Source organism: Arthrobacter sp. TMN-49, assembly GCF_054511095.1.
The window spans coordinates 57,041-107,998 of sequence record NZ_JBTNDH010000007.1 but is presented as its reverse complement, the minus strand read 5'-3'; the positions used below and the strand labels follow the sequence as shown (position 1 = coordinate 107,998).

The 50,958-nt window shown below is 61.9% G+C and carries 43 protein-coding genes (1 of these 43 running past the window's edge); 10 read left to right on the top strand and 33 right to left on the bottom strand.

Going from position 1 to position 50,958, the window contains the following annotated elements:
- Window positions 1-163 precede the first annotated feature (163 nt).
- Complete coding sequence (locus ACX80E_RS05140) at window positions 164-340, bottom strand: SPOR domain-containing protein (RefSeq protein ID WP_459300832.1); 177 nt, start codon at window positions 338-340, stop codon at window positions 164-166.
- Window positions 341-461: 121 nt separating this feature from the next.
- Between ACX80E_RS05140 and map the strand changes: the two genes are divergently transcribed.
- The 3 genes from map to ACX80E_RS05125 all read left to right on the top strand — a co-directional run bounded on the left by map (window position 462) and on the right by ACX80E_RS05125 (window position 2,983).
- The gene (gene map, locus ACX80E_RS05135) at window positions 462-1,340 is read left to right on the top strand and encodes a type I methionyl aminopeptidase (protein ID WP_459300831.1); all 879 of its coding nucleotides are present in this window, start codon (window positions 462-464) and stop codon (window positions 1,338-1,340) included.
- A 93-nt stretch (window positions 1,341-1,433) separates the two neighbouring features.
- A complete protein-coding gene (ppgK, locus tag ACX80E_RS05130; protein WP_459300830.1) occupies window positions 1,434-2,228 on the top strand; it encodes a polyphosphate--glucose phosphotransferase in 795 nt (264 codons plus the stop codon).
- 2 nt (window positions 2,229-2,230) lie between these two features.
- Complete coding sequence (locus ACX80E_RS05125; RefSeq protein ID WP_459300829.1) at window positions 2,231-2,983, top strand: SDR family oxidoreductase; 753 nt, start codon at window positions 2,231-2,233, stop codon at window positions 2,981-2,983.
- On the opposite strand, the gene nrdR is transcribed toward ACX80E_RS05125, so the two are convergent.
- The 26 genes from nrdR to dinB form a co-directional block, all read right to left on the bottom strand.
- Window positions 2,984-3,478: a transcriptional regulator NrdR gene (gene nrdR, locus ACX80E_RS05120; protein ID WP_459300828.1), complete on the bottom strand. Its 495-nt coding sequence runs from the start codon at window positions 3,476-3,478 to the stop codon at window positions 2,984-2,986.
- 98 nt (window positions 3,479-3,576) lie between these two features.
- Window positions 3,577-4,941 (bottom strand): histidinol dehydrogenase, encoded by a 1,365-nt coding sequence (hisD, locus tag ACX80E_RS05115; RefSeq protein ID WP_459300827.1) that lies wholly within the window; start codon window positions 4,939-4,941, stop codon window positions 3,577-3,579.
- 40 nt (window positions 4,942-4,981) lie between these two features.
- Window positions 4,982-5,653, bottom strand: a complete 672-nt coding sequence (locus ACX80E_RS05110; RefSeq protein ID WP_459300826.1) for a hypothetical protein — start codon at window positions 5,651-5,653, stop codon at window positions 4,982-4,984.
- A 30-nt stretch (window positions 5,654-5,683) separates the two neighbouring features.
- Window positions 5,684-9,250 carry a DNA polymerase III subunit alpha gene (dnaE, locus tag ACX80E_RS05105; RefSeq protein WP_459300825.1) on the bottom strand — a complete coding sequence of 1,189 codons (3,567 nt, stop codon included), beginning with the start codon at window positions 9,248-9,250 and terminating at the stop codon, window positions 5,684-5,686.
- Between the two features lie 179 nt (window positions 9,251-9,429).
- Window positions 9,430-10,353: an RluA family pseudouridine synthase gene (locus ACX80E_RS05100; protein WP_459300824.1), complete on the bottom strand. Its 924-nt coding sequence runs from the start codon at window positions 10,351-10,353 to the stop codon at window positions 9,430-9,432.
- Entirely contained in the window at window positions 10,346-10,951 is a 606-nt protein-coding gene (gene lspA / locus ACX80E_RS05095; RefSeq protein WP_459300823.1) for a signal peptidase II, read from the bottom strand. The genes ACX80E_RS05100 and lspA overlap by 8 nt, the downstream gene beginning before the upstream one ends.
- 240 nt (window positions 10,952-11,191) lie before the next feature.
- Entirely contained in the window at window positions 11,192-11,863 is a 672-nt protein-coding gene (locus tag ACX80E_RS05090) for a DivIVA domain-containing protein (RefSeq protein WP_459300822.1), read from the bottom strand.
- A gap of 145 nt (window positions 11,864-12,008) precedes the next feature.
- Complete coding sequence (locus ACX80E_RS05085; RefSeq protein ID WP_459300821.1) at window positions 12,009-12,299, bottom strand: YggT family protein; 291 nt, start codon at window positions 12,297-12,299, stop codon at window positions 12,009-12,011.
- A 180-nt stretch (window positions 12,300-12,479) separates the two neighbouring features.
- Window positions 12,480-13,007, bottom strand: a complete 528-nt coding sequence (locus ACX80E_RS05080) for a cell division protein SepF (RefSeq protein ID WP_459300820.1) — start codon at window positions 13,005-13,007, stop codon at window positions 12,480-12,482.
- Window positions 13,008-13,114: 107 nt separating this feature from the next.
- Window positions 13,115-13,888, bottom strand: coding sequence for a YggS family pyridoxal phosphate-dependent enzyme (locus ACX80E_RS05075; RefSeq protein WP_459300819.1), 774 nt, complete (start codon window positions 13,886-13,888; stop codon window positions 13,115-13,117).
- Window positions 13,885-14,658 (bottom strand): laccase domain-containing protein, encoded by a 774-nt coding sequence (locus tag ACX80E_RS05070; RefSeq protein ID WP_459300818.1) that lies wholly within the window; start codon window positions 14,656-14,658, stop codon window positions 13,885-13,887. The genes ACX80E_RS05075 and ACX80E_RS05070 overlap by 4 nt, the downstream gene beginning before the upstream one ends.
- Window positions 14,659-14,717: 59 nt before the next feature.
- Window positions 14,718-15,887 carry a cell division protein FtsZ gene (gene ftsZ, locus ACX80E_RS05065; protein WP_459300817.1) on the bottom strand — a complete coding sequence of 390 codons (1,170 nt, stop codon included), beginning with the start codon at window positions 15,885-15,887 and terminating at the stop codon, window positions 14,718-14,720.
- Window positions 15,888-16,184: 297 nt separating this feature from the next.
- Window positions 16,185-17,234, bottom strand: a complete 1,050-nt coding sequence (locus ACX80E_RS05060) for a cell division protein FtsQ/DivIB (RefSeq protein WP_459300816.1) — start codon at window positions 17,232-17,234, stop codon at window positions 16,185-16,187.
- Window positions 17,227-18,687 (bottom strand): UDP-N-acetylmuramate--L-alanine ligase, encoded by a 1,461-nt coding sequence (gene murC, locus ACX80E_RS05055; RefSeq protein WP_459300815.1) that lies wholly within the window; start codon window positions 18,685-18,687, stop codon window positions 17,227-17,229. The genes ACX80E_RS05060 and murC overlap by 8 nt, the downstream gene beginning before the upstream one ends.
- 5 nt (window positions 18,688-18,692) lie before the next feature.
- Window positions 18,693-19,802 carry an undecaprenyldiphospho-muramoylpentapeptide beta-N-acetylglucosaminyltransferase gene (gene murG, locus ACX80E_RS05050; protein ID WP_459300814.1) on the bottom strand — a complete coding sequence of 370 codons (1,110 nt, stop codon included), beginning with the start codon at window positions 19,800-19,802 and terminating at the stop codon, window positions 18,693-18,695.
- Complete coding sequence (ftsW, locus tag ACX80E_RS05045) at window positions 19,799-21,073, bottom strand: putative lipid II flippase FtsW (RefSeq protein ID WP_459300813.1); 1,275 nt, start codon at window positions 21,071-21,073, stop codon at window positions 19,799-19,801. Before ftsW ends, murG begins: the two co-directional genes overlap by 4 nt.
- Complete coding sequence (murD, locus tag ACX80E_RS05040; RefSeq protein ID WP_459300812.1) at window positions 21,073-22,641, bottom strand: UDP-N-acetylmuramoyl-L-alanine--D-glutamate ligase; 1,569 nt, start codon at window positions 22,639-22,641, stop codon at window positions 21,073-21,075. The genes ftsW and murD overlap by 1 nt, the downstream gene beginning before the upstream one ends.
- Window positions 22,623-23,735 (bottom strand): phospho-N-acetylmuramoyl-pentapeptide-transferase, encoded by a 1,113-nt coding sequence (gene mraY, locus ACX80E_RS05035; RefSeq protein ID WP_459300811.1) that lies wholly within the window; start codon window positions 23,733-23,735, stop codon window positions 22,623-22,625. Before mraY ends, murD begins: the two co-directional genes overlap by 19 nt.
- A complete protein-coding gene (locus ACX80E_RS05030; RefSeq protein WP_459300810.1) occupies window positions 23,732-25,249 on the bottom strand; it encodes a UDP-N-acetylmuramoyl-tripeptide--D-alanyl-D-alanine ligase in 1,518 nt (505 codons plus the stop codon). Before ACX80E_RS05030 ends, mraY begins: the two co-directional genes overlap by 4 nt.
- Window positions 25,242-26,909 carry a UDP-N-acetylmuramoyl-L-alanyl-D-glutamate--2,6-diaminopimelate ligase gene (locus ACX80E_RS05025; protein ID WP_459300809.1) on the bottom strand — a complete coding sequence of 556 codons (1,668 nt, stop codon included), beginning with the start codon at window positions 26,907-26,909 and terminating at the stop codon, window positions 25,242-25,244. Before ACX80E_RS05025 ends, ACX80E_RS05030 begins: the two co-directional genes overlap by 8 nt.
- A gap of 56 nt (window positions 26,910-26,965) precedes the next feature.
- On the bottom strand, window positions 26,966-28,774 hold the full coding sequence (locus ACX80E_RS05020; protein ID WP_459300808.1) for a peptidoglycan D,D-transpeptidase FtsI family protein: 1,809 nt from the start codon (window positions 28,772-28,774) through the stop codon (window positions 26,966-26,968).
- Window positions 28,775-28,837: 63 nt separating this feature from the next.
- Window positions 28,838-29,494 (bottom strand): hypothetical protein, encoded by a 657-nt coding sequence (locus ACX80E_RS05015; protein WP_459300807.1) that lies wholly within the window; start codon window positions 29,492-29,494, stop codon window positions 28,838-28,840.
- On the bottom strand, window positions 29,491-30,489 hold the full coding sequence (rsmH, locus tag ACX80E_RS05010) for a 16S rRNA (cytosine(1402)-N(4))-methyltransferase RsmH (protein ID WP_459300806.1): 999 nt from the start codon (window positions 30,487-30,489) through the stop codon (window positions 29,491-29,493). The genes ACX80E_RS05015 and rsmH overlap by 4 nt, the downstream gene beginning before the upstream one ends.
- 319 nt (window positions 30,490-30,808) lie before the next feature.
- Entirely contained in the window at window positions 30,809-31,240 is a 432-nt protein-coding gene (gene mraZ, locus ACX80E_RS05005; protein ID WP_459300805.1) for a division/cell wall cluster transcriptional repressor MraZ, read from the bottom strand.
- A gap of 551 nt (window positions 31,241-31,791) precedes the next feature.
- Window positions 31,792-32,169, bottom strand: a complete 378-nt coding sequence (locus ACX80E_RS05000; RefSeq protein ID WP_459300804.1) for a DUF3040 domain-containing protein — start codon at window positions 32,167-32,169, stop codon at window positions 31,792-31,794.
- A 285-nt stretch (window positions 32,170-32,454) separates the two neighbouring features.
- Window positions 32,455-33,612 carry a DNA polymerase IV gene (gene dinB / locus ACX80E_RS04995; RefSeq protein ID WP_459300836.1) on the bottom strand — a complete coding sequence of 386 codons (1,158 nt, stop codon included), beginning with the start codon at window positions 33,610-33,612 and terminating at the stop codon, window positions 32,455-32,457.
- Between the two features lie 192 nt (window positions 33,613-33,804).
- On the opposite strand from dinB, the gene ACX80E_RS04990 reads away from it, so the two are divergent.
- Both ACX80E_RS04990 and ACX80E_RS04985 read left to right on the top strand, forming a co-directional pair.
- Complete coding sequence (locus tag ACX80E_RS04990) at window positions 33,805-34,380, top strand: hypothetical protein (RefSeq protein WP_459300803.1); 576 nt, start codon at window positions 33,805-33,807, stop codon at window positions 34,378-34,380.
- Between the two features lie 110 nt (window positions 34,381-34,490).
- On the top strand, window positions 34,491-35,594 hold the full coding sequence (locus ACX80E_RS04985) for a polyprenyl synthetase family protein (RefSeq protein WP_459300802.1): 1,104 nt from the start codon (window positions 34,491-34,493) through the stop codon (window positions 35,592-35,594).
- Window positions 35,595-35,761: 167 nt separating this feature from the next.
- Here ACX80E_RS04985 and ACX80E_RS04980 read toward each other — a convergent pair whose 3' ends face one another.
- Window positions 35,762-36,115, bottom strand: coding sequence for an Rv2175c family DNA-binding protein (locus tag ACX80E_RS04980; protein WP_459300801.1), 354 nt, complete (start codon window positions 36,113-36,115; stop codon window positions 35,762-35,764).
- A 173-nt stretch (window positions 36,116-36,288) separates the two neighbouring features.
- Between ACX80E_RS04980 and ACX80E_RS04975 the strand changes: the two genes are divergently transcribed.
- Together ACX80E_RS04975 and pknB are read left to right on the top strand one after the other, a co-directional pair.
- Window positions 36,289-37,674 (top strand): lytic transglycosylase domain-containing protein, encoded by a 1,386-nt coding sequence (locus ACX80E_RS04975; RefSeq protein ID WP_459300800.1) that lies wholly within the window; start codon window positions 36,289-36,291, stop codon window positions 37,672-37,674.
- Window positions 37,675-37,785: 111 nt separating this feature from the next.
- Complete coding sequence (gene pknB, locus ACX80E_RS04970) at window positions 37,786-39,879, top strand: Stk1 family PASTA domain-containing Ser/Thr kinase (protein ID WP_459300799.1); 2,094 nt, start codon at window positions 37,786-37,788, stop codon at window positions 39,877-39,879.
- Between the two features lie 120 nt (window positions 39,880-39,999).
- On the opposite strand, the gene ACX80E_RS04965 is transcribed toward pknB, so the two are convergent.
- Entirely contained in the window at window positions 40,000-41,397 is a 1,398-nt protein-coding gene (locus ACX80E_RS04965; protein WP_459300798.1) for a class II 3-deoxy-7-phosphoheptulonate synthase, read from the bottom strand.
- 99 nt (window positions 41,398-41,496) lie between these two features.
- Entirely contained in the window at window positions 41,497-42,390 is an 894-nt protein-coding gene (locus tag ACX80E_RS04960; RefSeq protein WP_459300797.1) for a lysophospholipid acyltransferase family protein, read from the bottom strand.
- A gap of 179 nt (window positions 42,391-42,569) precedes the next feature.
- Here ACX80E_RS04960 and ACX80E_RS04955 point away from each other — a divergent pair, with 179 nt between their 5' ends.
- Together ACX80E_RS04955 and ACX80E_RS04950 are read left to right on the top strand one after the other, a co-directional pair.
- The gene (locus tag ACX80E_RS04955; RefSeq protein WP_459300796.1) at window positions 42,570-43,313 is read left to right on the top strand and encodes an alpha/beta hydrolase; all 744 of its coding nucleotides are present in this window, start codon (window positions 42,570-42,572) and stop codon (window positions 43,311-43,313) included.
- On the top strand, window positions 43,303-43,791 hold the full coding sequence (locus tag ACX80E_RS04950) for a hypothetical protein (protein WP_459300795.1): 489 nt from the start codon (window positions 43,303-43,305) through the stop codon (window positions 43,789-43,791). Before ACX80E_RS04955 ends, ACX80E_RS04950 begins: the two co-directional genes overlap by 11 nt.
- Here ACX80E_RS04950 and ACX80E_RS04945 read toward each other — a convergent pair.
- Window positions 43,788-44,840 carry an ROK family glucokinase gene (locus tag ACX80E_RS04945; protein ID WP_459300794.1) on the bottom strand — a complete coding sequence of 351 codons (1,053 nt, stop codon included), beginning with the start codon at window positions 44,838-44,840 and terminating at the stop codon, window positions 43,788-43,790. The two genes, ACX80E_RS04950 and ACX80E_RS04945, sit on opposite strands and share 4 nt — an antisense overlap.
- A gap of 162 nt (window positions 44,841-45,002) precedes the next feature.
- On the opposite strand from ACX80E_RS04945, the gene ACX80E_RS04940 reads away from it, so the two are divergent.
- Window positions 45,003-46,817, top strand: a complete 1,815-nt coding sequence (locus ACX80E_RS04940) for an AMP-dependent synthetase/ligase (RefSeq protein ID WP_459300793.1) — start codon at window positions 45,003-45,005, stop codon at window positions 46,815-46,817.
- A gap of 103 nt (window positions 46,818-46,920) precedes the next feature.
- Here the strand turns inward: ACX80E_RS04940 and ACX80E_RS04935 are convergent, their stop codons facing one another.
- Both ACX80E_RS04935 and gcvP read right to left on the bottom strand, forming a co-directional pair.
- Window positions 46,921-50,316, bottom strand: coding sequence for a pyruvate carboxylase (locus ACX80E_RS04935; RefSeq protein WP_459300792.1), 3,396 nt, complete (start codon window positions 50,314-50,316; stop codon window positions 46,921-46,923).
- A gap of 377 nt (window positions 50,317-50,693) precedes the next feature.
- On the bottom strand, window positions 50,694-50,958 hold the end of the coding sequence (gene gcvP / locus ACX80E_RS04930) for an aminomethyl-transferring glycine dehydrogenase (RefSeq protein WP_459300835.1). Its footprint extends 2,582 nt past the window's final position; the window shows 265 of its 2,847 coding nt (coding positions 2,583-2,847); its start codon lies off the right edge, out of view — the gene reads right to left on this strand; it ends in the stop codon at window positions 50,694-50,696.

Here is a 50,958-nt window from a genome sequence, read left to right as displayed (position 1 = left end):
TCAACGCACGCCCCCGCAAGTCACTCGGCTGGAAAACACCAGCCGAAGTATTCCGTGATCTACTGATACCAAGCTAACCACCCAGTGTTGCAACCACCCCTAAAATTCAAGCTTCCGGCGAATAACTGCTACACAGAATGGGGGGCGGGGCGGAAACGCGTGGCTACTCGTCGTTGTCCTCGTCCTCGAGTGCGTCGGCTGCCTCATTGCGCTCCCGCACCTTGGCCAACGCCGCTTCAGCCTCTTGCCGCGTCTCATAGGGGCCGATGAGTGAACGCCAGCCTGACTGCGCGTCCTTCTCCACTTGGTGAGTTTCCACGTTGTACCAGTACTGCGCCATGGTGTTCTCCTGAGGTCTTCGGGTACATTGCATTCTGCTGCTAGCGCCCATCTTAGGCCCAAGCCGGTCACGGCAGCGCCCGCCAGCACCGGCGGCACCCAAACACTTATACAATGGTTTCATGTCTTCCACAGCACTCAAAGCTCCCCCGGGCAAGCTTGTCCCTGGCACCGTCAGCGCACAGCTACCCGTCCCGGTCAAAATTCCGCGGCCCGAATACGTGGGCAAGGCAGGACCTGCCCCCTTTAAGGGTTCGGAGGTCAAGGACGCGCAGACGCTGGAGAAGATCCGCATCTCCTCCAAGATTGCAGCCCAGGCCATTGTGGAGGTCGGCAAGCACATTGTTCCCGGTGTCACCACCGACGCGTTGGACCGCATCGGGCACGAGTTCTTGCTGGACCATCAGGCGTACCCGTCAACACTGGGATACCGGGGCTTTCCCAAGTCCCTGTGCTCCTCCATCAACGAAGTGATCTGCCACGGCATCCCCGACACCACTGTCGTGGACGATGGCGACATCATCAACATCGACATCACAGCGTTTAAGAACGGTGTCCACGGTGACACCAACTTCACGTTCACCGTGGGCGACGTCGACGAGGAGTCGCGCCTGCTGGTGGAACGGACCCGGGAGTCCCTGAACAGGGCCATTCGGGCGGTCGCTCCCGGGCGTGAAATCAATGTCATTGGCCGCACCATTGAGTCCTATGCCAAGCGCTTTGGCTACGGCGTGGTCCGGGACTTTACCGGTCACGGTGTTGGTGAGGCGTTCCACACGGGCCTGATTATTCCGCATTATGACGCAGCACCTGCCCACAACACTGTGCTGGAAGAGGGAATGGTGTTTACTATCGAACCCATGCTCACTCTTGGCACCGTCGAATGGGACATGTGGGCTGATGACTGGACAGTTGTCACTCGCGACCGTAAGCGGACAGCCCAGTTTGAGCACACCATGGTGGTTACCGCCACAGGTGCCGAAGTCTTAACCCTGCCGTAAAACACCCCGTTGACGTGGCTGGCTGCTGTGGCGTCGTCCGCCATACACAGCAACCGGCTGTAGCCTTGTCACTTTCTATTTTTTGGAGCATGCATGTCTAAGAAACACTCATCGAGCACCACTGTTATTGGCATCGACATTGGCGGCACAGGCATCAAGGGCGGCATCGTTGACCTTCATAGTGGCAAAGTGTTGGGTGACCGCTACCGGATCCCCACCCCGAGCCCTTCCACCCCGCAGGAAGTGGCCAAGGTGGTCAAGGCCATCGTTGAAGAGCTGATGACCCGTCCCGAGGCACCCAACGACGACGCACCCGTGGGCATCACGTTCCCCGCCATCATTTCCCACGGGGTGGCTCGATCGGCAGCAAATGTTGACCAGTCCTGGATCGACGCCGACGTGGACGAGATCTTCACCAAGGAGTTGGGCCGCGATGTACAGGTCATGAACGACGCCGACGCAGCCGGTCTGGCGGAGGCCCGCTACGGCGCCGGCCAGGACGTCAAGGGCACTGTTCTGGTGATCACCTTGGGCACGGGTATAGGATCGGCGTTCATCTACGACGGCAAGCTCATCCCCAATGTTGAACTGGGCCATCTGGAACTAGATGGCTTCGCAGCAGAGACCAGGGCCTCGGCGAGTGCCCGGGAACGCGACGACTTGAGCTGGGACGACTACGCGGTCCGCCTGCAACGCTACTTCTCCCACGTGGAGTTCTTGTTCTCCCCTGAACTGTTCATCATTGGTGGGGGGATCTCCAAGCGCAGCGAGGACTACCTACCGCAGCTCAAGCTCAACACCAAAATCATTCCCGCTGAACTAAAGAACAACGCAGGCATTGTGGGCGGCGCCTTGCAGGCAGCTGTGCACTTCAAGCTGACCAAGTAGCCATGAAGCACCGCGGGGTTGCCATTGTTACCGGCTCCAGCCGCGGCATTGGCGCGGCCGTGGCGGTCCAGGCCGCCGCGGCCGGGTACGCCGTGGTGGTCAATTACTCGGCGGATGCCGCCGGAGCCACGGACGTTGTGCGGCGCATAACCGACGACGGCGGGGTGGGCACTGCCGTGCAGGCAGATGTCAGCGATCCAGCAGATGTGCGACGCCTGTTCGAGGCGGCAGCGGCGTTGGGCGAAGTGCGCGCAGTGGTGAACAATGCCGGCATCACGGGCAATCGGATCGGTCCGCTGGTAAATGTCCCCGCGCAGACCATCAAGGATGTGCTGGCCGTGAATGTTGCTGGTGTGATGTTTATGTGCCAGGAGGCCCAGCGACGCATGTCCACCAGCGCCGGGGGCCACGGCGGCTCCATTGTGAACATCTCATCCACCGCCGTGAAGGCTGGATCCCCCGGAACCTGGGTGCACTATGCTGCCTCCAAGGGTGCCGTGGACGTTTTGACGGTGGGATTTGCCGCTGAGGCAGCCGGGGACGGCATCCGGGTCAACGCGGTGTCCCCCGGAATGACTAACACAGGGCTGCATGCCGCAGCGGGCATGCCCAACCGAGTGTCATTGCACGACCACCTCATACCGATGGGACGCGGCGGTGAACCCGAGGAAGTAGCCGCAGCAGTTCTGTGGCTCCTTAGCGATGAGGCTTCCTTCGTCACAGGAGCAGTCCTGCCGGTGTCTGGCGGGCGCTAGCTAAGAAACTGCCGGGCTGGAATTCTTAGGTGGGTTTTGGGCTGTGGCCTCAGATTCGCAGCGCAGTGTTGCAATGGACGCCTCGAAGTCTTCCAGCGATTCGAAAGCCTGATAGACGCTGGCAAAGCGCAGGTAAGCCACCAGGTCCAAGCGTTGCAGGGGCGCCAAAATGGCCAGCCCAACATCATTGGCATCGATTTCGGCGGCACCACTGGCCCTGATTGATTCTTCAACTTCCTGGGCTAGCTTGGCCAGATCGTCGTCGGTGACGGGCCTGCCCTGACAGGCCTTGCGCACACCACTGATGATTTTGCTGCGACTGAAAGGCTCGGCCACCCCTGAACGTTTGGTGACGGAGAGGCTGGCCGTTTCCACTGTGCTGAACCTGCGCCCGCATTCGGTGCACTGGCGGCGGCGCCGGATCGAGGATCCGTCGTCGGACAGGCGCGAATCAACCACGCGTGAGTCGGGATTACGGCAAAACGGGCAGTACATGCATATCCCTTCGGGTCACGATTAGTCCCAGTGTAGAACCATCCGCGGCGAAACTACAATCGTGTGATTACCACATCTTTACCGTACTGTCCAGAGATTTAGGGGAATCGCACGGCCACGGCATCACCGTGGGCGGGCAGGCCTTCCGCCTTGGACAAGGTAATGACATGGTCGGCCACTTGGGCCAAGGCCTCCTTGGTGTAGTTGATCACCTGAACGGCTCGCAGGAACGTGGTGACGTTCAACCCCGACGAGAAGGCTGCCGTGCCACTGGTGGGCAGCACGTGGTTGGAGCCTGCGCAGTAGTCGCCCAGGCTGACGGGGCTGTAGTCCCCGACAAAAATGGCTCCAGCATTGGTGATCTGGGCGGCGACGGCGGCAGCATTCTCGGTGACCACTTCAAGGTGCTCGGCGGCATAGGCGTTGCAGACGGCCACACCCTGCACAAGATCGTCAACAAGAACAATGCCTGATTGAACCCCGCCAAGCGCCGTTTCCACCCGTTCCCGGTGGCGTGTGAGGGCTACTTGGCGCACCAGTTCCACCTCAACGGCGTCGGCCAACTCGGGGGACGTGGTAACCAGGACGGAGGCGGCGTTGGGATCGTGCTCAGCCTGGCTGATCAGATCGGCTGCCACGAAAACTGGGTTGGCACTGTGATCGGCCAAAACGGCAATCTCAGTGGCCCCGGCTTCGGAGTCAATTCCCACAACACCCTTGACCAGGCGCTTGGCCGTGGCCACAAAAATGTTTCCGGGCCCCGTGACTACATCAACCGGTTCAAGCGCCTCTCCCCCACCATCTGCCGTGGTGCCAGCAGCCACACCATAGGCAAATGCCGCAATGGCTTGCGCGCCGCCCATGGCGTACACCTCCTCAATACCCAGAAGCGCGGCGGCGGCTAGGACGGTGAGATCCGGCAGGCCGCCAAACTCCTTCTGCGGCGGCGACGCCAGCGCCACCGACCCCACGCCAGCCGCCAAGGCGGGAACCACGTTCATGATCACCGAGGACGGGTAGGCGGCCAAACCGCCCGGAACATAGAGGCCAACACGGCGGACGGGAAGCCAGTGGGAAGACACCACGGCGCCATTGGCCACCGGAAAATCAACGTTGGCCGGCTTTTGCGCCTCGGCGAAGGCCCTGGCCCTGGCGATGGACTCTTCCAAGGCTGCACGAACCTGCGGGTCCAAGGTGGCAAGCGCCTGGGCCAGGGCCGCAGCCGGGACGCGCGGGTGGTCTTGACGGACGCCGTCGAACTTTTCCGCCAACTCCGCCAGGGCCACGTGGCCGCGCTGGCGGACGTCGGTGATGATGCCGGCAACAGCGTGCTCAGCAGTGGTGACAGTTGACGCGGATGTGCGGGGAACAGCTTTTTTGAGTTCCGCCAAGGTCAAGGTGCGGCCGCGCAGGTCTGTGCGGTTTAGCGTCAGGGGGGCCACCGAAGGTTCAAAATTGCTCACAACAACTCAGCTTACCCGTTGCCTGTGCAGCTGCCCCGCATCATTTCACGATGTGGGATCTGGCGCGTTCTCCACGGCGGGGCCGTTCCGGGGCATCGCGCACCGGCGGTGGCGTAGCCGGGAAGAAGGCATAGGAGCCCACCTGCGCTAAGAACAGTGTGACGACGCTGGCCAAGGGCCACACGATGAGCACCGTTTGGGACCTCAGCGAAAACACCATGCTGGGGTGCGGCAAATTGTTGGCCGGAGTGTGAAACAAGTCCCCGGCAAAGACTCCCATCCGCCACGCAATCACCGAGCCCACCAAACCGCCCACCAGCATCGCGGCTGCGGCAGCCACCGGCACTGGCCCACGCGCCGTTGCCCGCTGTTGCCGCAACAACCACGTGGTGCTGAGGATGCCACCCACCACCAGCAAGGTGGCCAGAACGGCGTCCCTGGGGAACCAGACAGCGAAGTCCTCGCCGTCGCCGTAGAAGGCGCCCCCTGGTGCCAGCAGCCACCAGGCCACACCCAAGAGAGCGCCCAGCGCCACCGAAAACCCCAGCCAGTAGCGCCATGGCGTCGAGTCATCTGGCGTGTGCGAGCCCCTGAGCCAGCTACGTTTGCTGCGTGCCGCTTCATCCTTGCGCAGCGCGCTACGCGAGAGCTCGGCTGACACTGGCGCCGGCTCGTGGAGCGTTGCCGGGAGGTACGGAATCGTCTCACTCATGAATTAACCGTACCCGTTGTTGCCCGCTCATCAGCCTTCCAGACAGGTGGGCCCCAGGAGGACCTTCAAATCGCCAAAAAGGGAAGGCGTGGGATTGACCCTGTGATGCAAAGGAAGCTTCATGACTTTAACTGAACGGCTCCCGGACAGGTGCATTTTGACCTCGGTGTTGCCGCGGTGATCACCCAGAATGGACTTCAGCGCCAGCAGCACCTGCTCATTGGCCTTGTGCTCGGGCAAGGAGATCACCAGCGGCCCGGCCAGGCCCTCACTGAGGTCAGGCACCGTTAGTTCCATGGCGTTCAAGGTGATGGCGCCGTCGTCACGCTTTTGCAGCCTACCCTTGACAACAACAATCAGGTCTTCGGCCAAAATGGTGGCGATGGGCCCGTACACCTGGCCAAAGAACATGACCTCCACGGAGCCACCCAGGTCCTCAATCTCACAGCGGGCGTAGGGGTTTCCGCTGCTCTTAGCAATACGCCGTTGCAGGTTGGTGATCATCCCCGAAATGGTGATGATATGACCATCTTGGGGGCCGTCGTCGGCCAGCAGTTGCGTGATGGAAATGTCCGCGTTCTGGCTCAGGACACCTTCCAGACCCCGCAGCGGGTGATCGGAGACGTAGAGTCCTAGCATGTCGCGTTCAAACGCCAGCTTGTCCTTCTTCTCCCATTCGGGCAGGTCCGGGATCTCGGTGACCAGGGCGGACTCCGGTTCGTTGTCACCACCCAATCCGGCGAACAGGTCAAACTGCCCCACGGCCTCGTTGCGTTTGATGGTGATGACCGAATCCACTGCTTCCTCGTGGATCATGGCCAAGGCGCGCCGCGGATGACCCAGCGAATCAAAAGCTCCGGCCTTGATCAAGGACTCAATGGTGCGCTTGTTGCACACCACTGCCGGGACCTTCAAGAGGAAGTCGGAGAAGTTTTCAAAGTTGCCCCGCTCAAGCCGGGATTCCACCAGGCCGTTGACAACATTGGCGCCAACGTTGCGGATGGCTCCCATGCCGAAGCGGATGTCAGTGTTGATCGGTGTGAAGTTCAACGCCGATTCGTTGACGTCAGGGGCCAACACAGTAATGCCCATATGGCGGCACTCGTTCAGGTACAGTGCCAGCTTGTCCTTGTCGTCACCAACGCTGGTGAGCAGGGCAGCCATGTATTCGGCCGGGTAGTGCGCCTTCAGATACGCCGTCCAGTAGCTGATGACACCGTAGGCGGCCGAGTGGGCCTTGTTGAAGGCGTAATCCGAGAACGGCAACAAAATGGCCCACAAAGTGGTGACGGCGGCGTCTGAGTAGCCGTTGTCCATCATGCCCTGGTGGAAGCCGGCATACTGCTTGTCTAGCTCGGACTTCTTCTTCTTGCCCATGGCCCGGCGCAGAATGTCGGCCCGGCCCAGGGAGTAGCCGGCCAGTTTCTGCGCGATCGACATGACCTGCTCCTGGTACACGATCAAGCCGTAGGTGCCACCGAGAATTTCCGCCAGGGGTTCTTCTAGCTCGGGGTGGATGGGGGTGATGGGTTGGAGCCCGTTCTTGCGCAGGGCATAGTTGGTGTGCGAATCGGCGCCCATGGGACCCGGGCGGTACAAGGCCAAGACGGCGGAGATATCTTCAAAGTTATCCGGGCGCATGAGTTTGAGCAGCGACCGCATGGGCCCGCCGTCGAGCTGGAAAACACCCAGCGTGTCGCCGCGGGCCATCAGCTCATAGGATGCTGCGTCGTCGTACTCCAGGCCTTCAAGGTCAAGGTCGAAGCCCTTGTTCGCCTTGATGTTCTCCAAGGCGTCGGTGATGATGGTGAGGTTTCGCAACCCCAAAAAGTCCATCTTGATCAGGCCGAGGCCCTCACTGGTGGGGTAATCGAATTGGGTGATGACCTGGCCGTCTTGGATGCGGCGCATGATGGGGATGACATCGATGATGGGGTCCGAGCTCATGATCACGCCGGCAGCGTGCACGCCCCACTGGCGCTTGAGACCTTCCAAGCCCTTGGACAGTTCAAAGACCTTGGCCGCTTCGGGATCGGTGTTGATCAGGTTGCGGAAATCCGCCGCCTCGCCGTAACGCTTGGCTTCGGGGTTTTCAATGTCATTGAGCGAAATGTCCTTGGCCATGACGGCCGGGGGCAGCGCCTTGGTCAGCATTTCGCCCATGCTGAAGGGGTGCCCCAGCACTCGGGAGGAGTCCTTCAACGCCTGTTTGGTCTTGATGCTGCCGTAGGTGACGATCATGGCAACACGCTCATCACCGTACTTTTCCGTCACATACTTGATGACCTCGTGGCGGCGACGATCATCGAAGTCCACGTCAAAGTCGGGCATGGAGACACGTTCCGGGTTCAGGAACCGCTCAAAGATGAGCCCGTGACGCAACGGGTCTAGGTCTGTGATGCGCATGGCGTACGCCACCATGGAACCGGCACCGGAACCACGCCCGGGACCCACCCGGATGCCGTGGTCCTTTGACCAGTTGATGAAGTCAGCCACCACCAGGAAGTAGCCGGGGAAGCCCATCTTGATGATGACATCGAGTTCGTAGTCAGCCTGTTTGCGGACCTCGTCGGGGATCCCGCCCGGGTACCTGTACCGCAGGCCCGTGTCCACCTCCTTGACCAGCCAGGACGTCTCGTCCTCTCCTGGCGGGCAGGGGAACTTGGGCATGTAGTTGGCGTTGGTGTTGAAGGACACGTCGCAGCGTTCGGCGATCAGCAGCGTGTTGTCACAGGCTTCGGGCAGCTCGGAGAACAGTGCGCGCATTTCCGCAGGCGACTTCAGGTAGTAGCCGCTGCCGCTGAAAGCAAAACGCTTGCCACCCTCGTCATAGGTGGGTTCGGTCAGGGTCGACGCCGACTGCAGAGCCAACAAGGCCTCATGGGCTTTGGCGTCATGCTCGTGGGTGTAGTGAAGGTCGTTGGTGGCCACCAACGGAATGTCCAGTTCCTTGGCCAGGCGCAGAAGATCCTTGGTGACCCGGCGCTCAATGTCCAGACCATGATCCATGAGCTCGCAGAAGTAGTTTTCCGCACCGAAAATGTCCCGGAATTCAGATGCCGCGGCCTTGGCCTCGTTGTACTGGCCCAGACGCAGCCTGGTTTGCACCTCACCCGAGGGGCAGCCAGTGGTGGCGATCAGCCCGGAGTGGTACTGGTTGAGCAGTTCCCGGTCAAGGCGCGGGTGCTTGCCCATGGGTGAATCCAGGGACCCCAACGATGATGCCCTGAACAGGTTCCGCATGCCCTGGTTGTTGTAGCTGAGCAGCGTCATGTGCGTGTAGAAACCGCCACCGGAGACGTCGTCCCTGCGCTGGCTCTCATCCGTGCGCCACTTGACCCTGGTCTTGTCGGTGCGCGCGGTCCCCGGGGTGACGTAAGCCTCGACGCCAATGATCGGTTTGATGCCGGCGTCGGTGGCCTTTTTCCAGAAGTCGAAGGCACCGAATAGATAGCCATGATCTGTTGTCGCCAGGGCCGGCATTTCCAGGCGTTTGGCTTCCTCAAACAGCTCGGTCAGGCGCGCAGCACCGTCCAGCATGGAGTATTCGGTGTGCGTATGAAGATGGACAAAACTGTCAGTCGATGAGCTAGCCACCGAACCATTCTAGTGCTCAAAAACGGAACGGAGGGCGTATGGGTGGGCCCACACGGCCGAGGGGTCCCGGTTTCAGACGCGCCAGCGGCTGGAACCGGGGAGGGCGTGGGTGGGCCCACACGGCCGAGGGGTCCCGGTTTCAGACGCGCCAGCGGCTGGAACCGGGGAGGTCGTGGGGCCTAGTGCTCGCCGCGCAAATGATCCAGGGCATAGTTCAAGTCTTGGGGATACGGGCTGGTGACACTGACCCAATCCCCCGAGGACGGGTGCGTAAAGCCCAACCTGTGAGCGTGCAACCACTGCCGAGTCAGACCCAGTTCGGCTGCCAGCGTGGGATCGGCACCATAGGTCAGATCCCCCGCGCAGGGGTGGCGGAGGGCTGAGAAATGAACGCGAATCTGGTGGGTCCGGCCCGTTTCCAAATGCACCTCCACCAGGGATGCCTTGCCGAACGCCTCCAGCACCTCATAGTGCGTAATGGAGGGCCGGCCGTCTTCGATCACGGCAAAGCGCCAGTCGTAGCCCGGATGCCGTCCGATGGGTGCATCAATGGTGCCACGCAACGGATCGGGCAACCCCTGAACCACCGCGTGATACACCTTCTCAACGGTGCGTTCCCGAAACGCCTGCTTCAAGACCGTGTAGGCGTGCTCGGTCTTGGCCACCACCATGGCGCCGGAGGTGCCAACATCGAGCCGGTGCACAATCCCCACCCGCTCTTGGGCGCCGGACGTTGAGATGCGGAAACCGGCCGCGGCCAGGCCACCGACCACTGTTGGACCCACCCAGCCCGGGGACGGGTGGGCGGCCACACCCACAGGCTTGTCGACAACCACAAAGTCATCATCATCCAACAAAATGTCCAGACCCTCAACGGGCTCCACCACCACTTCCAACGGATCACGGCGTTCGGGGATGGTCACTTGAACGTTGGCGCCGGCCTTGAACTTCTCGCTCTTGCCCAGCACCGCCCCGTCCTGCAACACGTTTCCCTCGGTGCACAACAGTGCCGCCGCGGAACGGGAGATGCCCAGCAGGGCTGCCAGTCCGGCGTCGGCCCGGCGTCCGGCTACGTCCTGCGGGACGCTAAACGTTTCAGTCATTGGTGGCACCCTTGCCCTGATCCTTGATGGTTGCTGTGCCGGTCTCCGGCACGGGGGTTTCCTGCACGGCGGCGTGTCTGGAACCGTCCATGCCAATGCCCAGCAGGGTCAGCAGGCAAATGACTATGACCCCGCCAACCACACCCATGTCGGCCATATTGAAGATGGCGAAGTTCGGGAAGGAGATGAAGTCAACCACGTGGCCCATACCGAACGACGGCGGTCGGAACAGCCTGTCGGTCAGGTTGCCCAGGGCGCCACCAAGGACCAAGCCCAGGCCGATGGCCCACCAGATGGAGCCAATGCGGCGGGAGAGGAAGATGATGGCCACGGCAACAGCGGCCATGATCAGGGTGAAGAACCAGGTGAAGCTTTCGCCGATGGAGAAGGCGGCCCCGGGATTGCGGATGAAGTACCACTGCAGCACCCCGTCAATGACAGGGATGGTTTCGCCTTCAACCATGGTGGAGGTGACCCACCACTTGGTCAACTGGTCGCATACATAAGCAAAGGCGGCAACGCCAAGCCACAACAACCAAACGGGTCGACGGACGGGTTTGGGGGTGGCCACCGGGTCAGACAGAGAGTTCTCGCTCATGACGCTTTCATTTGTTCTTGGACAAAAGGATTCGGTTCAATCATAGTTTGCTTCGCCGGAAGCCACGCTCAGCCGGCCCGCCAGGATGCAGAACGGGTGATTCGGGCGGTTCGCGGCGCGTTCGCCCACCCGAAGACGCCACAACTCCCTGCGAGGGGGCGGGCGGAGTTGACCGGGCGTTAACGAAACAAAAGCCGGTGGTTCAAGTTTCCTTGAACCACCGGCTTTTAGTTGTCCGATTTATGAATCGGAGTTGCTCTCAGAGAAATCCGGTGCTGCCACCGAACCGCGAGCATCCAAGTCACGCAGCTGACCTTCAATGTAGGTCTTCAAACGTGAACGGTAGTCGCGCTCGAAGCCACGCAACTGCTCAACCTTGCGCTCAAGCACTGAACGCTGCTGCTCCAGGGCACCGAGCGTCTTACGGCTCTTCTCCTGGGCATCGTTGACCAGTGTGCTGGCCTCGATCTGTGCTTCGGCAATGATCTTGTCGCGCTGCTCCACACCGGCGTTGACGTATTCGTCATGCAGGCGCTGGGCCAAGGCGATAACACCTGATGCGGACTCGGCAGAGGATGCGCTAGCGGCCGGCGCTGGCGCAGCTACTACAACTTCCTCAACAACCGGTTCCGGCTCAACTACCGTCTCCTTGGCAACTGGCTCCACGGGAGCAGCTTCCGCCACTACCTCAGGAGTCTTCGCCAGCAGCGGGGCTGCCTGCGCAGGAACTGCTGCAGTGTTGGAAGAGCCATCGGCGAGCTGCTTGCGCAGTTCGTCATTCTCTTGATGCAATCGACGAAGTTCAACGACGATTTCGTCAAGAAAATCGTCGACTTCGTCCTGGTCATAGCCTTCACGGAACTTGGTCGGCTGGAACCGTTTGTTGACAACGTCTTCTGGCGTAAGCGCCATCTAGTCACCTCATTGGTCTTAGTGAGTCTGGAACCGGCCGAAACCTTACCGACTACGGTACCTAATACAAATCTAGCGATCCGTACTGGGGGTCTATCGCTTTTTACAATATAACTTTTCGTGCGTGAAAACTAACGACGCGGCGCTAATTCACAAAACTTTTTGTGACACTCATCCCAATACCCACGCCAAGGAGCAAAAGTATGAAGCCAATGTCCAGCGCCATGGAGCCGATTCGCAGCGGCGGAATCAGGGCGCGCAGCTTGCGCAGCGGTGGATCTGTCAGGCGGTAGACCACCGACGCACCAACCAAGGCCGCCCCCTTGGGCCGCCAATCGCGGGCAAATACCTGTATCCAATCAAACACCATGCGTAACAAAAGCGTAAGAAAGTACAGCAGGAGCAACAAGTACAGAAGAACGAAAACAATTGACACGGGTGTGCACACAATCACTAGGTTGAGAAAAACCGGACCCTTGACTCTAAGAATAAACCAGGCCGGTCCGCGGCGGCCCGGGCCACCGCAGACACGTCACTCTTTTATCCTGCACTGTTCATAACGAACTGCCCGGACACTTTGTGCCCGGGCAGTGGAATCGTTCGACCTGCAGGTGCCCTAGCTCTGGTTGAAGAAGCTTGCCTGGGTGTCGGAGAGCTTCTTGTCATCACCGAGGACTTCGATGTAGGAGGGTGAGAGCAGGAACACCTTGTTGGTGACCCGTTCTATTGACCCGCGCAAACCAAACACCAAGCCCGCCGAGAAATCAACAAGGCGCTTGGCGTCGGCCTCACCCATGTCGGTGACGTTCATGATGACGGGGATGCCATCGCGGAAGCTCTCGCCAATGATCTTCGCGTCATTGTAGGAGCGAGGGTGAACGGTGGTGATCTGACGCAAGCTAACAGCCTCTTCCCGGTTTGATGCGGCACGTTTAATGGGGGTCACCGGAGCGCGGTATTCTTCGTCTCCGGCCTTGGCGGCGGGTGGCTCAGCTACTGCCGTCGCGGCTGGCGCTGACTCACGCTCATACTGCTCGGCGTAGTCTTCGTCCTTGGGCGCGGAAGGCGCATGCCCAGCGTCATAGTGCTCGTCACCGTCGGCGAGCCCAAGAAAGATCATTGTCTTGCGCATAGCGCCAGCCATGGTAGCTCCTCATTAGTCCGGAAAACACTCAAACATGTGAATATCTGAACATGCGAACACTTCAGAGGAGGTGATCGTAAAATCAGTTGTTTTCAACACTCAAAACGCTACAGCACCACTGGGCGAGGGCCGAGTATATCGGAACCGACACGCAGGTGTGTTGCACCGGCTGCTATGGCGGCGTCGAGATCGTGGCTCATGCCGGCGGAAATACCTGTGGCTTGCGGATGCTCGGCCACGAGCTTGGCTGAAAGCTCGGACAACAGCGAGAAGGCGGGTTCTGGCGCAACCCCCAGGGGCGCCACGGTCATCAATCCAGCGAGCGTGAGGCCGTCGGTGGCGGCAATGAGCTCTGCCAGTTCCACCATGTCCGACGGCGTGAGCCCTCCCCTGCCGCTGTTGGCCGCACCATCGGTGGCCGCCAGGGCCGGGTAGGCCTGACTCAGGTCAAGTTGTATGAAACACGCCAGTGCGGCCCGCCCCGTGGCGGCCTGCTGCCGGACCATGGCGTTCCCGAGCGCACTGACCAGCGAAGCCCTGTCGATGGAGTGAACCGAGTGGGCGTATTCCACCACCGACTTCGCCTTGTTCTTCTGGAGTTGCCCAATGAAGTGCCACCGGAGGGCAGGATCGCCCACGTGGTGGGCCTTGGCGGCCGCCTCCTGGTCCCGGTTCTCGCCCACGTCACGCACGCCCAGTGCCCCCAGCCGCAGCACGTCCGCCGCCGGATGGAACTTGGTCACCACTATCAGTGTGGGGTCACCGGCCTGGGCGGTGTTTGCGTTCGCCGCGGTGCGGGCAGCAACGGCTGCACCGATGCGCTGCTGGACAGCAGTCAGCCGTTGGGAGAGTTGCTCGGTGCGGGGGTCGTCCACGGTCATGCTGTGAATGCTTTCGGTTCTGGAGCGCCATGCTCTGCGGTGGTGACAAAGCCGATGAAGCGTCCCTCAACCTCACCGTCGCGAACAGCACGGCGGTGGGAGAAGAACCGGGCATCTTCGAAGGTACACACACCGGCCGGGTGTCCCTTCACGCCGGCTGCGGCAAGTTGGGCCAGCACCGCAGCAGGCAGGTCCAGTGCCGGGGTGTCCCATGAGGTGGTGGCGAAGGCTTCGGGCACCACATCCGCCACGGCGGCTCGCATCGAGTCGGGCACCTCGTAGCACCGTCCACAAATGCTTGGCCCCAGCCAGGCCTCGATCTCGCAGGCACCAACGCTTCGCATTCTCGCCACCACGGCAGCTATGACGGCGCATTCCACCCCCGGCCGGCCGGCATGGGCAACGGCCAGGATGGGTGAGCCACTGGAGTCTTCACCGACCAACACCACGGGGACACAATCCGCCACCATGACAGCCAGCGCCCTGTCCGTGGAAACCATCGCGTCAGCGGTGGGTGCCTTCTCCGGCGCAGCGCCGGCGCCCGGATCGTAGCGGGCCGGGCTGCCAACATCTGCCCCGTGCACCTGGTTCATGTATGCCAGTGGCACTGTCACGGCCGAGCCGCGCAGCCCGGCCAGTTCGCCGTCGAGGCTTGCCCGCCGCCGGGCGACCTCAGCCCCCTCATCGCCAACATGAAAGGCCAGGTTGCCAGCTGTGGTGTCCGTGAAGCCCACCCACACTCCGGGGCGTACTTGTTCAGAAAACCACATACTGTCAACCTGACCGTTCATAGGTGCCCGAGAGAAGAATCTGCAGGCGTCGGTGCTATTTACTTCAGGAAGTCCGGAACATCCAAGTCATCGGCGCGGTGGCCCGTGAGGTCCGGTTCCACAATGGCTGGCAGTTCAACATCAAAGCCGCCATCTGCCGGAACGTGGGTCCCTGACTGCTGGCCCCACTGGTTCAAGTTGGTGACGGATGCGCTGCTAGGCACTGTGGCCGGAGTCGGCGGAGCCACCTGGGCGGCCGGTTCCTGGGTTTCGGGAGCCTTGTCGGGGGCATCAAAACCAGCGGCGATGACGGTGACGCGCACCTCGTCGCCCAGGGCGTCGTCAATGACGGCACCGAAGATGATGTTCGCCTCAGGGTGAGCAACTTCTTGCACCAGGCGGGCGGCCTCGTTGATTTCAAACAAGCCCAAATCGGAGCCACCCTGGATGGACAGCAGAACACCGTGCGCACCGTCAATGGAGGCTTCGAGCAGCGGCGAAGCAATCGCCAATTCGGCCGCCTTGACGGCACGGTCTTCGCCACGGGCTGAGCCGATGCCCATCAGTGCCGAACCGGCACCCTGCATCACTGACTTGACGTCGGCGAAGTCAAGGTTGATCAAGCCGGGGGTGGTGATGAGGTCGGTGATGCCCTGCACACCTGAAAGCAGTACCTGGTCGGCTGAGCGGAACGCCTCAAGGACTGAGACGTTGCGGTCGCTGATGGACAGCAGGCGATCGTTGGGGATCACGATCAACGTGTCCACCTCGTCGCGCAGTGCCTCAATGCCGCTGTCGGCGCTGGTGGCGCGGCGGCGGCCTTCAAAGGTGAACGGTCGGGTGACCACACCAATGGTCAGTGCACCCAGGCCGCGAGCAATGCGGGCCACGACCGGCGCGCCACCGGTTCCGGTGCCGCCACCTTCGCCGGCGGTCACGAAGACCATGTCGGCACCGCGAAGTACCTCTTCGATCTCTTCCTGGTGGTCTTCGGCCGCTTGACGACCAACATCGGGGTTGGCCCCGGCACCCAAACCGCGCGTGAGCTCCCGGCCCACGTCAAGCTTGACGTCGGCGTCACTCATCAACAAGGCCTGTGCGTCGGTATTGATGGCGATGAACTCAACGCCGCGCAAGCCCACGTCAATCATGCGGTTTACCGCATTTACGCCGCCACCGCCGATGCCGACGACCTTGATGACTGCCAAGTAATTCTGGGGTGCTGCCACGTTAAGTGTCCCTTGTTCGTATGTTGCCAGAAGTTCTAAAAATCGTTGGTGGCCACCGAAGCCTGCAGCCTTTTGTTGCCGCCAGCATCGATTCTGGGAGCGAACAATAAATTATACTGGAAGCCCTGTAGCCTAACCTTCAACTTGAAGGTTATAGTTATGTCAACTATCTCTTCTCAGTGACGCTATGGTGCATCCGGGCCGCATGCAATTACCGCTCCCGCGTGTCGAAAAGAATCCTCAAAAAAGACCCCAAAACACCCCTGTCGTTGCCCAGCTGTTCGCCCCCGCGCCACATCAGCGCGTCACAGGGTGACGCGGGGCACTGACGTCAAAGACCTTTGCCGGGGCCGGGGCCGGCTTGCCGGCCACGGAAGTGGGCGGCGGAGCATTCAGCAAGGCCTCCAGGACTTGCGCCTTGAGCACCATGTCGCTGGCATTGCCCCACGTGACGCTTCGTCCGTCAGCAAGCTTGAGCTCCACGGCATCGGGCGACTTGGCTGAGGCGTTGGCCAGCTGCCCCAGAATGGACTGGGGCAAGTTCGCCAGCACGGCCGTCACGGCAGCGAAGGTGTCCTTGCCGATGGCTGCCTTACCGCCGTCGATCAACGGCAGAGCCACCTTGCCCGGATCCGTGGTCGCAGCCAGCTGCACGCCATCCTGATCCACCAAAAGGTACTCTTTGCCGTTTTTCAGCAGCGCCACAGGCACCCGCTCCACAATATGGACTACCAAGGTGGATGGCGGCCTGGCTTCAATGCGGGAACTCTTGACCTCAATAATGGGCTTGAGCAGCTCTTCCACCTCGGCGCCGTTGACCTGCGGCAGCGGCCTGGCCAGCAGGGGCGCCACCGCGTCCTGGAGGATCTTCTCCCCCACCAGTTTCTGGCCGTCAAAGACAACAGTTTTCACGGCCAGCGCCGGTGAAAACAACGCCACGGCCATGACCAAGGCCACGACCGCCGCCACTGCCACGGCTGAGAACCAAAGGGTGCGACGCCGGCGCTTGTGTTCGGGCACGGGAAACGTGAGGACCTGGGCGTGGTGGCCAGCGTCGGGATCGTGCCGCTGCCGGGTTTTCGCCGCAGCTGGTGTGGCCGGCTCAACAGTTTTGGCGGCCTTGACGGTCTTGGCGGGTTTGGGGAGTAGCTGCCCCATTCCCGCCAGCAGCCTCTTGCCGGCGGACGGACCCGCAGGTGGCGTCGCCGTTGGCTCGTCCACTGGCAACGGCGCCACGGACACCTTGGCGCTGGTGGCCCGCGGCGCAGCACTTGCCTGTTCCTTGGCAGCAGCTGGCGACGGCGTTGGCCGAGTCTTGATGACCCGTGGTTTGCGTGGCTCAGCCATCGCCGCGTCCACCTTTGAGCCCGGTCCCGGGCCCGGCGTTTAACGCGGCCACTAGGGCGGGCCCATACTCGGTGACGTCCCCTGCCCCCACAGTTAAGATGATGTCCCCTGTCACGGCGACCGCCGCCAGGTGCGCTATGGCCGCACCAGCGTCGGGGGCGTAGCCGAACGGTGTTGTCAGGGCCCCGGTGATGAGTTCGCTGGTGACGCCGGGAAGGGGGTCCTCGCGGGCCGGAAAAATGTCCAGGACAGCCACGGTGTCGGCCAGCTCTAGGGCCTTGGCGAACTCCGTGGCGAACTCTGCCGTGCGGGAAAACAAGTGCGGCTGAAACAACACATGAACCTTGTGGCTGCCGGCCACTGTCCTTGCGGCCTTGAGCGCAGCGGTGACTTCGGTGGGATGGTGGGCGTAGTCGTCATAGACGCTCACCCCGCGCCCCTGCCCCTTGGCTTCAAACCGCCTGGCCGCGCCGCTGAAATTGGCTAGGGCTGCCAGCGCGGCCGGCAGCTCAACACCGAGAGCAAGAGCTACCGCCACGGCGGCGGCCGCATTGTTGAGGTTGTGGTCCCCGGGCACTTGCAAACGCAGGGTGAATGAGCCGGCAGGGTGCAAATGCTCGGCGACCACCACTGTGGCCGTGGTGTGGAGGCCATCATTCGTGCCCGGCACCAGCCGGATGTCAGCGGACGGGGAAAACCCGTAGCTGATGCACTGCTTCCCGGCGGCCACAGCCTGGGCGGCTAGGGCCGCCGATCCGGCGTCGTCGGCACAGGCAATCAGGGTGCCATCAGCCGGCAACAGGCTCATGAATTGTTCAAAGGCGGCAACCACGGCATCGGCCGTGCCGTAGTGGTCCAGATGGTCGGCCTCAAGATTGGTCACCACAGCAATGCGCGGCCTGTAGTTCAAGAAGGAAGCGTCGGACTCATCAGCCTCCGCCACGAAGACCCCGGCGCTGCCGTGGGCGGCGTTGACGCCGAGGCCCTGCACAGTGCCACCCACGGCAAAGGAGGCGTCCACGCCGGCACCCTTGAGCATCACGGTGATCATGGAGGTGGTGGTCGTCTTGCCATGCGTGCCGGCCACCGCCACGACGACGTCGTCTGCCATGGCCGCGGCGAGGGCCTGGGACCTGTGCAGGACCCGGAGCCCGGCTGCGCGGGCGGCCACCAGCTCCGGGTTGTTGGCCCGAATTGCTGTGGAAACAACCACCGTGTCGGCAGCTGCAACGTTCTGGGCGTCCTGGCCCACATGGACTGTGGCACCCATGGCGCCGAGTTCAGCGAGGCCCGCGGAAGCCTTGGCGTCCGAGCCGCTGACGGTAACCCCCTGCCCCAGCATGATCCTGGCAATGGCCGACATGCCCGCCCCACCCATGCCAATGAAATGCACGCGACCCAGTTCCGCCAACGTTGGCGGCTGGTACGGCACGGCAGTTTTCGTTTCAGTCATGTCCTTCACCTTCCGCCCGCAGCCAAAACCATGTCCGCCATGCGTTCGGCGGCGTCACGAATGCCCCAGTGCGAAGCGGCCGCGGACATCTGCTCCAGCCGCGGCGCGTCGAGGCATAAGGGAATCAGTTCCCTTTCAATCCAAGGGGCATCAAGCAACTGATCGGCCACCAGCAGTGCCGCCCCGGCGCCGACTAGTTCGGCGGCGTTGCGAGCCTGCTCACCGTTGCCGATGGGCAGTGGCACAAACACAGCTGGAAGCCCGACGGCGGCCACCTCCGACACTGTCCCGGCACCTGAGCGGCACAACAGCACACTGGCGGCTGCATAGACATCCTCCATGGCGTGAACATACTCCACCTGGCGGTAATGCTCGGCGCGCAACAGTTCCCCGTCGTCGCCCCGCACCGATTTTCCCTTGCCCGTGATGTGCAGGGTTTGAATCCCAGTGGCAGCCAGTGCCGCAACGGCGCCAGCCACAGCATTGTTCAGTCGCAGCGCCCCGAGGGAGCCGCCGGTAACTATCAGGGTGGGCAACTGCTCGTCAAGACCCAGCCGTTCGCAGGCGGCGCGGCGCGCCTTGGCCCGATCAAGGGTTGCCACGCTGTGCCGCATGGGCATGCCCACCAGGTGGGCGTGCCGGATCTTGGTGGCGGCGAAGGCGGTGCCAACATAGGTGGTGTAGCGGGAACCGAGTTTGTTGGCAATCCCGGCCTTCGTGTTGGCTTCATGGATGACAATGGGCACGCCCAGTGACTTGGCGGCCAGGTACATGGGGGTGCAGACGTAGCCGCCCACCCCCACCAGCACATCGGCCTGGGCGTCTCCGAGGATCTTCTTGGCTGCGCGCACTGCGCCACGCATGCGCCACGGCAACTTCAACAGGTCAACGGATGGCTTGCGTGGCAACGGGATGCGATCGATCAGGGCTAGCTCGTATCCTGCGGCCGGAACCAGACTGGTTTCCAGGCCTTCGTGGGTGCCCACGGCCAGAATAGTCGAGTGGGGCCGCCTGTCACGGATGGCTGCGGCGATGGCAAGGAGCGGGCTGACATGCCCCGCGGACCCTCCCCCGGCAAGGACCACAGACAGTGGGGAATTGTGGTTCTGCGTCATGACGTCTTCAGGGTGCTTTCTGGATCAGTTCGGGAAAAGGAAAGGACTACGCCCACGGCCGCCAACACCATGATCAGTGCTGTTCCGCCGTAGGAAATCAGGGGCAAGGGAACGCCAATCACCGGCAGCAGGCCAACGACCACGGCAATGTTCACCACTGCCTGGCCGATGATCCAGGCCAAGATCATGCCGCACACAATCCTTGAGAAAGGATCGTTGCGGACGTTGATGACGCGGAAAATGGCGAACGCCAAAACCCCGTACAGGCCAACGATCACGATGGTGCCCAGTAAGCCAAATTCTTCGCCAATGATCGCGAAGATGAAGTCGTTGTGGGCCTCGGGGATCCAGTTCCACTTTTGCCGGCTCTGGCCCAACCCCACACCAAACCAGCCGCCGGAGGCCAAGGCATACATGCCGTTCATGTATTGGTCACAGGAGCCGGGCTCGCTACAATCTCCGAGCCAGCTTGCGAACCGGCTGGTGCGGTTGCTGCTGAGCACGGACAACAGCGCTGAGGCAACGACAGCCAGCACAATGGCCAGCACTAGGACTCGCTTCCGTACACCCGCAAAGCTCAATCCCGCCAACACCATCATGCCCACAATGATGGCCGTGCCCATGTCCTTGCCGCCCAAAATCAAGCCCAGCACGACGGCGGCACCAAGACCCACGGGCAAGATGACGTGTGGCAGTTTGCGCACCAGACGTCCCTTGGTGGCCAGCACGGCGCCCATCCAGATGGCCAAGGCAAGTTTGGCGGCCTCGGAGGGCTGGAACTGCACAGGACCGATCTCAAGCCAGTTCTTGTTGCCGGCAATATCAACACCCATGGGAGTAAAAATCAAGGCCAACAACAAAACGGCCAAGCCCATCAACAACCACGAGAGCCGTCGAAACCAGGCCGGCGGAATGCAGGACAACACAAACATCAGCAACAGGCCAGCGAGGGCGAATTGGGACTCCTTGATGAAAAGACCATAAGGGTCCTCGCCTTGGGAAATTGTTTCCGCCGTTGAGGCCGACAACACTGTCATTCGGCCAATAAAGGTCAAGGCAACAGTGGTGCCAATAATCCAGTAGTAGGAGGCTGTGGGGCGTCCCACGCGAGCGTTGAACCAGTCCCGGAACCGTTTGAACGGCCGAGTCTTGGCGGGAGGTCCGCCGGCATCGCCGTCCTGCATGGAAGCGTCGGCCGGGGGCTCCACAACAGCTTCACCCTTGGCAGGGCGAACGGCGGAGGTGCCTGGCTGTGTGGGCGTCTTGGCCACTATGACTCCTTTTTGGCGCTTGCCCGTGATTCCAACAGTTCCCTGACCGCGTCAATGAACGCCTGGCCACGGTGGGCGTATGAGGTGAATTGGTCCATCGAGGCCGACGCCGGGGCCATCAGCACGGTGTCCCCCGGGGCGGACAAGGCCGCTGCTGCCGCCACCGCCTGTCCCATTACAGCATCACCGTCGGCAGCTTTTCCTACAGTTTCAGTGTGCGCCCCTGCAGCGAGGATCACGCGGACCTTGGGGGCGTGGCGTGCCAATGAGTTCGCCAGGGCTGAACTGTCTTCGCCTATGAGGACAACAGCCTTGAGCCGGGCCGCGTGCTCGCGCACCAGATCGTTGTAGTCAACACCCTTGGACAGTCCACCGGCAATCCAGATCACCGGGTTGAACGCTGCCAGTGAGGCGGCTGCGGCGTGCGGGTTGGTGGCCTTGGAGTCGTTGACCCACAGCACACCCTGCGCGGATGCCACGGCCTGGATCCGATGCTCACCGTTGTGGTACGCCTGCAAACCCTTGCGCACATCCGCCGGGGTCAGGCCATAGGCCAGCACCAGTGCAGCCGCTGCGGCCGCATTGGCCACCAGGTGGCGAGGCACCAGGTCAGCAATGTCGCTGATCTTGGCCAGTTCGGTGGCTGAATCCTTGCGTTCGGCCAGGTATGCCCTATCCACCAGCAGGCCCTCAACCACACCCACCATGCTGATGGCCGGGATGCCTGTGGTGAAGCCGACGGCGCGGCACCCCTCTTGCACGTCAGCGTCCTCCACCATGCGTTCGGTTTCACGCTGTTCGGCGTTGTACACACACGCAACCTTGGTGTTGGCATAGATTTTGGCTTTGTCGGCCGCGTAGGCGGCGAAACTTCCGTGCCAGTCAACGTGGTCTTCGGCAAGGTTCAAGCACACGCTGGCCACGGGAGCCACAGATTCGGTCCAGTGCAACTGGAAACTGGATAGCTCCACGGCCAAGGCGTCGTACCCTTGCGGGTCACGCACGGCGTCCAGGATGGGGGTGCCAATATTGCCTGCCGCGATGGCGCGCACGCCTGCGCCTTGCAACATGGACTCCACCATGGTGGTTGTGGTGGTTTTGCCGTTGGTGCCGGTGATGGTGATCCACTCGGCGGTTTTCCGCCCAGCCCGGGTACGTACCCGCCACGCCAACTCAACATCGCCCCAGATGGGGATGTTGGCTTCCGCGGCAGCAACCAGCAAGGGGTGGCTGGGCTGGTAGCCGGGGCTTGTCACCACCAGCTGTGCCGGCTCACCCTCGACCAGGGGCAGCACCGTTGAGGTCGCCGCACCAAGGATCACGTCCTTCACGCCAACGATCTTCAGTGTGTCAGCAAGAGACCGGGATTCGGCGTCGTCCGAGGCGGCCACAACCACCACACGGGCACCCAACTCGGCCAGCGTGTCAGCCACGGAGAACCCGGTTTTGCTGATTCCTGTGACAACAACCGCCAGGCCTGCCCAATCAGCGTCCCAGCTGGTCAGCGAGTCAAGGCGGTGCGCTGCTGTGCTCGTTGGCACTGTTTCACTCACAGTCGAACAATCCATTCGGCGTAGAAAGCGCCAAGGCCCACGGCAACCATGAGTCCGGCCAGGATCCAGAACCGCACCACCACCGTGACTTCCTTCCAGCCCTTGAGCTCGAAGTGGTGCTGCAGGGGTGCCATCAAGAAGACGCGCTTACCCTTGGAAAGTTTGAAGAAGCCCACCTGGATGATGACAGAGAATGTGATCAAAACGAACAGACCGCCGATGATGGCCAGCAGCATTTCGGTGCGCGAAAGGATCGCGAAGCCCGCCATGGCACCGCCAATGGCCAGTGAGCCGGTGTCCCCCATGAAGATCTTCGCCGGGGAGGTGTTCCACCAGAGGAACCCGATGAGGGCCGCAAACATAATGGCCGCCAGCAGGGAGAGATCCAACGGGTCGCGGACTTCATAGCAGACAGTTTCTGCCAGAACTTTACCGCCGCCGCAGGCCTGGCTGCTCTGCCACAAACCAATGAGCGTGTAGGCGCCGAACACCAGGATCGAAGCGCCCGTGGCCAGCCCGTCAAGGCCGTCGGTGAGGTTCACACCGTTGGTGGCTGCGGCAATGATCAGATTTGACCACACCACAAAGAAGAGAACGCCCAGACCGGCACCGGCAAAGGCCAGGTTCAGTGAGGGGATGTCCCGGGCGAAGGAGATGAAGGTGCTGGCCGGTGTGCGCCCGGAACTGTCGGGGAAACCCAACGCCATGACGGCGAAGGCGATACCCACCAGCGCCTGGCCGGCAAGTTTGCTTTTGGCGTTCAGGCCGGTGTTGTGTTGCTTGGTGATTTTCAGGAAGTCATCCAGGAAACCCACCAGCCCCATACCCACCATGAGGAAGATCATGAGCAGCCCCGAGGCTGTGGGGCCGCCGGAGTTCGGGTTCAGGAGCCACACAATCAAGTGCGTGATGAAATAGGACGCCACCACTGAGCCCACCACCACGGTGCCACCCATGGTGGGTGTGCCGCGCTTGATCTGGTGGGAGGTGGGACCGTCCTCGCGGATGATCTGTCCATAGCCTTGCCTAACCAGAAAACGGATAAACACGGGGGTGCCAATCATGGCAAAGGCCAAGGCCAAGCCAGCACCAATGAGCAATGCAATCATGGCCGGTCAGTCCTTTCACCTGTTGTTACGTCACTAATACTGCCGGGGCCGTTCCCCGTGGGCAATGCTATCCGATCACCTAGGAACCTCAGTCCGGAACCATTCGATGATTTGACCAAAACTACGTCCCCTGGCTCAAGTTCGGCCGCCAGCACGTCGTACGCGGCGTCCGCATCGGCAAGGAACATCGATTCGTTGCCCCAGGAGCCCTCCATGACGGCACCCACGTGCATGGCCCGGGCACCTGCTCCCACCACCAGCAGCCGGGAAATGTTGAGTCTCACGGCCACCCGGCCCACGGCATCATGCTCCAACACCGAGTCATCACCAAGTTCAAGCATCTCCCCCAGCACCGCCCAGGTTCGCCGGGCGCCGCTGCCGCCAAGTTCGGCCAGTGTCCGCAGGGCTGCCCGCATGGATTCCGGGTTGGCATTGTAGGCGTCGTTGATGACGCTCACACCGTCGCTGCGGTCGGTGCGTTCCATCCGGTAGCGGCTGGCAGCTTTTTGGGAATTCAGTGAGGAAACAATGTCCGCGGGCGCCATGCCCAGGGCATGGGCAGCCCCGGCGGCAGCCAAAAGGTTGGTGACATGGTGCAGACCCAACAATTTGCTGCGCACCTGCCACGGTGCGGTGCTGCCGGGGAAGAACATGTCAAACTCGGGCTGGCCGTCGGCATTGGTTTGCACATTGCGGGCCTGCAAGAAGTCCGCCCCGCCGGCTGTGCCATTGGAGTGCTGCGACGCATCTGCGCTGCTAAAGAATGTCACAGGTGCGTTGGCGCGCTGGGCCATGGCCCGGACCCGCTGGTCGTCAAAGTTCAACAGGGCCCGGCCGGTGGCAGCCAGGGCCTCCACCAGCTCGCCCTTGGCAACAGCAATGTTCTCAATGGAGCCAAATTCGCCGGCGTGGGCACTGCCCACGCACAGCACAACACCCAGATCGGGGTGCACCATGTTCGCCAGGTAGGAGATTTGCCCCTTTTTGGTGGCGCCCATTTCAATGATCAAGTAGCGGGTGCTTTCCACCGCACGGAAAACCGTCAGCGGCACACCCACTTCGCCGTTGTAGGAACCCACAGGTGCCACGGTTTCACCCAGTGGGGACAAAATGCCTGCCAAAAGATCCTTCGTGGTGGTTTTGCCGGCCGAACCGGTAATGCCAATGACGCTCACGGGTGAGTGGGCCCGGATGCGCTTGAGCACCTCCGCGGCTAGGGCGCCCATGGCGAGCACGGCGTCGGTGACGATGACAGCGGCAAAGGGAGTTCCGGCGTCGTCCGCGGCAACCTCACGTTCAGCCAGCGCCAGCTGCGCCCCGGCAGCAAAAGCTGCACCAATGAAGTCATGGCCGTCGGAGTTTTCCCCCGCCTTGGCCACATACATGCTGCCCGGAACGGTGTCCCGGGAGTCGGTGACAATCTTCGCCACGTCTATCAAGGCGTGGGGGTCGAGGGTGGCCGAAAGCCTGCCATTAGTGAGCGCGGCAATCTGGGCTGCAGAAATTTCAATCATCAGTTGAGGACTCTATCGTGGTTGACACGGTGATCGGGAATCCGTGGGCTGTCAAGGCGGCCCGCAGCTCGACCCTGTCGTCGAGGGAAATATTGACTCCTTTGACTTCTTGGTACACTTCATGGCCGCGCCCGGCCACCAAAATGACATCGTCGGCTGTGGCCAGCTCCACGGCGCGGGCAATGGCGTTGGCACGGTGGTCGAATTCCTCAATGACCCGGCCCAGGGCGCCGCGCTCATTGGCTTCCTTGGCACCGGCCAGGACGTCGGCACGAATGGCTGCCGGGTCCTCATCATGGGGATCGTCATCGGTGATAATCACCACGTCGGCGCATTGGGCCACCACGGCACCCATGATGGGCCGCTTGGTGGCGTCCCGCTCCCCCGTCGCGCCGAACACGGCTATCACGCGGGCACCCGGTGTTGCCGGCCGGACAGCCTTCAGGGCCCGTTCCAGGGCGTCGGGATTGTGGGCGAAGTCCACCACAGCCACCGGTGCCGTACCAATGAGCTGCATGCGCCCGGGCACCTCAACGGAGAATGGATCGCGCGTGTCCAGTGCCTCTTGCACGCGTGCCAGGACCGCTTGACGGTCGCTGCCGGAGCCGGGCGCGGCAGCCTCCGCCAACAGTTGTGTGGTCACCATGAGCAACGCCAACGCGGCGTTGGAGACGTTGAAATCACCTGGCAGGGCGGTACTGGCCGCCAACTTCTCGCCGGCGGGGCCGCACAGGCTAAAGCGTGAACCAATGCCGGCCCGGCGCACGTCGCGCACCTGCCAGTGGTTGTGGCCGGGCACCTCGGGGGCACCTGCCTCTGTGGTGGACAAGGTGACCGTGGGCACGGTGCTGGTGGCGGCCATACGTTGACCCCAGGTGTCATCTACTGTGACGACGGCGGTGCCGGCGTGGTCGGGGGTGAACAGGGCGGCCTTGGTGGTGAAGTAGCCGTCCATGCCCCCGTGCAGGTCCAGGTGGTCCTGGGTCAGGTTGGTAAATCCTGCCACGTTGAAACGCACCGAATCCACCCGCCCAAACGCCAGTGCGTGTGAGGAGACCTCCATCGATGCGGCGGCTATGCCGCGCTCGGCCATGACTGCCAGCAGGGCGTGAATGTCTGTGGATTCCGGTGTGGTCAGCTTGCTGGGGATGGCAACGTCACCGGCCAGTATCTCAATGGTGCCGATGAGCCCCGTCGTGTTACCCAAGGCTTGCAACAAGGAATTCAAGAAATAAGTTGTGGTGGTTTTGCCGTTGGTGCCGGTAACAGCAAACAAGGGCAGCGTGTTGCTGATGGTCGCCGTGCCGTAGACGGTCGCCGCCACCACGCCGGTGACGGCTCGGGCATCGGCCACCGTGAGCACCGGGACACCTGCCCGGCCACCCAAAAGGTGCGTGCCGGCGTCGTCGGTCAAAATCGCCCGGGCACCGCTGGCCACAGCTGATGCGGCAAATTGTGCACCATGGGTCTTGGCGCCAGGCAGTGCCACGTAGAGGTCGCCGGGACAAACAGCCCGCGAGTCGAGGCTGACGCCGCTGACCCGTTGAGACGACCAGGCGTCCGCCGGATCACTCACGGCGGCATCAAGCAAGGCCGCAAGTTCTCCCAACGCGGCCCCCCGCGGGTGGTTCGGACGCAGCGGCGCTAGCGGATTCTTCACAGGCACTTCCACGCCCTCCTCTTTCTTCACAATACTTTTTTCCCCAGGTTTCGTGGCTACTTGTAGAACTTGGGCAGTTTGACGGGCGGTGTGGTGGACGGCGGAACATCATTGCTGCGCAACACCTGGCCCATCACCTGATTAAACGTTAACCCCTGGGTGACGCCATAGATGCTGCCCTGCGGGCGTTGGACGGTAATACCCACCACATATCGGGGATCCTCCATGGGGGCCATGCCGATGAAGGAGGACGTGTAACCGTCAAAGCCCACACCGTTGTCGGCGGGAGCCTCGGCAGTGCCGGTCTTGCCGCCGGTGCGGTAGCCGGGAATGCCCACCACCTTGTAGTCGGTCATGGTCACCACGCCTTCGAGCATGTCCTTGGCATCCTGTGCGGTCTCGGGCGAGATCACTTTGACACCGGGGGCCTGGGGCACGGTCTCCACCGTCCCGTCGGCAGCTGTGAAGGATTCTATCAACGTGGGTTTGAGCCTGACGCCGTCGTTGGCGACCGTTTGGAACACCATGGTGGTCTGCAGGGGTGTTTGTGCCACGCCCTGACCAAAGAGCACGGTGTACGCTTGGCGGCCGTCCCATTTCTTCCAGTCAGCCAGGATGCCCGGGCTTTCACCTGGCAGCTCGATGCCCGTCTTTTCGCCCACGCCGAACTTGCGCAGGTAGTCGTAGCGTTGCTGCAGAGAGAGTTTGGAACCGGCCATGACGGTTCCGGTGTTCATCGAATCGGCAATGATGCCTGCCAGGGTGCGCTGTTCCGTGCCGTGGTCAAAGGCGTCGGTAAAGTTCTGCCCACCAATATTCAACGATGCAGGCACCAGGAACTCGCTCATGGGCGTGGCCAGGCCCTCTTCCACTACCGCCGCGGCGGTGATGATCTTATCGGTTGACCCGGGCTCAACCACCGAGCTGACGGTGCGTGAGCCAATGTTCTTGGCGTCTGAGACGCCCGCGTTGTTCGGGTCATAGGAGTCACTGTCAGCCAAGGCGACGACCTTGCCTGTGCTGACTTCGATGACTGAAATGCTGGCCCACTGGGCGCCGTACTGTTGCTTTTGCTGCTGCGCGGCTTGTTGAGCGTAGTACTGCAGGTCCTGATCGATGGTCAGCTTGACTGTTTGCCCGTCGACGGCGGGGACGGTGCGCACAGGCGCCGTGGGAATAATGATGCCATTCTTGCCGGCCTGGTAGGTGCGGGTGCCGTCGGTGCCTGTGAGCTTGCCGTTCATGGTCTGCTCAACACCAGCCAACGGTTTACCGTCAGCGTCAACAAAACCAACGATGGGTCCGCCCACAACCCCCATGGGGTAGACACGTTTAGTGACGGCTTCGGAGTAGATGCCCGGCACACCCAATTCCGCCACGTCCTTCTCCACCAACGGGCTGACGTCCATGGCCAGATAGTTGTGGTTCTTGGTCCCGGTAGCGTTCTTCTTCACGTCGGCCACGGGCAGTCCCAGAACCTCGGCAACCTTCGCCAGACCCTGATCCTTGGTGAATTCCTCTAGCTTTTTTGTCTTCGCATTCCTGTGGACATAGTCTTCGTAGTCGGCCACGTTGACTTGGGAAACGGTGATGTTGTAGCGAATGATGCTCTCGGCAAGAACCTTGCCCTTGGCATCAATAATCTTGCCCCGGACAGCGGGGAGCGTCTGGACCACTGTGCGTTGATTCTCGGCAGCTTGGGCCATATTGCCCGTGTCAAGACCTTGCACCATGACCAGTCGCCCGGCAATGACCAGCAAAACCACCATCATGATGATGAAGCCAAGGCGCATCCGGCCGCGTCCAACTCGATTCAGTTGGAGGGCTTGTGCGCTGGGCGCACTTTGGTTGGAGTTTTGTGCCACAGCTACTCTTCCTTGCACTCAAGCGTTGGGGCAGTCAAAAGCTGCCAGACCCTTACGTTTTGGCTAACTGTCCTTTTGGGCGGGGGCCGGGATGGTGCCGCCGGTGAGGTCAGGTGTCACTGGTGCGCCAGGTTGCGGGGTTGCCTTGGGGGTAGGTTTCGGGTTCTTTTCCGCTGACTCTGCGGCGGCAGGACTCAACACAGGCGCCGGCGCCACAGCGATGGGCGTGTCAATCAACGCCGGCGGAATGCTGGCGAGTCCCTTGGTATCTGCCGCGGCAGGCAGCGGGGAACCGCTGACAGTTTTGCTGCGCACATCGATCTGACCGGTGGTCCCTGCCGGCACCATGCCAAGGGATGCTGCCTCGGAGACAAGATTTTGCGGCGCTTGGCGGGCAGCAATCTCCTGCTCAAGCGTCTGGTTGGCCTTGTGCAGATCGGATTGCTGGTTTTTCAAGCCCACCAGCTCATACTGGCCCTTGCTCACGGAAATGCTCGTACCAAGGACCACGGCTGTTGCGGCAAGAATGACCAGAAAGAAGATGACCACCACGGAGGAGCGGCTGCGCCGTGGCGCGGCAACAACCAAGGAGAGCGGTGTACGCGCTTTCTTAATTTTAGGCTCGGGAAGGAGCATCTCAGTGTCATCGTGCTGCGGTTTCAGTGCAAGGGCTGTATTACCCTCGGTCACGGTGATGGTCCGCAATGCTCTCCGGCTCATGTCACGCTCCTGACTCTGATCTTTTCCACGGCCCGCAACCGCGCCGATGCGGCTCTGGGATTCTCTGCGATTTCTTCGGCTGTGGGGATTTCTGTCCCCTTGGTCAGGCGCTTCAGTGTTGCCTTGTGTTCCTCGAGCTCCACCGGGAACCCTGCCGGAGCCGAGGACGTTGAGCCTGCAGCAAAAACAGACTTCACGATCTTGTCTTCCAAGGAGTGGTACGACATCACCACCGCCCGGCCGTGGAGGGCCAGCGCGTCAACGGCCGCCGGGATGGCTGTTTCAAGCACGCTGAGTTCCTCGTTGACCTCAATGCGCAGGGCCTGGAACGTCCGTTTGGCGGGGTGACCGCCGGTTTTGGCGGCACCGGAGGGGACAACGTTTCGGATGATGTCCACCAACTCCCCTGTTCGGGTCAACGGTGCAACGTTTCGCGCCGCCACAATATGGTTGGCGATGCGGCCAGCAAACTTTTCCTCGCCCCATTTGCGGATAATGCGGACCAGGTCCTCCTCGGAGTACTGGTTGACGACGTCGGCGGCTGTTGGGCCCCGGCTGGTGTCCATGCGCATGTCAAGGGGTGCATCGAAGGAATAGGCAAAGCCGCGCTCCCGCTCATCCAGCTGCAGGGAAGAGACCCCCAGGTCCATGAGGATGCCGTCAATGCTGGGTATACCCAAATCATCTAGCACGGAAGCGATCTCGTCATAGACGGCGTGCACCAGATCTGTGCGGTCCTGGAAGGGGGCCAACCGCTCCCCCGCCAAACTCAGCGCCTCGGTGTCCCTGTCAATGCCTATCAGGTGCAGATCAGGATATCGCTGCAGCATGGCTTCGCTGTGACCACCCATACCCAATGTTGCGTCAATGACTATGGGGGTGCGCCCGGCTGCCCGGGCAACCTCGAAGGCCGGAGCCAAGAGATTGATACAGCGATCTTTCAAAACGGGAGTGTGGCGTTCGGACGTTGGTGGCGTGGGGTTTTCCGACGTCATCACGACTCCGTTTCTCTTCGGTCAAAACCGGAAGGGGAAGCCAGTTCCCCCAGTGGCAATGCAAATATGACAAATAAACTGTTCTGGTACTGCTGATCGTGCCGGCTGGAATCTGTCAACACCCTCGTTTCATCACGTGGTGCGTTCTTAAACCAGATCCCCCTCCGCGCCATGCCTCGCCCTGCCTGACACCGGGGAAGGTGAGTCAGGTCGAACTGTGCTGGGCGGCTGGAGATCTCATTCAAGACCACCACCTACGCTGCGGAAACAAACGTCCTTTGAATCACAGCAACACTTACTACCGATGAAACTTTGTGCTCTAGCTAATTCCGGGGATTGCCACTTCGTCAGTGGCCGAGAACGCACTCTCCTTGGCTGCCAAATACTCGCGCCAAGCTGTGGCATCCCAGATCTCAGCCCGGCTACCGGCACCAATGACCACCAACTCCTTCTCCAGACCTGCGTAGGAGCGCAATGTCGCCGGAATGGTCACACGCCCCTGCTTGTCAGGCACCTCATCGGAGGCGCCGGAGAGAAAGATTCGAATGTAGTCACGGGCCGCCATGTTTGATAACGGAGCGTCCTGCATTTGCGCCAGAACTTTTTCAAATTCCCGCGCACTGAAGACGTAGATGCAGTTCTCCTGCCCTTTGGTCAGGACAAGTCCGCTGGACAGTTCCTCCCGGAACTTGGCGGGAAGGATGATCCTGCCTTTCTCGTCAAGGCGCGGTGAGTGTGTTCCAAGAAACAACCCATCACCACCTTCATTGTCGAGACTTGAGAGCCAAGCTGGCCCCATTCCCCTCCTACGAGCTCCACATTACTCCACAATCCTCCACCGTCAATTCCTTCCGACCCCGTGTTCCCCAGAAATATTCCTAAGAATTCGCGTCTTTACACGGAAGTGCTCCACGTCAACACAGTGGAGGGAAAAATCCAATAATGACGCCGGGAAGAGGAATTTTGCCGCGTTTTTACCTCCCCGGGGGCCAATGTGGGCGCCCTTTCATGCTGCAGGGGGGAAAGTGGAGGACGCTGCCGGCATCTGGTGGGGGCGAAAGTGCCGGGGCAAGGCCCGAAGTCCGCGGGCCGCACTACGTGTGGGGCGGCAGGTTGTCACCTGGTGCGTAAACACAAAAAAGGCCCACAGTGGGGCCCTCCTGTGACTAGCTAAATCCCTGTGGCTTGCCGTGGTGCCGGCTCAGTGCTCGCTCCGGCAGCACACGCCACCCTCGACGGAACCAAGAATGGGTGCCGTGACGAGCGCCAAGCAGCACTGCCAGCGCCCGGCCCATACCTGGCCTACTGGTCGCGGCGGCGTTCGTCCCACTTCTCTTCGAGCGTGTTCATGAAGCCGCTCTTTTGCTTGGCGCCGGTTTTACTGCCTGACCTGCCAGCGTTTTCCGGTTCTGCCCCAAACTTAGCTTTGGAGAGAGCCAAATAAACACCAGCACCCATGACCAGGAATCCTAGAATTCCCACGACAATGAGCTGGGTGGCTACACCGCCTAACAAGATCATCAAACCGACAATCACCACCAGCACACCCATGACAATATTCCGGGTGGACATTGCTCTGGTGGGTGCTGTGGACAAGACGCTGGCAAACTTGGGATCTTCAGCATGCAACTGTTGCTCAAGCTGGTCCAACAGTCTCTGCTCGTGCTCAGAGAGGGGCATGACGACCTCCTTCAGGTCAGGGCCGTGGGCGTCTGTACTCGTTAACGTCTTCCCAACGCCATCGGTTCCCCGGTGTTCAGGTCCAATATGTCCCTAATCTACCCAGATCATCCATGAGTTGTTAAGTCATCCAAGAGTTAACTCCTTGTACTAACAATAGGCTTGATTTTCTCGATCTGAAACCCGCAACACCGAAGGTGTTGACAACGGAGCGACGCCGATGCGTGGGCTGGGCTTGATGGCTCCGCTTTGCCACCGCGGAAGACCCGCGCACAGGCGTTTTCGCTACTGGAGATCCCGTGGTTTCAGCAGCCGGGCCGGCACAATTTTTGCGCTGCCAAAGCGTGCAGCGATGGCATCACCCACCACCTCAGTGCTGCGGCTATTGTCCTCACGGGGGTCAAGTGAGAATTGCAGTGGCGCGGAGTCCACGGACTCCAGCTGGTCCATGCGCACCCCTATCAGCCGCACGCTTTGCGGCCTAGCACCCAGCGCCTGGAGCAGCACCACAGCCCCGGCGTAAATCTGGGCGGCGCTGTCGGTACCGGCACCCAGGGTTTTCGATCGGGTGATGGTTGAAAAGTCCGTGTATTTGATTTTCAGGGCCAGCGTGCGGCCGCTGAGATGGGCAACACGCAGCCGAGCAGCCACACGGTGTGAGAGCCGCAGGAGTTCGCGGGTGAGGACGTCGTCGTCGAAGGTGTCCTGCGCGAACGTCTCCTCGGCCCCGATACTTTTTTCTGCGCGCACGCCCGAGACGGGGCGTGGATCAATCCCCCATGACAAGGCGTGTAGGGCGGGCCCCGCACTGCCCAACGCTTTTTGCAGTGCGGCCACGGGAGTCGCCGCAACGTCAGCCACCGTGAAGATGCCCAAACGGGCCAGGGTCTCGCGAGTTTTTGCCCCCACCCCCCACAGGGCCTCCACCGGCAAGGTGTGCAGGTAGGCCACAGTGCCTTCCTTTTCAATCAGCAACATGCCGTTGGGTTTGCACCGTGTTGTCGCCACCTTCGCCACAAACTTGCTGGCCGCAATTCCCACGGAAGCGGTAATCCCGATTTCGGCAGCAATACGTGAGCGGATCAGGGCCCCAATTTCCAGGGGCGTCCCCAATCGCCGCAACGAGCCGCGGATGTCCAAGAACGCCTCATCAACACTCAACTGTTCAACAGTGTCGGTGATGGAGTTGAACAGCTCCATCACCTGTGCGGAGACTTGATAGTAAAGCTCGTGCCGGGGTTCAATCACGACGGCGGTGGGGCAGATTCTCAGCGCCGTCACCATGGGCATGGCACTGCGAACCCCCACGGCCCGGGCCTCATAGGAGGCTGAGAGCACCACGGAACGGCCCTGCGGATGGCCAACAATGACCATTTTGCCGAGCAACTCCGGGCGCTCGCGCAACTCCACCGTGACAAAGAACGCGTCCATGTCAACATGCATGATGGTGCAGCCCGCTTGCTCGGGAAGCTTGTCCTGCTGCAGTTGCTGGTTCACCCCTCAAGTCTAGTGACGGGGCGGCCCCGCGCCCACCGCACAAGTGAAGTGCACAACAGGTGCTGGGGCCCGGTTGCGCATAGTGGGTAAACTGGGCATGGTGCCAACGCACCCGCACCGGCCGCTAAGGAAGAAATCATGACAAACTCCACATCTCGCCCCGGGCCCACCCTGTCACTCGCGCGCAGGCGCCTGTTCGGCGTTGCGGCAAGTTCCGCCGTGGTCCTCCTGGCGGCTTGCTCCGCTCCGACCGATTCACCAACACCTGCATCGTCGAAAACGGCCGGCTCAGGCAGCCCGGCCGCGACACCCTCAACCGCCACAGCATCTGCCTCGGCTGCTGCATCGGCGACGGCGTCAGCCACGGCAAAGACAGCCGTGAGGGAACTCGTTGAGGGCTTCCCCAAAACAGTGGTTCCGCTCATGAAGGGCGCACAGATTCAGTCGTCAAGTCTGCAGCTTTCAACACCCGTTTCCATTGCCGCTTTGACGGCCACCGTGACGGCCCCTGCCGCAGACGTTCTGAGCTACTACGCCAAGGTGTTTACCGACAAGGGCTTCAAAGCTCAGCCCGGTGACGCCGTCGACGGTGTTCCGCTGAAGACGTTCATCCGGGCGGAGGGCCAGGAAATCATTACCGTATCCGTGGTTCAGACGGCCGCCACGGCCACCTTCACAGTGGGCGCAACCTTGTTGCCAGCTTCGCTGAAATAGTTTCACGCACGTTAACGGCGCACCAACACGCCGGCGAGAAGCCTGCCTTCCCTCGCGCAGCACCTCTTTTGGCCCGGTCAGCAACTCCCACAGCAAGGAATCTTGAAAGCATGAACGCAACGCCCGAGCAGACTGGCGCCACCATTGCTGGTGAACACGAGGCTTACATTGCTGGCGTTGCTGAGCAACTGACCAGCTTCCTCAGCGAGAAGCACCACCTCCTGGCCGGAATTTCTCCGGCCACACTGGTCCTGATCGATTCCATCAAGACACTTGTCACTGGTGGCAAACGGATGCGGGCCTTGCTGTGCTATTGGGGCTGGCGCGGTGCCGGCGGCGCCGCCGATTCCCAGACGATCATTGCAGCCGGTGCGGCCCTGGAACTCTTCCAAGCGGCCGCCTTGATTCATGATGACATCATTGACCGTTCAGATACCCGCCGGGGCGGGCCCAGCGTGCATCAACAGTTCAGCACCCTGCACGCCGACAAGGGCTGGGCGCTGGACGCTGAACGGTTCGGCCACGCGGCAGCCATTCTGACCGGCGATCTGTGCTTGTCCTTAAGCGAGGAGATGTTTGCCCGCGTGGATCAAGGCACAAACTCCCACGCCCGTGCTGTCTTTAACATGATGCGCACGGAGGTCATGGCCGGGCAGTATCTGGATATTTTGGAAGAAGTGGCGGGTCCGTCGAAGCCGCACAACACAGCTGTTGCCAGGGCGTCGGCCATTATTCGCTACAAGAGCGCCAAGTACTCCTCCGAGCACCCCTTGGTGTTGGGCGGCGCACTGGCCGGCGCGGATGAGTCCTTGCTGGCCGGCTATAGCGCCTTTGCCCTGCCACTGGGCGAGGCCTTCCAATTGCGCGACGACGTTCTGGGTGTGTTTGGTGACCCGGCGCAAACAGGAAAGCCCGCCGGCGACGACTTACGCGAAGGCAAACGCACAGTCCTGGTGGGTTTGACCATTGATGCGGCAGCTGATGCCGACAAGGATTTTGTCGACAAGAACCTTGGCCGACAGGACCTGACCGAGGGGGACGTGGCTCGGCTGCGCGCCGTCATGATGGAGTCGGGGGCGCTGGCCAGCACCGAGGCCATGATTGCTGACTTAAGTGAAACAGCCTTTGCCGCCTTGGACACCTTGGCTATTGAGCCGTTCGTGGCCGCGGCACTATCGGCCTTGGGCAAGGGAGCTGTTTCGCGGACGTCCTAGTCCCCAGCTCCTCCCAACGTTTACCGCGCTGGGCGCGATAAAAGTTGGGTCCCTCGGAGCTGGGGGCCCACACTCAACTCGTCAAGGTCCAGCGGCTGGGGGCCCACACCATTGGAGCTTCCCGGAGCTGGGGCCAAACTGGTCTGAGCCGACCAGCCGTTGTTGTATTACCAGCCCAGGGCTGAGGCGCGACGGCGAATTTCAGTCTTGCGGCCGGCGTGCAGGGCGTCAATGGGACGGCCCGGCAGCGACTCATCGAAGGTGAAGAGCCACACAATGGCTTCGTCATCTTTAAAGCCAGCATCGTGGAGCACCGAGATGGTCCCGCGCAGGCTTTCCAAGATGTGGTCATCGGCAAAGAATTCGGCAGGAACGGCTCGAATGGAGCGTTCACCTACACGTGCCGCCAACAAGGAACCATCCTTGACCATGGCGTGGACTTTGGTGACCGAGATATCAAGTTTCTCGGCGACATCGGGCAGGGGCAACCATTCGCTGACTACTGTTTCAACTTTACTCACTATCAAAGGTTCCCACAGATCAGCACGCACGGTATAAAACAACATAGAAATTGTGCCTGATTCCACAAATATCCCCGAGCGGCTGAGGGATTAGTGTAAGTTCAATTTGAGTCACATCAGTAACATTGTTACCAATAGCATCATCCGTAACGGAAACCTTGAGGTCTGCATCCATGACACCCCCACGTGCTTCGACCACCGCCAGCAAGCAGCTCGCAGCAGTAGCCACAGCCGCAATTCCGGTGGTTATGCTGTCCTCCCTAGCCATGGCCGCGCCCGCAACGGCGGCCCCGGTCAAGACCCAATCGGCACCTCACGGTGCCATCGACGGCAAGAGTGTCCTGGCCGCAATCCAGGCACGCACGGCCACCGGCACCAGCATCTCGGCAGCTGTCGTGGCAACGTCAGTGCCCCGCGGCGTCACGGCCAAGGCGCCCATTACTGCACAGAGCCCCACGGCCATCAAGCACACGGTTGCCGCGGGCGACACGGTCTCGGCAATTGCTACCCGGTACGGGGTCTCCACAGAGTCCGTACTGACTCGCAACAAGATCTCCGCCACCACGGTCATTCACCCCGGCAAGGTCTTGACCATTTCCGGCCCCACGGCAGGGACGGCAGCGTCGGCCCCAAGCTCCACAACGGCGACCGCGGCCGCGAGCTACACGGTCCGCAGCGGCGATACCCTCAGCGGAGTTGCCGCCCAGCACAACGTCAGCCTGGCAACAGTCTTTTCCTTGAACGGGCTCAATGGCAGTTCTGTCATCCATCCGGGCCAAAAGATCAAGGTCGGTGGCCAGGCAGCGGCGGCTGCGCCGTCGAGCACCACGGTCAAGACGGCCAAGGCCGCCACCGGCAAGAAATATGTCATCAAGGCCGGCGACACGCTCTCAGCCATTGCCGCCAGCCAAAACGTGAGCCTTTCGGCATTGGCCTCCGCCAACAGCATGGATCTCAAGACACCCATTTACGCGGGAAAAACCTTGGTGATCCCCGGAATTGCCAGCGCCGCCAGCGACATGGTGGCCTTGGCCCCGTCAGCGGCAGCACCGGCTACCCTGACACCGGATCAGGAGGTGCCCAGCACGTTCCTGCACTACGTCTACCCCGATGCTGTTGTCAGTGACGCCAACAAGAATAAGGCAGCCCTCTTGGCGGCGCCGGCACCGAACCAGGCGCAGATGAAGGAACTGGTGGCCAGCACGGCAGCGAGCATGGGCGTCGATCCGGCCCTGGCTATGGCGTTCGCGCAGCAGGAATCCGGATTCAACCACCAGTCAGTCTCCCCCGCCAACGCCATTGGCACCATGCAGGTCATCCCCGATGCCGGGGAATGGGCTGCAGGATTGGTCGGACGGAAGCTGAACCTGCTGGACCCGCAGGACAATGTCACAGCAGGCATCGCCATTATTCGTGCACTTCAAAAGGGTGCCGACACTGAGGATCTGGCCATTGCCGGTTACTACCAGGGCCAGTATTCGGTGAGTGTGCACGGCTTGTTTGACGACACCGTCAATTACGTGGCCGGGATCAAGGCCAACCGCGAGCTTTTCCGCTAAAGGTGTTTTCACCGGGTATTTTAGCCCGCTAAAGTACGCTCTCAACGAAAAGGGACCCCCGGCACTGTGTTGCTTGCGGTCCCTTTTCGTTTCAACTCATAAGCTGTAAGAGTGCAAGATCCCGCAGCTGACCCCCTGATCGGGTCCACCGTTGATGAACGCTACCTGGTTTTGTCCAAGGTGGCCCATGGCGGCATGTCCACGGTGTATCTGGCCAAGGACCTGCGCCTTCATAGAAATATTGCCCTGAAGATCCTGCACCCGCATCTGGCCACCGACGCCGCCTTCATTGCCCGGCTGCAACGGGAAGCCCAAAGCGCCGCAAGCCTCTCGCACCCCCATGTGGTGCAAATCCATGACCATGGTGTGGGCCCGCAGCACGCCTACCTGGTCTTTGAATTCATCGACGGCCACACGCTGCGTGATGTTATCAATCAACGCGGCGCCCTGAGTCCACGGCAGGCCCTGGACTTGCTGGACCCGATCGTTGAGGGCCTGGCCGCGGCGCATAACGCCAGCCTGGTGCACCGTGATGTGAAACCCGAAAACGTGCTGATTTCACGGCAGGGCTGGGTCAAGATCGGTGACTTCGGCTTGTCCCGTGCTGTCACCACCAACACCAACACGGGCACCCTGCTGGGTACCGTGGGCTACATTGCCCCCGAACTTGCCCAAGGCGACAACGGCGATGCCCGCAGCGATATTTACTCCGCCGGCATCATGCTGTACGAACTGCTCACAGGTGTTCAGCCCTTCCGCGGCACCATGCCGGTTGCCGTGGTCATGGCGCACATTCAGGACGACGTCCCGGCACCTTCCCTTGCCGTGCCCGGTCTCCCTCCCGTCATGGACGAACTGGTGCGCTACATGACGGAGAAGGATCCCGACCATAGGCCCGCCGACGGCGCCGCACTACTGGAGGATCTGCGCCACATCCGCCAGACGCTTTCCCCGGCCGAGCTGGACTTCGGCGGCACAACCGCCGCTCAACGCCCCGTTCTTGGCACCAACGCCAACACCGAGGTTATTTCCCAGGCGACAACAGCCCTGCCCAGCGATCACACCAGCGTGATCGCCTCCCCCAGCTTCCCCACCTCGGTTCTGCCGCCATCTTCGATGCTGTATGCCGAGGATCCCGGCACATACGCGGACGACGTCGGAAACACCAGTGCCGAGCACATCGGCGCCCGCTCCTACGCTCAGGCAGGTGACGGCAGCTCCGCGCCCGCCCTGTCCAAGCGCCAAGCCAGCGCCGAAGCCAAGGCCCGCGCCAAGGCTGCGGCCACGCCGCAAAGAGTTCTTGGCCCGAAGAACCCCCGGCGCAGGGCCCTGTTGTGGGGCCTGCTGGTGGTGGCGCTGTTCTTCATTGTTGCAGTTGCTGGCTGGTTCCTGGCCCTGGGCCCGGGGGCCCTGTCAACAGTCCCTGACGTTCACAACAAGACGGTGCCCCAGGCCCAGGAACTCCTGAACGCGCAAGGGTTCGAACTGCTGCCAACCGCGAACGTCTTCGACGAGAAGGTTGCTGCCGGATTCGTGGTGGCCACCGACCCCGGCGCCGGGGAATCGATTCGCAAGTTTCAATCAGTGACCCTACAAGTCTCGGCAGGACCTGTCCTGTACGAGATCCCCACCGTGACGGGCCAGCCCCTGGCCGAGGCCAAAAAACTCCTCACCGACGCCAGCCTGGCCGTGGGCACCGTCACGGAGACGTTCGATGAGAAGGTGCCAGCCGGCGTCGTCCTGCGTCAAGACCCGGCCGCTGGGAAAGAATTCCGGGCCAACACCAAGGTGAACCTTGTCGCGTCCAAGGGACCCAAGCCCATCCCCGTCCCTGCCGTGGCAGGCAAAACAGAGGCCGACGCGGTGGCGGCGCTGAAGGCTGTGGGCCTGGTGCCGGCGATCGTGCCCGAGCGCGCCAACAGCGCCACCGTTCCCAGCGGTTCGGTGATCTCCCAAACCCCGGCGTCGGGCAATCTTACCGCCGGCGGCGCCGTCACCCTGACGCTGTCCAAGGGGCCGCGGATGATCCCGGTGCCCAGCCTTGTGGGCAAGCAGGTTGACGCCGCCACCAAGACTCTTGAGGATCTTGGTTTCAAGGTTGATGTTCAGAAGCTGCTGGGTGGATTCTTTGGCACTGTGCGTTTCCAGACGCCCGACGGCGGCGAAGCCCCGGAAGGCTCCACCATCGTGCTCCAAGTCATCTAACTCCGCGGCAGTGGCGGCGATGGGTAAGGCCCCGTCCGAGTCCAGCGCATAACCTCAAATAAAGAAACGCTGCCCGGCACTTTTTGCAAAGTGCGGGGCAGCGTTCATTTCCAGCGGGTGTTACTTAGACTTGCCCAGCGCCTCGGCGACCAGGAACGCCATTTCCAGTGACTGCTTGTGGTTCAGGCGCGGGTCGCACACGGACTCGTAGCCCGTCAGGAACGCTTCCTGGTCTACGGGGTCGGCGCCGCCGAGGCACTCCGCCACGTCGTCGCCTGTCATCTCCACGTGCAGGCCGCCCGGGAAGGTGCCCTGCGCCTGGTGAACTTCGAAGAAGCCCCGAACTTCATCGATGACGTCGTCGAAGTTGCGCGTCTTGTAGCCGTTGGGCGAGGTGACGGTGTTGCCGTGCATGGGGTCGGTGACCCACAGCACCTGCGCACCGGAGGCCGTGACCTTCTCCACCAGATTCGGCAACTTCTCGCGAATATTGGTGGCACCCATGCGCGTGATGAACGTCAGGCGTCCGGGTTCGCGGTTCGGGTCAAGCTTTTCAATGAGACGCAAGGCGTCATCGGCTGAGGTGGTGGGGCCAAGCTTTACACCGATCGGGTTGCGGACCCGGGAGAGGAAGTCAACGTGGGCCTGGTCCAGGTCGCGGGTGCGCTCACCAATCCACAGGAAGTGTGCCGAGGTGTCGTAGGGCAGTCCCGTCCGCGAATCGATGCGGGTCAGGGCACGCTCGTAGTCAAGCAGCAAGGCCTCGTGGCTGGCGAAGAATTCAACAGTCTTCAGCGCCTCAAAGTCAGCACCGCATGACGCCATGAACTTGATGGCGTTGTCGATGTCCTTGGCGAGCCGCTCGTAGCGGCTGTGCGCCGGATTGGAGGTGAAGCCCTTGTTCCACTCGTGCACGCTGCGCAGATCGGCGAAGCCGCCCTGCGTGAACGCACGGATCAGATTCAAGGTCGAAGCCGAGGTGTGGTAGGCCTTGAGCATGCGGGCCGGATCGTGGTGCCGGGACTCCGGTGTGAAGTCGTAACCGTTCACGATGTCGCCACGGTATGCCGGCAGCGTCACGCCGTCGCGCGTTTCGTCATTGGAGGAGCGCGGCTTGGCGAACTGTCCGGCCATGCGGCCCATCTTGATGACGGGCAGCTGGGCACCGTAGGTCAACACGACCGCCATCTGCAAAATGGTCTTTACACGGGCGCTGATCTTATCCGCCGTGGCGGCTTCGAACGTCTCGGCACAGTCGCCGCCCTGGAGCAGGAACGCCTTACCCTGGGCGGCCTGGGCCAAGCGTGAACGCAAAACGTCCACTTCACCGGCGAATACCAGCGGCGGCAGAACGGAGAGTTCCTTTACCGTGGGCTCAAACGTCGGGGATTCGGACCACGTCGGTTGCTGGGCAATAGGCAGCTCGCGCCAAGCATCCAGGCCCGGATATACGGCAGCACCGGGGACGGAATTTTCGCCAGCGGGTGCTTGTGTCGAGGTAAAAGTTAGATCAGTCACCCCTTAAGCCTATCCCCCCGCGGGACTCCCTAGAAACCAGTCCATGTCCTGAGATGGCCCCCGGCGTATCTGCTGTCCGTCGGAGCCGGGACGTGACGCTTATTCGCTAGGTTCTTGCCCGTCTTCGGGGGTAGCGGCCGGGGGCTGGGCGGCGTTCTTTTTGGCACCGATGACAGTCACCGTGCCGGGCAAGACTGTCGGCTTCGGTTCCAAGCGCACGGCGTCGCCGGGGTTCTTTGCCTCGCCGGTGGCGGCTTCCCCGACGGCGGTGGCGTCCTTGCCGGGGGTTGCCTTGGCGCTCTTGTCGGCCTTCTCGGCGGCCAGCTTTTCCTTCACGGTGGTGGCGTAGGAGTCAACGTACTCCTGGCCGGAGAGGCGCATCAGCTCATACATGATCTCATCCGTGACGGATCGCTGAACGAACCTGTCATCGGCCATGCCCTGGTACCGGCTAAAGTCCATGGGCTCACCAAAAATCACGCCAAGGCGGCGAATGGTGGGGATGCGCCGGCCAATGGGCTGGACCTTGTCGGTGCCAATCATGGCCACAGGAATGACCGGCACATTGGCCGTCAGCACCAGCTTGGCGACGCCCACTTTGCCGCGGTAGAGCCTGCCATCGGGGCTGCGTGTTCCCTCGGGATAGATCCCCAGAAGTCCGCCGTCCTTGAGGACCTGAACACCCGTGTCCAAGGAACCCGCCGAAGCGGCGCCCCCCGAACGGTCCATGGGCAACTGATTGGTGAGCTTAAAGAAGGCGGCCGTGAGCCGGCCCTTGATGCCCCTGCCGGTGAAGTAGTCACTCTTGGCCAGAAACACCACAGGCCGCGGCACCATTAAGGGCATGAAGATGGAGTCGGAAAACGACAAGTGGTTGCTGGCCAGCACTGCCGGACCCTCGGCAGGCAGGTTGTCCAGGCCCTTAGTCCAGGGACGGAACAGCACCTTCAAGACCGGGCCCAGAAAAATCTTCTTCAATACCCAATAGATCACTGCGGAGTTCCTCCTCTGGCGCTCCCGGTCGCAAACAGACCGAGTTCAGTGCGGTACCCCCGCTATGGACGTACCAACAGTAGTCTAGTGACAGCGGCACAAATTCGTGCACAGCCCAGCCGTGCCAATTAAAGCAATTCATCCGGTGATCCAGACCGGGCAGGAAAGGGGCCATCATCATGGCGCAATCGTTCCGTTCGGAAGGGCACGGGGACTTGGCCCGTGTTGGTGTGGCTGTCTGCCACGGTTTCACCGGCTCAACGCTTAGCATGCAGGGGTGGAGCGATCATTTGGCCAACGAAGGATTCGCCGTGAACATGCCCCTGCTGGCCGGCCACGGCACCACTTGGCAGGAGCTGTCCAAAACCCCGTGGGAACACTGGTACAGGGATTTTGAGGCATCCTACCTGGAGCTGGCGGCACGGTGCGAGAGCGTTTTCGTTGCGGGCATGTCCATGGGTGGGGCCCTGGCCCTGCGGGTGGCGGCACTGCACCCGGTGGCCGGGGTGGCCGTGGTTAACCCGGGCCTGACGTTCAGTGACCCGCGGGCCAAATACTCCGGACTGCTGAAATGGCTGCTCAAGAGCGTGCCAGCCATCGGGGACGACATCAAACTGCCCGGGATCACCGAAGGGGCCTACACCCGCACACCTGTTGCCGCCGTGCACGAACTGTCCCAACTCTTTGCCGACACCGTCTCGCTGTTGCCGAAGGTTACGGCACCAACCCTCGTGTTCCGGTCGAGCGTGGATCATGTGGTGCCCGACTCCAGCATTTCCGTGCTGGAAGAGAACCTCACCAACGCCCCTTTGCAGCTCGTGCCGCTGGAAAACAGTTACCATGTAGCCACCATGGACAACGACGCACCCTTGATCTTTTCCCAGTCAGCTGACTTCTTTCGGAGGAACATTCATGCACTCTGACCCCGGCGCGGGCACGCCGCACCCCGGCGGCACTGACGATGAGGTGTGGCGCGATCTTGTAGCCCGCCTGGAAGAAGCCGAGGACTCCTTCTTATCCGCACCCGAGGAGCCAGGCACGCCGTCGGGCGGGCCTGACGCCAAGGGCGTGACAGACTTTGACCCCTTGGGTGTGTGGCAGCGCCAGGCGGCGTCCGCCGAGCCGCCCATGGGGCCCCGCGACTACGTTGCCGCGGACGACGAGGACTTCGTGCCCGAAGAGCTACCCAGCCTTGCCAATGCCGAACCGGCCATCATGTTGTCCTGGATTGGCGCCGCCGGCGGGCCCATTTTCTTGGTGATTGCAGCCATTTTTTGGCGTCAGATCCCCACTATGCTTGTCATTGCCGTGGTAGCGGCGTTTTTGGCCGGCACCGGCTACTTGCTGTACCGGCTACCCAACCACCGCGATCATGACAGCGGCGACGGCGCCGTCGTCTAGTCACTGCCGGGGTGACCCTGCGCCCTGACCCGAGCTAAGTCGGCTGCGCCGATCAAGCCCGCCGACGGACCCAAATGCGCAACGGTGATGCGGGCTTCCTTCCTGAAGCCCCGTCCAGTGAGGTTCCGGGCGAAGGCGCGGCGGGTCGGCTCCAGGAGCAGCTCCCCGGCGGTGCTGAGGCCTCCGCCAATGATGAACAACGCCGGATCCAAGGCCGCGGCCAAATTGGCGATGCCCAGGCCAAGCCAGTCCCCCACCTCGGCCACAAGTTCCTTGGCCGTCGCCTCACCTTGCAAGGCAAGCTCGGTGACAACAGTGCCCGTGATGTCCTTGCTGCGTCCGTTGACAGCCCCCAACAACCCGGCGGCCATGGGTGAGTGTTTTTTGGCGAGCTCCCGGCCCTCGCGGCCCAACGCGTTTCCTGAGGCGTACTGTTCCCAACAACCGCGATTGCCGCATTCACAGCGGTGACCACCGGGCATGATGATTTGATGGCCAAACTCGCCAGCCATGCCAAAACTGCCCCGTTCCACCCGGCCGTCCATGACCAAGGCTCCCCCAATCCCGGTTCCCAACGTCAACATCACTATCCTGTCCTGGCCGCGGCCGGCACCAAAGCGCCATTCAGCCCACCCGGCGGCGTCGGCGTCGTTGGTCACCAGGACGGGCCTGTTCAGCATCGCCTCGAGGGTGTCACGCAGGGGCTCCTCGCGCCACGCCAGGTGCGGGCTGAAGACCACAGTTGCCCCATCCAGGTCCATCCACCCGGCGGCACCGATGCCGATGGACTCCACATTATATTTCGAGTCGAGTTCGTTGACCAGCTCCACGATGACAGTTTCCACGGCACGGGCGTCCCGGCCGGGTGTGTCGCGGCGTACTTGCGCCAAGATGGTGCCGTTGCCGTCCACGACCCCCGCGGCCACTTTGGTGCCCCCAATGTCAATGCCCAGCGCCAGGCCGGTGTGGCCGCGGGGGCTGGCGGGCGACGGTGAAAAAGGCTCGATATTCAGCGTCGGGACCCCGGAGTCGGTGCGTGGCAGTTGCATTGGCCCATTCTAGTCAACACCGCCAACGCATTCACTGGAATTGAAAGTGTGAGCCCCGCAACATAATGTTACTGGTGAGTAACATTTTTTTCCGGCAGCGGGCCGCCATGCCGGATAGAGTGAAGCAACACTAACGCAGGCCCACATATCGAAGGAGCTATTGTGCAAGAGTTTTCTGTTCCGGCCAAGGTAATCAGCCCGCCCACCATGAACGTCACCGATTTCGTGATCCGCCAGGCAAAGATGCCCAGCAACCCGCCACTTTTCTCCCGGCGCAATGACGATCATGTGTGGGTTGACGTCTCAGCCAAGGAGTTCCATGCCGACGTCTGCGCCATTGCCAAGGGCTTGATTGCCTCAGGCATTAACGTTGGCGACAGGGTCGGCATCATGGCCCGCACCCGCTACGAATGGTCCCTGGTGGACTTTGCCATCTGGTTTGCTGGCGCCGTCTCGGTGCCGATCTACGAAACCTCCTCCCCGTCCCAGGTGGCCTGGAACCTTGGCGATTCCGAAGCTGTTGCCGTCTTTGCCGAATCCGGCACTCATGAGAACATCATCCGCCAGGCAGCACACAACGAGGGCCTGGGCGCCCTGGCCCACGTGTGGCAGCTGGAAGGTGATGGCCTGGATGCCCTGCGCACGGTCGGCAAGGACGTCGCCGATGACACCCTTGAAGCAGCCCGCACAGCGAACGGTCTGGCCGATGTGGCCACCATCATCTACACCTCAGGCACGACCGGGCGCCCCAAGGGTTGCATGTTGATGCACTCAAACTTTGTGGAGCTCAGCGAAAATGCCTTGGCCGTGCTCGGCTCCACGGTGGTGCCCCCGGGCTCGCAAACCATCATGTTCCTGCCGTTGGCCCACGTTTTTGCCCGCTACATCTCGGTACTGGCCGTGGCTGGAGGTGCCAAAGTTGGTCACACACCCGACATCAAGCACCTTTTGGAGGATCTCCAGAGCTTCAAACCAACATTCATCTTGGCCGTGCCGCGTGTCTTTGAAAAGGTGTACAACTCAGCAACTCTCAAGGCCGAGAGCGAGGGCAAAGGCAAGATCTTTGCCGCAGCCACCAAGACAGCCATTGAGTTCTCCCGAGCATCGCAGACCGGCAAGGTTGGCATGGGCCTCAAGCTCAAGCACCTGGTGTTTGACAAGCTTGTCTACGTCAAGCTGCGCAACGCCATGGGCGGCAACGTCCGCCACGCCGTCTCCGGCGGTGGCCCGCTGGGCGAACGTCTCGGCCACTTCTTCCAGGGCATCGGACTGCAGATTCTGGAGGGCTACGGGCTCACCGAAACCACTGCCCCCATTACCGTGAACCGGCCCGAGCACATCAGGATCGGCACAGTGGGTGCCCCCCTGCCCGGCAATGCCGTGAAGATAGCTGACGACGGCGAGATCCTTACCAAGGGCGTGTGCGTCATGAAGGGCTACTTTGGCCGCGAAGACCTCACCGCTGAAACTTTTGTTGACGGCTGGTTCAGGACCGGAGACATTGGCCAGCTCGATGACGAGGGTTTTTTGACGATCACGGGGCGCAAGAAGGAAATCATTGTCACCTCAGGTGGCAAGAACGTGGTTCCGGCGCTGCTGGAAGACCAGATTCGTGCAGATGCGATTGTGTCCCAGTGTGTGGTGATTGGCGACCAGCGCCCGTTCATCGCCGCTATCGTCACCATCGATGAGGAGGCGCTGCCGCAGTGGGGCAAGGCTCACGGCCTCAGCATTGGCATCAGCGTCGCCGCGGCCGCCAAGGATCCCATTGTTATTGCAGCCGTGCAGGGCGCCGTCTCCAGGGCCAACAGCACTGTTTCTGCCGCTGAAGCCATCAAGCAGTTCAGGATCGTGGACACTGACTTCACCGAGACCTCCGGGCACCTCACACCGTCCATGAAGGTCAAGCGGGCCCAGGTGCTCAAGGACTTTGAAACCGTGGTGGATGAGATCTACCTGAGCAAGAAACCGGTCTAGCCACACCCGAACTGACCCGCCACACCCGAACTGACCCGCAGAAAACGCCGAGAATCGCGGTAAAACCGCGAATTCTCGGCGTTTTCTGCGGGTCAGTTCCGTTTTATGAAATGACTGCCAGCAAGTCTCCGCCTTGGACCTGGGCGATCCCGTTGACGGCCAGACGGGACACGGTGCCGCCCACCGGCGTCGTGATGGAAGCTTCCATCTTCATGGCCTCGATGGTGGCAATGGTGGCGCCGGCGGCAACCACGTCGCCCACGTCAACCTTCAGGCTCACAGCCCCGGCGAACGGCGCAGCAACCTGACCGGCGACCGAATCGTCGGCCTTCTCGGCAGCCTTGACGGTGCTTTCAATGCTGCGATCGCGCACAGAGACCGGACGGCTTTGACCGTTGAGCTTACACGTGACGGTGCGCATGCCCTTTTCGTCGGCCTCGGAGATGGTCTCCAGCGCAGCAATCAGGCGCACACCCTTGCCCAAGGCCATGACGTGTTCCACGCCGCGGCGCAGGCCGTAGAGGTAGTCTCGGGTATCCAGCACGGAGACGTCACCGTACGTCTTGCGGACACTCTCAAATTCCTTGGTGGGGCCGGCAAAGAGCAGCCGGTTCAAGGCTGCACGGCGGGTGGAGCTGTCCCCGGCAAGCTCGGCGCTGTCCTGCGCGCTGAGCGTGCCCATGCGCTCAACAACTGTGCGCCCCTGCAGAGCCTTGGTGCGGAACGGTTCGGGCCAGCCGCCGGGAGGCGTGCCGAGTTCCCCGCCCAGGAATCCAATCACGGAGTCGGGGATGTCGTAGTTTTGCGGGTTCGCCTCGAAGTCGGCCGGGTCGGCCTTGATGCCCACCAGGTGCAGGGCCAAATCGCCCACCACCTTTGACGACGGCGTGACCTTGACCAGGTGCCCCAGGATCCTGTCAGCTGCCGTGTACATGTCTTCGATTTCCTCGAACCGCTCCCCCAGGCCCAGGGCGATGGCCTGCTGGCGCAGGTTGGAGAGCTGGCCGCCGGGGATTTCGTGCAGGTACACACGGCCCGTGGGTGCCGCCAGGCCCGATTCAAACGGTGCGTACAGGCGCCGCACGGCCTCCCAGTAGGGTTCCAGCGAGCTGATCGCGGCCAGGTCAATGCCTGTGTCGCGTTCGGTGTGGGCGAGGGCTGCCACGAGGGCCGAGGCTGAGGGCTGGCTGGTGGTGCCAGCCAGCGCCGCCGAGGCGACGTCAACGGCGTCGACCCCTGCATCGATGGCTGCCATCAGCGTCGCCAATTGGCCGCCCGCCGTGTCATGGGTGTGCAGGTGGACGGGCAAGTCAAAGCGTTCGCGCAGGGCCGTGACCAGCTTGGCGGCGGCGGCCGGGCGCAGCACCCCTGCCATGTCCTTGATGGCCAGGATGTGCGCGCCGGCATCGACGATGCGCTGTGCCAAATCCAGGTAGTAGTCAAGGGTGTAGATTGACTCTGCCGGGTCCAGCAGGTCACCCGTGTAGCACAGGGCAACTTCGGCAACCGCTGTCCCCGTGGCACGCACTGCCTTGATGGCAGGTTCCATCTGGTCACCGTCGTTGAGGGCGTCGAAGATGCGGAAGATGTCGATGCCGCTGGCGGCTGCTTCGGCCACGAAGGCGTCCGTTACCTCGGCCGGGTACGGTGTGTAGCCGACCGTGTTGCGGCCACGCAGCAGCATTTGCAGACATACATTGGGCAGGGCCTGACGCAGTTTCGCCAGGCGCTGCCACGGGTCCTCACCCAGGAAACGCAGGGAAACATCGTAGGTGGCGCCGCCCCACGCCTCAACGGAGAGCAGCTGGGGCGTCAGCACCGACACTGCCGGTCCTGCCGCCAACAAGTCCCGGGTGCGCACCCGGGTGGCCAGCAGGGACTGGTGCGCGTCACGGAAGGTGGTGTCGGTGACGGCCACAGCCGTTTGTGCGCGCAGGGCTGCGGCGAACCCCTCCGGGCCCAGCTCAGCCAGCTGTTGGCGTGAACCTGCGGGCGCCAACGCCACATCGACCTCGGGCAGCTTGCGGGCCGGGTCTTCCAGCACCGCCAGCTCGCCGTGCGGCTTGTTGACCGTGACGTCCGCCAGCCACGTCAGCAGCTTGGTGCCGCGGTCCGAGGACACGTGCGAGCTCAGCAGCTCGGGGCGCTCATCAATGAAGGACGTTGCCACGTCGCCGGCGTTGAACGCGGGGTCCTCGAGCACAGCCTGCAGGAAGGAGATGTTGGTGGAGACGCCGCGGATACGGAATTCGGCAAGTGCCCGGCGGGCACGGGCCACGGCGGCCGGGTAGTCGCGGCCACGGCAGGTGAGCTTGACCAGCATCGAGTCAAAGTGCGGGCTGATCTCGGCCCCTGCGTAGATGGTGCCGCCGTCGAGCCTGATCCCGGCGCCACCGGCAGAACGGTAGGTGGTGATGGTGCCGACGTCGGGGCGGAAGCCGTTGGCGGGGTCCTCGGTGGTGATGCGGCACTGCAGGGCGGCACCCTTGACATGGATGTTCTCCTGCGTCAGGCCAAGATCGGCCAGGGTTTCCCCGGCAGCGATCCGCAACTGGGCCTGGACCAGGTCCACATCGGTGATCTCCTCGGTGACTGTGTGCTCCACCTGGATGCGCGGGTTCATCTCAATGAACACGTGCTGACCGGCCCGCTCGCCCACCGTGTCAACCAGGAACTCCACCGTGCCGGCGTTGACATAGCCCATGGCCTTGGCGAACTTGACGGCGTCGCTGTGCAGGGCCTTGCGGATGTTTTCATCCAGGTTCGGTGCCGGCGCAATTTCAATGACTTTTTGGTGGCGGCGCTGCAGGGAACAGTCACGCTCAAAGAGGTGCACGACGTTGCCTTCACCGTCGGCAAGGATCTGGACCTCAATGTGGCGTGGACGCAACACGGCTTGTTCTAAGAACATGGTGGCATCGCCAAATGCGGAGTCTGCCTCACGCATGGCCGCCTTCAAAGCTTCCTCAAGGTCTTCGGGCTTGTCCACCCGGCGCATGCCGCGCCCGCCACCGCCTGCCACAGCCTTGGCGAAGATGGGGAAGCCGATCTCCTGGGCCGAGGCCAGCAGTTCTTCCAGATTGTCACTGGGGGCGCTGGACTTGAGCACCGGAATGCCAGCCTTGCGGGCCGCGTTCAGGGCATGGACCTTGTTGCCCGTCAGCTCCAGGACTTCAGCCGGAGGGCCAACGAAGGTGATGCCGGCCTCTTTGGCCGCTGCGGCAAGTTCCGGGTTTTCCGACAGGAAGCCGTAGCCGGGGTAGATGGCGTCCGCACCGGCTTCCCTGGCCACGCGAATCACCTCTGCCACGTCCAGGTAGGCCCTGACAGGGTGGCCCTCTTCACCGATCAGGTAGGCCTCATCAGCCTTTTGGCGGTGGATGGACGTCCTGTCTTCGTAGGGGAAGACGGCAACAGTCTTGGCGCCAAGCTCGTAGCTTGCCCGGAAGGCACGGATGGCAATTTCGCCGCGATTGGCTACCAGAATCTTCGAGAACATCTCACTCCTGTGTGAACGATGGTGTGGTGGCACATACGTCAAGAACTGAAGTACGCGGATCACATTCGAGAGCACGGTGTTCGGCGCCTTGTGAGCTCCGAAACCGTACCGCCTTGAAAAAAACTCATGCTGTGTTGCGACACAAAGTGGTGCCAGTGTCACCCCGCCAGCTGCTGCGCACCAAATCGTGTGGCGCAGTTCACTGCTGGCAGCGTAACAAACGATTCTGCCACAGGACGTTGTGCCCCCGCCCCTATGGCCTAACCGGATCTGTTGGGCCCCTGCCTCCGAGGCCTAGCCGGATCTGTTGGGCCCCTGCCTCCGAGGGACCCGACTTTTGGGTCGCTTGCGACCCAAAAGTTGGGAGGAGGCAGGGACTAGAAGACTTCCGCCAGTTCCTCGAGCGAGGGGCACGAACACACCAGGTTCCTGTCACCGAACGCCTGGTCAACGCGTCGCACGACGGGCCAATACTTGGCCCGCGGATCCACACCCGCCGGGAAGACGGCGTCTTCGCGGCTGTAGGGGTGCTCCCACTCCTGGGTGATGCTTTGGGCAGTATGCGGGGCGTTGACCAGCGGATTGTCCGCAGCAGGCCACAGCCCGTCCTGGACGGCGGCGATTTCCTTGCGGATGGAAATC

Excerpts from the sequence above, each read along its gene's own strand:
- ACX80E_RS05140 (WP_459300832.1), bottom strand. The coding sequence starts at position 340 with ATGGCGCAGTACTGGTACAACGTGGAAACTCACCAAGTGGAGAAGGAC.
- map (WP_459300831.1), top strand. The coding sequence starts at position 462 with ATGTCTTCCACAGCACTCAAAGCTCCCCCGGGCAAGCTTGTCCCTGGC.
- ppgK (WP_459300830.1), top strand. The coding sequence starts at position 1,434 with ATGTCTAAGAAACACTCATCGAGCACCACTGTTATTGGCATCGACATT.
- ACX80E_RS05125 (WP_459300829.1), top strand. The coding sequence starts at position 2,231 with ATGAAGCACCGCGGGGTTGCCATTGTTACCGGCTCCAGCCGCGGCATT.
- nrdR (WP_459300828.1), bottom strand. The coding sequence starts at position 3,478 with ATGTACTGCCCGTTTTGCCGTAATCCCGACTCACGCGTGGTTGATTCG.
- ACX80E_RS05110 (WP_459300826.1), bottom strand. The coding sequence starts at position 5,653 with ATGAGTGAGACGATTCCGTACCTCCCGGCAACGCTCCACGAGCCGGCG.
- ACX80E_RS05100 (WP_459300824.1), bottom strand. The coding sequence starts at position 10,353 with ATGACTGAAACGTTTAGCGTCCCGCAGGACGTAGCCGGACGCCGGGCC.
- lspA (WP_459300823.1), bottom strand. The coding sequence starts at position 10,951 with ATGAGCGAGAACTCTCTGTCTGACCCGGTGGCCACCCCCAAACCCGTC.
- ACX80E_RS05090 (WP_459300822.1), bottom strand. The coding sequence starts at position 11,863 with ATGGCGCTTACGCCAGAAGACGTTGTCAACAAACGGTTCCAGCCGACC.
- ACX80E_RS05080 (WP_459300820.1), bottom strand. The coding sequence starts at position 13,007 with ATGGCTGGCGCTATGCGCAAGACAATGATCTTTCTTGGGCTCGCCGAC.
- ACX80E_RS05075 (WP_459300819.1), bottom strand. The coding sequence starts at position 13,888 with ATGACCGTGGACGACCCCCGCACCGAGCAACTCTCCCAACGGCTGACT.
- ACX80E_RS05070 (WP_459300818.1), bottom strand. The coding sequence starts at position 14,658 with ATGTGGTTTTCTGAACAAGTACGCCCCGGAGTGTGGGTGGGCTTCACG.
- ACX80E_RS05060 (WP_459300816.1), bottom strand. The coding sequence starts at position 17,234 with ATGGCTGAGCCACGCAAACCACGGGTCATCAAGACTCGGCCAACGCCG.
- murC (WP_459300815.1), bottom strand. The coding sequence starts at position 18,687 with ATGACTGAAACGAAAACTGCCGTGCCGTACCAGCCGCCAACGTTGGCG.
- murG (WP_459300814.1), bottom strand. The coding sequence starts at position 19,802 with ATGACGCAGAACCACAATTCCCCACTGTCTGTGGTCCTTGCCGGGGGA.
- murD (WP_459300812.1), bottom strand. The coding sequence starts at position 22,641 with ATGGATTGTTCGACTGTGAGTGAAACAGTGCCAACGAGCACAGCAGCG.
- mraY (WP_459300811.1), bottom strand. The coding sequence starts at position 23,735 with ATGATTGCATTGCTCATTGGTGCTGGCTTGGCCTTGGCCTTTGCCATG.
- ACX80E_RS05030 (WP_459300810.1), bottom strand. The coding sequence starts at position 25,249 with ATGATTGAAATTTCTGCAGCCCAGATTGCCGCGCTCACTAATGGCAGG.
- ACX80E_RS05015 (WP_459300807.1), bottom strand. The coding sequence starts at position 29,494 with ATGAGCCGGAGAGCATTGCGGACCATCACCGTGACCGAGGGTAATACA.
- rsmH (WP_459300806.1), bottom strand. The coding sequence starts at position 30,489 with ATGACGTCGGAAAACCCCACGCCACCAACGTCCGAACGCCACACTCCC.
- ACX80E_RS05000 (WP_459300804.1), bottom strand. The coding sequence starts at position 32,169 with ATGCCCCTCTCTGAGCACGAGCAGAGACTGTTGGACCAGCTTGAGCAA.
- dinB (WP_459300836.1), bottom strand. The coding sequence starts at position 33,612 with ATGCATGTTGACATGGACGCGTTCTTTGTCACGGTGGAGTTGCGCGAG.
- ACX80E_RS04990 (WP_459300803.1), top strand. The coding sequence starts at position 33,805 with ATGACAAACTCCACATCTCGCCCCGGGCCCACCCTGTCACTCGCGCGC.
- ACX80E_RS04985 (WP_459300802.1), top strand. The coding sequence starts at position 34,491 with ATGAACGCAACGCCCGAGCAGACTGGCGCCACCATTGCTGGTGAACAC.
- ACX80E_RS04975 (WP_459300800.1), top strand. The coding sequence starts at position 36,289 with ATGACACCCCCACGTGCTTCGACCACCGCCAGCAAGCAGCTCGCAGCA.
- ACX80E_RS04955 (WP_459300796.1), top strand. The coding sequence starts at position 42,570 with ATGGCGCAATCGTTCCGTTCGGAAGGGCACGGGGACTTGGCCCGTGTT.
- ACX80E_RS04950 (WP_459300795.1), top strand. The coding sequence starts at position 43,303 with ATGCACTCTGACCCCGGCGCGGGCACGCCGCACCCCGGCGGCACTGAC.
- ACX80E_RS04945 (WP_459300794.1), bottom strand. The coding sequence starts at position 44,840 with ATGCAACTGCCACGCACCGACTCCGGGGTCCCGACGCTGAATATCGAG.
- ACX80E_RS04935 (WP_459300792.1), bottom strand. The coding sequence starts at position 50,316 with ATGTTCTCGAAGATTCTGGTAGCCAATCGCGGCGAAATTGCCATCCGT.